Source organism: Mycobacterium sp. 852014-52450_SCH5900713, from assembly GCF_001667075.1.
Taxonomy (GTDB): Bacteria; Actinomycetota; Actinomycetes; order Mycobacteriales; family Mycobacteriaceae; genus Mycobacterium.
On the sequence record NZ_LZIL01000074.1, the window covers coordinates 1 to 54,172 of the forward strand.

At 67.2% G+C, this 54,172-nt stretch carries 59 protein-coding genes (1 of these 59 cut by a window edge); 27 read left to right on the forward strand and 32 right to left on the reverse strand.

What is annotated here, in order from left to right; all coding sequences use genetic code 11:
* Nucleotides 1–630: 630 nt before the first annotated feature.
* The 3 genes from A5773_RS22230 to A5773_RS22240 all read left to right on the forward strand — a co-directional run bounded on the left by A5773_RS22230 (nt 631) and on the right by A5773_RS22240 (nt 3,890).
* The gene (locus A5773_RS22230; RefSeq protein WP_197505434.1) at nt 631–1,368 is read left to right on the forward strand and encodes a VIT family protein; all 738 of its coding nucleotides are present in this window, start codon (nt 631–633) and stop codon (nt 1,366–1,368) included.
* A 132-nt stretch (nt 1,369–1,500) separates the two neighbouring features.
* Nucleotides 1,501–2,346 carry an acyl-CoA thioesterase domain-containing protein gene (locus A5773_RS22235; RefSeq protein WP_066956965.1) on the forward strand — a complete coding sequence of 282 codons (846 nt, stop codon included), beginning with the start codon at nt 1,501–1,503 and terminating at the stop codon, nt 2,344–2,346.
* A complete protein-coding gene (locus tag A5773_RS22240; protein WP_066956962.1) occupies nt 2,343–3,890 on the forward strand; it encodes a class I adenylate-forming enzyme family protein in 1,548 nt (515 codons plus the stop codon). Before A5773_RS22235 ends, A5773_RS22240 begins: the two co-directional genes overlap by 4 nt.
* Nucleotides 3,891–3,937: 47 nt before the next feature.
* Here the strand turns inward: A5773_RS22240 and A5773_RS22245 are convergent, their stop codons facing one another.
* Nucleotides 3,938–4,555, reverse strand: coding sequence for a TIGR03085 family metal-binding protein (locus A5773_RS22245; protein ID WP_066956959.1), 618 nt, complete (start codon nt 4,553–4,555; stop codon nt 3,938–3,940).
* Between the two features lie 111 nt (nt 4,556–4,666).
* On the opposite strand from A5773_RS22245, the gene htpG reads away from it, so the two are divergent.
* Both htpG and A5773_RS22255 read left to right on the forward strand, forming a co-directional pair.
* The gene (htpG, locus tag A5773_RS22250; RefSeq protein ID WP_067792727.1) at nt 4,667–6,622 is read left to right on the forward strand and encodes a molecular chaperone HtpG; all 1,956 of its coding nucleotides are present in this window, start codon (nt 4,667–4,669) and stop codon (nt 6,620–6,622) included.
* 104 nt (nt 6,623–6,726) lie between these two features.
* Nucleotides 6,727–6,942, forward strand: a complete 216-nt coding sequence (locus A5773_RS22255; protein WP_066956957.1) for a hypothetical protein — start codon at nt 6,727–6,729, stop codon at nt 6,940–6,942.
* Nucleotides 6,943–6,953: 11 nt separating this feature from the next.
* Here the strand turns inward: A5773_RS22255 and A5773_RS22260 are convergent, their stop codons facing one another.
* Both A5773_RS22260 and A5773_RS26815 read right to left on the reverse strand, forming a co-directional pair.
* Complete coding sequence (locus A5773_RS22260) at nt 6,954–7,493, reverse strand: hypothetical protein (protein ID WP_231989225.1); 540 nt, start codon at nt 7,491–7,493, stop codon at nt 6,954–6,956.
* Entirely contained in the window at nt 7,475–7,705 is a 231-nt protein-coding gene (locus A5773_RS26815; protein WP_066956952.1) for an excalibur calcium-binding domain-containing protein, read from the reverse strand. Before A5773_RS26815 ends, A5773_RS22260 begins: the two co-directional genes overlap by 19 nt.
* Before the next feature lie 167 nt (nt 7,706–7,872).
* Between A5773_RS26815 and A5773_RS22270 the strand changes: the two genes are divergently transcribed.
* Complete coding sequence (locus A5773_RS22270) at nt 7,873–8,898, forward strand: TIGR03617 family F420-dependent LLM class oxidoreductase (RefSeq protein WP_067264011.1); 1,026 nt, start codon at nt 7,873–7,875, stop codon at nt 8,896–8,898.
* Here the strand turns inward: A5773_RS22270 and A5773_RS22275 are convergent.
* From A5773_RS22275 to A5773_RS22285, 3 genes are all read right to left on the reverse strand, one after another.
* On the reverse strand, nt 8,888–10,519 hold the full coding sequence (locus tag A5773_RS22275; protein ID WP_066956947.1) for an Nramp family divalent metal transporter: 1,632 nt from the start codon (nt 10,517–10,519) through the stop codon (nt 8,888–8,890). The genes A5773_RS22270 and A5773_RS22275 overlap by 11 nt on opposite strands.
* Nucleotides 10,516–11,856, reverse strand: a complete 1,341-nt coding sequence (locus A5773_RS22280; RefSeq protein ID WP_066956944.1) for a magnesium transporter MgtE N-terminal domain-containing protein — start codon at nt 11,854–11,856, stop codon at nt 10,516–10,518. The genes A5773_RS22275 and A5773_RS22280 overlap by 4 nt, the downstream gene beginning before the upstream one ends.
* 199 nt (nt 11,857–12,055) lie before the next feature.
* Entirely contained in the window at nt 12,056–12,811 is a 756-nt protein-coding gene (locus tag A5773_RS22285) for a sensor domain-containing protein (protein ID WP_066956940.1), read from the reverse strand.
* Nucleotides 12,812–12,956: 145 nt separating this feature from the next.
* Between A5773_RS22285 and A5773_RS22290 the strand changes: the two genes are divergently transcribed.
* Nucleotides 12,957–13,331 (forward strand): VOC family protein, encoded by a 375-nt coding sequence (locus A5773_RS22290; RefSeq protein ID WP_066957013.1) that lies wholly within the window; start codon nt 12,957–12,959, stop codon nt 13,329–13,331.
* Here the strand turns inward: A5773_RS22290 and A5773_RS22295 are convergent.
* Nucleotides 13,323–14,210, reverse strand: a complete 888-nt coding sequence (locus A5773_RS22295; protein WP_066956937.1) for a DMT family transporter — start codon at nt 14,208–14,210, stop codon at nt 13,323–13,325. The two genes, A5773_RS22290 and A5773_RS22295, sit on opposite strands and share 9 nt — an antisense overlap.
* A gap of 92 nt (nt 14,211–14,302) precedes the next feature.
* On the opposite strand from A5773_RS22295, the gene A5773_RS22300 reads away from it, so the two are divergent.
* Nucleotides 14,303–14,890, forward strand: a complete 588-nt coding sequence (locus A5773_RS22300; RefSeq protein WP_067264008.1) for a TIGR03086 family metal-binding protein — start codon at nt 14,303–14,305, stop codon at nt 14,888–14,890.
* A 20-nt stretch (nt 14,891–14,910) separates the two neighbouring features.
* Here the strand turns inward: A5773_RS22300 and A5773_RS22305 are convergent, their stop codons facing one another.
* Both A5773_RS22305 and A5773_RS22310 read right to left on the reverse strand, forming a co-directional pair.
* Nucleotides 14,911–15,297: a hypothetical protein gene (locus A5773_RS22305; protein WP_232001943.1), complete on the reverse strand. Its 387-nt coding sequence runs from the start codon at nt 15,295–15,297 to the stop codon at nt 14,911–14,913.
* 451 nt (nt 15,298–15,748) lie between these two features.
* A complete protein-coding gene (locus A5773_RS22310) occupies nt 15,749–16,141 on the reverse strand; it encodes a hypothetical protein (protein WP_067264002.1) in 393 nt (130 codons plus the stop codon).
* A 168-nt stretch (nt 16,142–16,309) separates the two neighbouring features.
* Here A5773_RS22310 and A5773_RS22315 point away from each other — a divergent pair, with 168 nt between their 5' ends.
* Nucleotides 16,310–17,485, forward strand: a complete 1,176-nt coding sequence (locus tag A5773_RS22315) for a thiolase family protein (protein ID WP_067792731.1) — start codon at nt 16,310–16,312, stop codon at nt 17,483–17,485.
* Between the two features lie 3 nt (nt 17,486–17,488).
* Here the strand turns inward: A5773_RS22315 and A5773_RS22320 are convergent, their stop codons facing one another.
* A complete protein-coding gene (locus tag A5773_RS22320) occupies nt 17,489–18,043 on the reverse strand; it encodes a hypothetical protein (protein ID WP_197505436.1) in 555 nt (184 codons plus the stop codon).
* A 163-nt stretch (nt 18,044–18,206) separates the two neighbouring features.
* Here A5773_RS22320 and A5773_RS22325 point away from each other — a divergent pair, with 163 nt between their 5' ends.
* On the forward strand, nt 18,207–18,950 hold the full coding sequence (locus A5773_RS22325) for a 3'(2'),5'-bisphosphate nucleotidase CysQ (protein ID WP_066956926.1): 744 nt from the start codon (nt 18,207–18,209) through the stop codon (nt 18,948–18,950).
* A gap of 34 nt (nt 18,951–18,984) precedes the next feature.
* Here A5773_RS22325 and dmpG read toward each other — a convergent pair whose 3' ends face one another.
* From dmpG to A5773_RS22340, 3 genes are read right to left on the reverse strand one after another with little or no spacing between them, the layout of a single operon-like run.
* Nucleotides 18,985–19,995, reverse strand: a complete 1,011-nt coding sequence (gene dmpG / locus A5773_RS22330) for a 4-hydroxy-2-oxovalerate aldolase (protein ID WP_066956923.1) — start codon at nt 19,993–19,995, stop codon at nt 18,985–18,987.
* A complete protein-coding gene (locus A5773_RS22335; protein ID WP_197507904.1) occupies nt 19,992–20,957 on the reverse strand; it encodes an acetaldehyde dehydrogenase (acetylating) in 966 nt (321 codons plus the stop codon). Before A5773_RS22335 ends, dmpG begins: the two co-directional genes overlap by 4 nt.
* On the reverse strand, nt 20,954–21,592 hold the full coding sequence (locus A5773_RS22340) for a TetR/AcrR family transcriptional regulator (protein ID WP_066956920.1): 639 nt from the start codon (nt 21,590–21,592) through the stop codon (nt 20,954–20,956). The genes A5773_RS22335 and A5773_RS22340 overlap by 4 nt, the downstream gene beginning before the upstream one ends.
* Nucleotides 21,593–21,687: 95 nt before the next feature.
* On the opposite strand from A5773_RS22340, the gene A5773_RS22345 reads away from it, so the two are divergent.
* The 3 genes from A5773_RS22345 to A5773_RS22355 are packed head-to-tail and all read left to right on the forward strand — an operon-like array spanning nt 21,688 to nt 25,132.
* Nucleotides 21,688–23,274, forward strand: a complete 1,587-nt coding sequence (locus A5773_RS22345; protein WP_067792608.1) for a bifunctional 3-(3-hydroxy-phenyl)propionate/3-hydroxycinnamic acid hydroxylase — start codon at nt 21,688–21,690, stop codon at nt 23,272–23,274.
* A complete protein-coding gene (locus tag A5773_RS22350) occupies nt 23,271–24,131 on the forward strand; it encodes an alpha/beta fold hydrolase (RefSeq protein ID WP_067792611.1) in 861 nt (286 codons plus the stop codon). Before A5773_RS22345 ends, A5773_RS22350 begins: the two co-directional genes overlap by 4 nt.
* The gene (locus A5773_RS22355) at nt 24,128–25,132 is read left to right on the forward strand and encodes a VOC family protein (RefSeq protein WP_067792614.1); all 1,005 of its coding nucleotides are present in this window, start codon (nt 24,128–24,130) and stop codon (nt 25,130–25,132) included. Before A5773_RS22350 ends, A5773_RS22355 begins: the two co-directional genes overlap by 4 nt.
* Before the next feature lie 38 nt (nt 25,133–25,170).
* On the opposite strand, the gene A5773_RS22360 is transcribed toward A5773_RS22355, so the two are convergent.
* Nucleotides 25,171–26,076 (reverse strand): haloalkane dehalogenase, encoded by a 906-nt coding sequence (locus A5773_RS22360; protein WP_066956908.1) that lies wholly within the window; start codon nt 26,074–26,076, stop codon nt 25,171–25,173.
* A 114-nt stretch (nt 26,077–26,190) separates the two neighbouring features.
* Between A5773_RS22360 and A5773_RS22365 the strand changes: the two genes are divergently transcribed.
* Nucleotides 26,191–26,919, forward strand: a complete 729-nt coding sequence (locus tag A5773_RS22365) for a DUF2652 domain-containing protein (protein WP_066956905.1) — start codon at nt 26,191–26,193, stop codon at nt 26,917–26,919.
* On the opposite strand, the gene A5773_RS22370 is transcribed toward A5773_RS22365, so the two are convergent.
* Together A5773_RS22370 and A5773_RS22375 are read right to left on the reverse strand one after the other, a co-directional pair.
* The gene (locus A5773_RS22370) at nt 26,916–28,058 is read right to left on the reverse strand and encodes a MalY/PatB family protein (protein WP_369817393.1); all 1,143 of its coding nucleotides are present in this window, start codon (nt 28,056–28,058) and stop codon (nt 26,916–26,918) included. The two genes, A5773_RS22365 and A5773_RS22370, sit on opposite strands and share 4 nt — an antisense overlap.
* Before the next feature lie 101 nt (nt 28,059–28,159).
* A complete protein-coding gene (locus A5773_RS22375) occupies nt 28,160–28,360 on the reverse strand; it encodes a hypothetical protein (RefSeq protein WP_067792620.1) in 201 nt (66 codons plus the stop codon).
* 114 nt (nt 28,361–28,474) lie between these two features.
* On the opposite strand from A5773_RS22375, the gene A5773_RS22380 reads away from it, so the two are divergent.
* Nucleotides 28,475–29,449: an LLM class flavin-dependent oxidoreductase gene (locus A5773_RS22380; RefSeq protein ID WP_067263996.1), complete on the forward strand. Its 975-nt coding sequence runs from the start codon at nt 28,475–28,477 to the stop codon at nt 29,447–29,449.
* A 1-nt stretch (nt 29,450) separates the two neighbouring features.
* On the opposite strand, the gene A5773_RS22385 is transcribed toward A5773_RS22380, so the two are convergent.
* A complete protein-coding gene (locus A5773_RS22385; protein ID WP_067792623.1) occupies nt 29,451–30,236 on the reverse strand; it encodes a spirocyclase AveC family protein in 786 nt (261 codons plus the stop codon).
* 185 nt (nt 30,237–30,421) lie between these two features.
* Between A5773_RS22385 and A5773_RS22390 the strand changes: the two genes are divergently transcribed.
* Together A5773_RS22390 and A5773_RS22395 are read left to right on the forward strand one after the other, a co-directional pair.
* Nucleotides 30,422–31,087, forward strand: a complete 666-nt coding sequence (locus A5773_RS22390) for a TetR/AcrR family transcriptional regulator (protein WP_067263989.1) — start codon at nt 30,422–30,424, stop codon at nt 31,085–31,087.
* Nucleotides 31,088–31,102: 15 nt separating this feature from the next.
* A complete protein-coding gene (locus A5773_RS22395; RefSeq protein WP_067792624.1) occupies nt 31,103–32,305 on the forward strand; it encodes a cytochrome P450 in 1,203 nt (400 codons plus the stop codon).
* A 73-nt stretch (nt 32,306–32,378) separates the two neighbouring features.
* Here the strand turns inward: A5773_RS22395 and A5773_RS22400 are convergent, their stop codons facing one another.
* The 6 genes from A5773_RS22400 to A5773_RS22425 form a co-directional block, all read right to left on the reverse strand.
* Nucleotides 32,379–33,368 carry an alpha/beta fold hydrolase gene (locus tag A5773_RS22400; RefSeq protein ID WP_066956884.1) on the reverse strand — a complete coding sequence of 330 codons (990 nt, stop codon included), beginning with the start codon at nt 33,366–33,368 and terminating at the stop codon, nt 32,379–32,381.
* 55 nt (nt 33,369–33,423) lie between these two features.
* Nucleotides 33,424–33,918: a lipoprotein LpqH gene (locus tag A5773_RS22405; RefSeq protein ID WP_066956881.1), complete on the reverse strand. Its 495-nt coding sequence runs from the start codon at nt 33,916–33,918 to the stop codon at nt 33,424–33,426.
* A gap of 84 nt (nt 33,919–34,002) precedes the next feature.
* A complete protein-coding gene (locus A5773_RS22410) occupies nt 34,003–34,734 on the reverse strand; it encodes a hypothetical protein (protein ID WP_067792737.1) in 732 nt (243 codons plus the stop codon).
* On the reverse strand, nt 34,734–35,606 hold the full coding sequence (locus tag A5773_RS22415; protein ID WP_066956878.1) for an LLM class F420-dependent oxidoreductase: 873 nt from the start codon (nt 35,604–35,606) through the stop codon (nt 34,734–34,736). The genes A5773_RS22410 and A5773_RS22415 overlap by 1 nt, the downstream gene beginning before the upstream one ends.
* A complete protein-coding gene (locus A5773_RS22420) occupies nt 35,603–36,385 on the reverse strand; it encodes an SDR family NAD(P)-dependent oxidoreductase (RefSeq protein WP_066956875.1) in 783 nt (260 codons plus the stop codon). The genes A5773_RS22415 and A5773_RS22420 overlap by 4 nt, the downstream gene beginning before the upstream one ends.
* Before the next feature lie 7 nt (nt 36,386–36,392).
* Nucleotides 36,393–37,190 carry an alpha/beta hydrolase gene (locus A5773_RS22425; protein WP_067792626.1) on the reverse strand — a complete coding sequence of 266 codons (798 nt, stop codon included), beginning with the start codon at nt 37,188–37,190 and terminating at the stop codon, nt 36,393–36,395.
* 139 nt (nt 37,191–37,329) lie between these two features.
* Here A5773_RS22425 and A5773_RS25750 point away from each other — a divergent pair, with 139 nt between their 5' ends.
* Complete coding sequence (locus tag A5773_RS25750; protein ID WP_082948346.1) at nt 37,330–38,208, forward strand: hypothetical protein; 879 nt, start codon at nt 37,330–37,332, stop codon at nt 38,206–38,208.
* 3 nt (nt 38,209–38,211) lie between these two features.
* Here A5773_RS25750 and A5773_RS22435 read toward each other — a convergent pair whose 3' ends face one another.
* Nucleotides 38,212–39,066 (reverse strand): sulfurtransferase, encoded by an 855-nt coding sequence (locus A5773_RS22435; protein ID WP_066956869.1) that lies wholly within the window; start codon nt 39,064–39,066, stop codon nt 38,212–38,214.
* A gap of 98 nt (nt 39,067–39,164) precedes the next feature.
* Here A5773_RS22435 and A5773_RS22440 point away from each other — a divergent pair, with 98 nt between their 5' ends.
* A complete protein-coding gene (locus A5773_RS22440; RefSeq protein WP_232001947.1) occupies nt 39,165–39,644 on the forward strand; it encodes a hypothetical protein in 480 nt (159 codons plus the stop codon).
* 55 nt (nt 39,645–39,699) lie between these two features.
* On the opposite strand, the gene A5773_RS22445 is transcribed toward A5773_RS22440, so the two are convergent.
* A complete protein-coding gene (locus A5773_RS22445; RefSeq protein WP_066956865.1) occupies nt 39,700–40,842 on the reverse strand; it encodes a glycosyltransferase in 1,143 nt (380 codons plus the stop codon).
* Nucleotides 40,843–41,131: 289 nt separating this feature from the next.
* Here A5773_RS22445 and A5773_RS22450 point away from each other — a divergent pair, with 289 nt between their 5' ends.
* Entirely contained in the window at nt 41,132–42,313 is a 1,182-nt protein-coding gene (locus A5773_RS22450; protein WP_067792628.1) for an SRPBCC family protein, read from the forward strand.
* 38 nt (nt 42,314–42,351) lie between these two features.
* A complete protein-coding gene (locus A5773_RS22455; RefSeq protein ID WP_066956859.1) occupies nt 42,352–42,981 on the forward strand; it encodes a TetR/AcrR family transcriptional regulator in 630 nt (209 codons plus the stop codon).
* On the opposite strand, the gene A5773_RS22460 is transcribed toward A5773_RS22455, so the two are convergent.
* On the reverse strand, nt 42,978–44,501 hold the full coding sequence (locus A5773_RS22460) for an FAD-dependent monooxygenase (protein ID WP_067792629.1): 1,524 nt from the start codon (nt 44,499–44,501) through the stop codon (nt 42,978–42,980). The genes A5773_RS22455 and A5773_RS22460 overlap by 4 nt on opposite strands.
* Nucleotides 44,494–45,141, reverse strand: coding sequence for a TetR/AcrR family transcriptional regulator (locus tag A5773_RS22465; protein ID WP_066956851.1), 648 nt, complete (start codon nt 45,139–45,141; stop codon nt 44,494–44,496). The genes A5773_RS22460 and A5773_RS22465 overlap by 8 nt, the downstream gene beginning before the upstream one ends.
* Nucleotides 45,142–45,281: 140 nt before the next feature.
* Between A5773_RS22465 and A5773_RS22470 the strand changes: the two genes are divergently transcribed.
* On the forward strand, nt 45,282–45,695 hold the full coding sequence (locus A5773_RS22470) for a VOC family protein (RefSeq protein WP_066956993.1): 414 nt from the start codon (nt 45,282–45,284) through the stop codon (nt 45,693–45,695).
* A gap of 22 nt (nt 45,696–45,717) precedes the next feature.
* Here the strand turns inward: A5773_RS22470 and A5773_RS22475 are convergent, their stop codons facing one another.
* The 3 genes from A5773_RS22475 to A5773_RS22485 form a co-directional block, all read right to left on the reverse strand.
* The gene (locus tag A5773_RS22475) at nt 45,718–46,875 is read right to left on the reverse strand and encodes an AAA family ATPase (protein ID WP_067792631.1); all 1,158 of its coding nucleotides are present in this window, start codon (nt 46,873–46,875) and stop codon (nt 45,718–45,720) included.
* A gap of 33 nt (nt 46,876–46,908) precedes the next feature.
* Nucleotides 46,909–48,501: a Na+/H+ antiporter gene (locus A5773_RS22480; protein ID WP_067792635.1), complete on the reverse strand. Its 1,593-nt coding sequence runs from the start codon at nt 48,499–48,501 to the stop codon at nt 46,909–46,911.
* Nucleotides 48,502–48,662: 161 nt separating this feature from the next.
* A complete protein-coding gene (locus A5773_RS22485; protein ID WP_067792638.1) occupies nt 48,663–49,712 on the reverse strand; it encodes a DUF5685 family protein in 1,050 nt (349 codons plus the stop codon).
* Between the two features lie 59 nt (nt 49,713–49,771).
* On the opposite strand from A5773_RS22485, the gene A5773_RS22490 reads away from it, so the two are divergent.
* The 4 genes from A5773_RS22490 (at nt 49,772) to A5773_RS22505 (ending at nt 52,648) form a co-directional block, all read left to right on the forward strand.
* The gene (locus tag A5773_RS22490; RefSeq protein WP_067792641.1) at nt 49,772–50,680 is read left to right on the forward strand and encodes an RNA polymerase sigma-70 factor; all 909 of its coding nucleotides are present in this window, start codon (nt 49,772–49,774) and stop codon (nt 50,678–50,680) included.
* Between the two features lie 4 nt (nt 50,681–50,684).
* Entirely contained in the window at nt 50,685–51,491 is an 807-nt protein-coding gene (locus tag A5773_RS22495) for an SDR family oxidoreductase (RefSeq protein ID WP_067792650.1), read from the forward strand.
* A 188-nt stretch (nt 51,492–51,679) separates the two neighbouring features.
* Nucleotides 51,680–52,114, forward strand: a complete 435-nt coding sequence (locus tag A5773_RS22500) for a protease inhibitor I42 family protein (RefSeq protein ID WP_066956990.1) — start codon at nt 51,680–51,682, stop codon at nt 52,112–52,114.
* Between the two features lie 54 nt (nt 52,115–52,168).
* The gene (locus tag A5773_RS22505) at nt 52,169–52,648 is read left to right on the forward strand and encodes a hypothetical protein (RefSeq protein WP_066956830.1); all 480 of its coding nucleotides are present in this window, start codon (nt 52,169–52,171) and stop codon (nt 52,646–52,648) included.
* Between the two features lie 21 nt (nt 52,649–52,669).
* Here the strand turns inward: A5773_RS22505 and A5773_RS22510 are convergent, their stop codons facing one another.
* Both A5773_RS22510 and A5773_RS22515 read right to left on the reverse strand, forming a co-directional pair.
* On the reverse strand, nt 52,670–53,431 hold the full coding sequence (locus A5773_RS22510) for an SDR family oxidoreductase (protein ID WP_066956826.1): 762 nt from the start codon (nt 53,429–53,431) through the stop codon (nt 52,670–52,672).
* Nucleotides 53,432–53,441: 10 nt separating this feature from the next.
* Nucleotides 53,442–53,870: a DUF1707 domain-containing protein gene (locus A5773_RS22515; RefSeq protein ID WP_067792653.1), complete on the reverse strand. Its 429-nt coding sequence runs from the start codon at nt 53,868–53,870 to the stop codon at nt 53,442–53,444.
* A gap of 61 nt (nt 53,871–53,931) precedes the next feature.
* On the opposite strand from A5773_RS22515, the gene A5773_RS22520 reads away from it, so the two are divergent.
* Nucleotides 53,932–54,172: the start of a TetR/AcrR family transcriptional regulator gene (locus A5773_RS22520; protein WP_067792656.1), read on the forward strand. The gene runs 374 nt beyond the window's last position; only the first 241 of its 615 coding nucleotides appear in the window; it begins with the start codon at nt 53,932–53,934; its stop codon lies beyond the right edge, outside the window.

Consider the following 54,172-nt stretch of genomic DNA (forward strand, 5'->3'; position numbering starts at 1 on the left):
CCGCCGGGGCCACCGGGAGGTCCGCCCGGATGATCGGGTCCGCCGGGTCCACCCGGAGGTCCGCCGGGATGATCGGGTCCGCCTGGTCCACCCGGCCCACCCGGGCCGCCGGGTCCGCCCGGGTCACCGGGTGCGTTCGGCGGATGGACACCTCCGGGAGCCGGACCACCGTGGTTACCGGCAGGACCGGGCGGCGGCGCTCCCGGAGCGGCGTTGGCGACGCCGCCCCCCATGCCCAACACTGCGGCGCTCAGGGCACCGGCGACGGTTATCCCCCCAAGTATTTGCTTAAATTTCATAGTCCTTCACCTGTCTAACTATTAGTGAATGCCTCGGAATCCCCCCTTACACAAACCGACCATAGATAGCTTGCCTATGCATCGGCTGTGCGTGGCCCAAGCAGAACTTCTGGGGCGCGCCGACCTGGGTGTCGGCGTAACGGAAGATGGACGGCCCCCGGGGGAACCGCGAGATATAAACCACTGCGACCCGCGACGGCGTGTCGCCGCAGACGTTTACGTGTCGCGGATCGACGCCGGCTTGACACGGCCGCCTTCAGGAGACCCGGCGAGGCCGAGAGGCTGGTAGCCGCTTTGGAAAGGCTACGTTTCCTAGTCGAGCGGGTCTTTGATGTATATCGTTGCGGCCGTGTCGAGTCCGTCGCATCCGCATCCGTCCGAACCGCATTCGGGTTCGGTGTCATCGAAATTGAATTGGTTGCGCGCCGGAGTCCTGGGCGCCAACGACGGAATCGTCTCGACGGCGGGCATCGTGGTGGGAGTCGCGGCCGCGACGGTGGAACGCGCTCCGGTATTGACCGCCGGCACCGCCGGACTGGTCGCCGGGGCCGTGTCGATGGCGCTGGGCGAATACGTGTCGGTGAGCACCCAGCGTGACACCGAGAAGGCGCTGTTGCACAAGGAGCGCCAGGAGCTGCGTGACGATCCGGCCGCCGAGTTGGACGAGCTTGCCGCCCTGTACGAAGCCAAAGGCCTGAACGCCGCGACCGCGCGCACCGTGGCCGAGGAACTCACTGACCACAATCCGCTCCTCGCCCATGCCGAAGTCGAACTCGGTATCAATCCCGAGGAGCTGACCAACCCGTGGCAGGCCGCGTCTTCCTCGGCGCTGTCGTTCGCAGTCGGCGCCCTCCTGCCGTTGATCGCGATCTTGGCGCCGCCCGCGACGTGGAGAATCCCGGTCACCGTGGCCGCGGTACTCGCCGCGCTGGTGCTCACCGGGGCGGTATCGGCCGGTTTGGGTGGGGCGCCGAGGGGCCGGGCGGTCCTGCGCAATGTCATCGGAGGTGGTCTCGCGTTGTCGATCACATACGTGATCGGCCACTTGGTCGGTGCGGCGATCGCCTAAGGGTGCCAACACCCTTGCTCGGCTAGGGGATTGACCTGAGAGAGGTCGGCCCGGGGGACTGGAATTCAAACAGTAATATCAACTGTTGCCATCCCCACACGGGGGACCCAACTCTGGGCGGAGCGTCGCGCATTGACCGAAACGAATTTCGTGCCGGATGACGTTGATTCAGCGGCGCAGACGCCGTACTTCCAGCGCGACGAAACCCGTTTCGTGCCAAATCCGATCGGGCGCGGTGGGTGGGGCCCCTCGCTCAGCGGGCACGTGGTTGGCGGACTGCTGGGTTGGGCCGTTGAACGCGCGGTCGACGACCCACAACTGCAACCCGCGCGGCTGACCGTCGACCTTCCCGCACCGGCCGCGCTGGAACCCATCGAGGTGCACACCACCGTGCACCACGATCGTCGGCGGCTACGCCTCGTCGAGGCGGTCCTCACCCAGCGTGGTGTCCCCGTGGCGCGGGGGAGCGCCTTGTTCCTACGGCGCGGCCCTCAGCCGGAGGGGCAGGTGTGGTCGCCGAATCTGCAGATGCCGCCGCTACCCATCGAGGACGGCGCGCAACCCACGCTGTTCATGCGCACCTATGGCTGGGGCACCGAACTGCAGAATCGCGATCCCGAATGGGTTGACACCTCCGGTCCGAAATACACCTGGCTCTATGAGACACGCTGCCTCATCGACGGCGAACCGCTCAGTGCCTTCACCCGCGCGGCCATGGCGGCCGATATCACGGCGTCCCTTGCCAACTGGGGCACGAACGGTCTGCAATTCATCAACGCCGACTACACGCTCACGTTGAGCCGGCTGCCCGAAGGGCCCCATATCGGCATGGCGTCGTTGACGCATTACAGCCATGAGGGCGTGGCCACGGGGTCGGCCGTGCTCGTCGACCGCAAGGGGCCCATCGGCAGTGCTGTGTCGGTCGCGATAGCCCACTCGGGATTCCGCCCGACGCAGGTCAATCCGACGAACGAATGAGCATCGGGAGCGACGCCACCTACTGGACGCTGATTGCCGACGCGGCGCAGGCCTCGCCGCGGCCGCTGCTCGCCGATGACATGGGGCGCAGCCTGACCACCCGTGAGTTCCACGATGCCGCCTGCGCGACCGCCGCCGCGTTCACCGAACGCGGGATTCGCGCGGGAACCGTCGTGTCCTGGCAGCTGCCGACCACGCTCGAGACCATGGTCGTCATGGCGGCGCTGGCCCGGATCGGCGCGGTGCAAAATCCCATCATCCCGATACTGCGAGAGCACGAGGTCGGCTTCATCACCGAGCAGCTGTCCTCGGAATACCTTGTGGTGCCCAAACTTTGGCGCGGATTCGAGTACGGCGCGCTGGCGCGGAACCTGGCCGCGACGCGGGGCTTCGAAGTCATCACCGTTGACTTGGCGACGCCGCCGGACGACGGCAAGCTGCGGCTGCCCCGCGCTGCCACGGACGCGCTCGGGCCGCCGCCGGCGTCCGCCCGCGACGCGCGCTGGGTCTATTACTCGTCGGGAACCACCGCGGCGCCCAAAGGAATCCGCCATACCGACGCATCGGTGATCGCCGGCGCATCAGGACTGGTCAGCGCGATCGGCATCACCGGCAGCGACGTCGATCCCATCGCCTTTCCGGTCGCGCACATCGGCGGGGCGGTCATGCTGGCCGCCGCGCTGCGAACCGGCATGCGGCTGGCGCTCTTTGAGGTATTCGACCCGGCGACGACACCGTTTTCCATCGCGGAGCACAAACCGACTTTCCTCGGCACGGCAACCCCGTTCTTCGTCGGATTCCTCGAGGCCCAACGAGCCCATGGCGACCAGCCGCTGTTTCCCTTCCTCCGCGGCTGCCTGGCCGGCGGCGCGCCGATCACGGCCGAACTGGGCCGCCAAATCCGCGAGGCCTTCGGCCTGCCCGGCATCGCCAACGCGTGGGGGCTCACCGAATTCCCGGTGGCGGCTTCACCATCGCTGAGCGCCGCGCCCGAGTCGCTCGACCACACTGTCGGCGCGCCGACGGCGGGAGTCAGTGTCCGGGTGGTCGGCGGCGACGAAGCCGAACTGCCCGTCGGGCAGGAAGGTGAGCTGCGCCTCAAGGGACCGCAGTGCTTTCTCGGGTACGCGGACGCCACGCTCGACGCCGACGCGTTCGACCAGGACGGCTGGCTCCGCACAGGCGATCTCGGGCTGGTCGACGAGGACGGCAACGTCCGCGTGACCGGGCGCATCAAGGATGCGATCATCCGCAACGCGGAGAACGTGTCGGCCCTCGAAGTCGAGAATGTGCTGGCCACCCATCCCGCGGTCGCCGACGTCGCGGTCATCGGGGTCCCCGACCCACGCACCGGTGAGCGCGTATGCGCGGTGGTGGTGCCGGCGTCGGCTGAGGGCCTGTCGTTGGAATCGCTGGTGCGGCACTGCCATTCACGCGGACTGAGCCGCTACAAACATCCCGAGCGCCTCGTGATCGTCGATGCGCTGCCGCGCAATCAATTCGGCAAGGTGGTCAAGAAAGAGCTTCGCGAGGCCTTCGGCTGATCATCGAGACAGTCACGAGAAAAGTTGAGGGTGCGGTCGTCGAGCGACTAAAGCCCTTTGGGCGCATCCCGGACGGCCTGTACCGCGGATGCGTCGCCGTCGAACTCCACTCGAGCGGAGCGCCCGACCGCGAACAGCAGCAGCTCCTCAGGTGCACCGGTCACCGTGACCGCCGGGCCTCGGCCCGCAGTCAGCAGCGTCTTGCCCTCCGGGGTGCGCAACGCCACCCGGCCCGGCACCTTGGCGAGCGTGACCCGGGCCATCAGCGGCAGGGTGCGGCGCAGCCTGGCGGCCAGGGCGGGCTCCAGCTCGCGCGGGTTCCAGCCCGGCTGGGCGCGGCGCACGTCCTCGTGATGGATGAACATCTCGGCGACGTTGGCCACCGCGTCGAGCAGCTTGAGCGGTGAGTACACCGGCGGGCCGGACGCGACCTTGTCCACCAGCTCGCCCCACTCGGTCTCGGCCGTCTGGTCCTGGACCTTCTCGGTGTGCTGGGCGAAGAAGGGGATGACGATGCCCGGAGCGGCGTCGGGCCGGTACTCGCGGATGACGAGGTGGGCGGCGAGGTCCCGCGTCTTCCACCCTTCGCAGAGGGTGGGCGCATCGGGTCCCACGCCGCGCAGAGTGTCGACAAGGGCGGCTCGTTCGCGTTGAGCAACAGACATCTGTTCAGCGTAGGCCCGACGTGATCGCTACGGGCGAACCCCCGGACACGAGCGCTTCGCACCTCGGTAAATTTGAAACGTCATGTCCTGGGAGAAATGTAGGGAATGTCGATGAACGCGCGTGTCGAGCAGTTGGAGTTTCAGGCAGAGGCCCGACAGTTGCTGGACCTGATGGTCCACTCCGTCTATTCCAATAAGGATTCGTTTCTGCGGGAGTTGATCTCGAACGCCTCCGACGCATTGGACAAGCTCCGGCTGGAAGCCTTCCGGAACAAGGACCTCGACGTGGACACCTCCGACCTGCACATCGAGGTCGAGGTGGACAAGGACGCACGCACGCTGACCATCCGTGACAACGGCATCGGTATGACGCGGGACGAGGTCGTCGGTCTGATCGGCACCCTGGCCAAGTCGGGCACCGCGGAACTGCGCCAGCAGTTGAGGGAGGCAAAGGACGCCAAGAACGAGGCCGCCTCGGAGGAACTGATCGGTCAGTTCGGCATCGGTTTCTACTCGAGCTTCATGGTCGCCGACAAGGTCGAGCTGCTCACCCGCAAGGCCGGCGAGAGCGAAGCGACCCGATGGGAGTCGAGCGGCGAGGGCACCTACACCATCGAAGCCGTCGAGAGCGCTCCGCAGGGAACGTCGGTCACGCTGCACCTCAAGCCCGAGGACGCCGAGGACGAGCTGCACGACTACACCTCGGAGTGGAAGATCCGGGGCCTGGTGAAGAAGTACTCCGACTTCATCGCCTGGCCGATCCGGATGGAGGTCGAACGGCGGATCCAGGTTCCTGTCGAGGAAGGCTCGGAAGAGACCCGCGAAGAGGTCGTCATCGATACCGAGACCCTCAACTCGATGAAGGCGCTTTGGGCGCGGCCCAAGGAAGAGGTCTCCGAGGAGGAATACCAGGAGTTCTACAAGCACATCGCGCACGCCTGGGATGACCCGCTCGAAATCATCGCGATGAAGGCCGAGGGCACCTTCGAATACCAGGCCTTGCTCTTCATCCCGTCCCACGCGCCGTTCGACCTGTTCAACCGCGACGCTCAGACCGGGATTCAGCTGTACGTCAAGCGGGTGTTCATCATGGGCGATTGCGACCAGCTCATGCCCGAATACCTGCGCTTCGTCAAGGGCGTCGTCGACGCCCAGGACATGTCGCTCAACGTGTCGCGCGAAATCCTGCAGCAGGACCGGCAGATCAAGGCGATTCGCCGGCGCCTCACCAAGAAGGTCCTCTCCACCATCAAGGAACTGCAGTCCGACCGGCCGGACGACTACCGCAACTTCTGGACCCAGTTCGGCAGAGTCGTCAAAGAGGGGCTGCTGTCGGACTTCGACAACCGGGACACCCTGTTGCAAATATCCTCGTTCGCCTCGACGCACAGCGAGGAGGAGGCCACCACCCTCGCCGAGTACGTGGAGCGCATGAAGGACGGCCAAGAGCAGATCTTCTTCGCCACGGGGGAGACGCGGCAACAGATCCTGAAATCGCCGCACCTCGAGGCGTTCAAAGCCAAGGGTTACGAGGTCCTACTGCTCACCGACCCGGTCGACGAAGTCTGGGTGGGAACCGTGACCGAGTTCGACGGCAAGCCGCTGCAGTCGGTCGCCAAGGGCGAGGTGGACCTCAGCTCCGAAGGCGACGAGAGCGAGGCGGAGCGCGAGGAGCAGCAGAAGGAATTCGCCGACTTGCTGACCTGGATGAAGGAGACGTTGAGCGAGCACGTCAAGGAGGTACGGCTTTCCAGCCGCCTGACGGACTCGCCGGCCTGCCTGATCACCGACGCGTTCGGAATCACCCCCGCCCTCGCCCGGCTCTACCGTGCGTCCGGGCAGGACATCCCGGTCGGCAAGCGGATCCTCGAACTCAACCCCAACCATCCCCTGGTGACCGGGCTGCGCGAGGCGCAAAAGAAGGCTGACGGCGACGTCGCACTTGCTGAGGTCGCCGAGACCGCCGAATTGCTTTACGGCACAGCACTTCTCGCCGAAGGCGGCGCGCTCGACGATCCGGCGAGGTTCGCCGAGCTGCTGGCTGACCGCTTGACCCGCACCGTGTAGTCCGGGATTTGCCAGATCCGCGAGAACACCGTTCGCTGTCGGCTTTGTCGGCAAATGGGCGATTAGCTCGATTGAAAAGCCGCTGGCAGGGATAATCACATCCCATGGCTGAGTTTCGCGTCATCGACCCACGTGGGCGGGTCATCGCGACGAAGGATTTTGCCAGCGCGGAGTCCGCGCACGCCTGGTTCACCCACTCGATTGGCGGCAGTACCGAGCTGGGTTGGCGCATGGAGGTCAACGACGACGGGCAGTGGGCCCACTTCGACGACACCCAAGGCTTTACCGCTCCAGTGAGCCACCGTCCCCCGAGACGCTGAGCACGCGGGCGTCAGCCGCCGATGACAAAGCAGCGGCCGCTGACGCTGCTGAGCAACACCTCTTGCACCGCCGCCGGCGCGACGCTGGGGAACCCGAACCGATGCACTTGTTGGTCGGCGGCGATGTCGGCGTCCTGGGATTCGTTGGTCCCATCCTTCTTGCGCACCAGCGCCGTGATCTTGGCCTGCTGGGACGGGTCTTTCGGGTCACGGAAGTACCACACCTCGATCCCGGCACCTGAGGAGTCGGCGCGCCACCCGTCGGCGTAGTAGCACGCCGGATTTCCCTCGGCATCCGGCGGCGGTGGCGGACATATCGATAACCCGACGCACGCCGGCGTGCTGGTGGTCGCGGGCGGGGCGACCGCTCTAGATGCGCTCGAGCTCGGAGTCGTCGACGACGTTGTCGCGCCCGAACCCGAGGCGTTGGGCGGTGCGGCGTGCTGCGACCCGCACGCCAGGAGACCGGCCCAGGCGATCGAGATGATGGCGAGCCTTCGCGCCGTGGGCACGGACGTCGAGCGCCGCAGCGTCAGTGGCAGACTTCGCACGCGATGCCGTCGCCGTCACGATCGAGCGGCGCCCGGTATCCCGGCTGCCCCGCGTAGATCGGGGCGGCGCCGGCGGCGCACGCCGCTTTGCAGTTCGGGTAGTAAACGCTGCCACCCGTCGTCGGTGAGGTCGTCGTCGTGGTTGTCGTCGTCGACGGGGCGGCCAGGGCCGGGGGAGCCAGGGCAATTCCCACTGCGATTGCTCCGGCCATGACCCATCCACGAAGCATGTTCGAAATCCTCCTATTAGCGATACCGATGTGGTTGCTGTTGTCTACAGAGCTAACACTGTGAACCGGCCGCCCAGCAAGAGGTGGATATCGGCGGCGCGGTTGTCCCGCGGCCCGCACAGCGCTCGGCCCCACGTAGGCTCCGAGGAATGCACGTCGACGCGATGACGGTCCCTCAGCCGCTACACCAGATCGGCGACTTGGCCCGGCGCACGCAATCGGCCGGATTCTCCGGTTTGCTGTTCACCGAGACGGGGCGCACGGCCTACCTCAACGCCGCCGTGGCGTCGCAGGCCGCTCCGGGCCTCGCGTTGTCCACGGGCGTGGCGGTGGCGTTCCCGCGCAGCCCCTTCGTCACGGCAGCCACGGCGTGGGAGCTTCAGGAAGCGACCGGCGGAAACTTCCGGCTGGGCCTGGGCACCCAGGTGCGCACCCACGTCGTCCGGCGCTACGGCGTGGCGTTCGAGCGGCCCGGCCCCCGGCTGCGCGACTACTTGTTCGCCGTCAAGGCGTGCTTCGCGGCGTTTAGATCCGGGACGCTCGAGCACCACGGCGATTTCTATGACCTCGACTTCATCACCCCGCAATGGAGCCCGGGTCCGATCGAGGCGCCCGATCCGAAAGTCGATATCGCAGCGGTCAATCCGTGGATGCTGCGGATGGCGGGCGAAGTGGCCGATGGGGTGCACGTGCACCCGATCGGCGAGCCCGGCTACATCGCCCGTCACGTCCTGCCGAACGTCGCCGACGGAGCGGCGAAGGCGGGACGCTCGCCGTCGGACCTCGCCGTGATCGTCCCGGTGATGACCATCGTCGGCGACGGCGACGAAGAGCTCCACAAGCAACGCGAAGTGGTGCGAGCCAGCATGGCCTTCTACGGCAGCACACCGAATTACGCGTTCATCTGGGACCAGGCCGGGTTCGAGGGCACGACCGCCCGGATTCGCGAGAAGCAGAAGGCCGGGGACTTCGCGGGGATGGCGGCCCAGGTCAGCGACGAGCACATCGCGGTCTTTGCCACCGAGTCGTCGTGGGACGGGTTGGCGGACGCGCTGAAGGAGAAATATGCCGGAATGGCCACGCGGCTCGTGCTTTACAACGCCGTGGGTGATCCGGAGCGTTTCGAGCGGTACGGCGAGGTGGCCCGTCGGATACGACAAGCGGTCAGTGACTGAGCTGTATTGCCTTGACCACCAATAGCAATGCGCCGAGGATCAGGTAGCCCCGCAGTGCGATCATCCCGAGACGGGTGCCCGGTGACCAGGTGACCGGCTCCAGCAGGGTCAGTGGTGGCATGCGCCAGGTATTGCGGTCCACTCCGCGTGCCGGCAGTGGTGCCGGGGGCGCCGCGGGTTGCCGCCGGGCCATCCAGCGGAGCGCGGGTACAGCCCCAGCGGCGAGGACGATCAGGACCAGGGCCAGGTAGCCGGCCACCGCGAGGACATCGAGTTGGGGGAACAGGGTGGTGGCCATCAGGATTCCGGACAGCAGCAGCAGCGTGCCGACGATCAACCCGGCAACCCCGTTGAGCCACGGGCGATTGACCCACGGCCCCAACACTTCCCGATCGTTGCACAGCAGCAGCAGAAAGACGCTGGCACTGGGCAGGAGTAGGCCGGCAAGGGCCTGAACGGCGGTGGTGATCAGACCCAGCGGAGCACCCGGTATCAGAACGACGGCCGCGGCCACCGCCACCATGGCGGTGTAGGAGAGGTAAAACTGCTTGGCATCGGCGAATCCGCGGTGCAGCGAGTGCTTCAGGCCGAACACGTCACCGAAGGCGTAACTGGTGGCCAGCGTCACCGCGGCGGCGCCGATGATCGAGGCGTCCATCAGGACGATCGCAAAGATCCAGCCCAGCGTCCCCCGATGTTCCCCAAGGAGGTGGGCGGTGGCGCCGGCGTCGATGAAACCGCCGATGGTGTTGGTGGAACGTGCCGCCCATTCGCCGGTCATCACCAGCGCGGCCGCGCCGATGACGACGACGAAGGCGCCCAGCACGGTATCGGCGCGTTCGTAGCCGATGAAACGCGGGGTGATGCGCTTGTCGACAACGTTGGACTGCTGGAAAAACAGCTGCCAGGGCGCCACGGTGGTGCCCACGATGGCGATGATGAGCAGCACCGCGTCCGAGCTCACGCCGCCCGAAATACGCGGTATCACGAAGGATTTCGCCGCCTGGGCCCACTGCGGGTGAGACATCAGCAGCATCGGGATCTGTAGCAGGGTGACGGCGATGAAGACGAACATGGCGCGCTCCCAGCGCCGGAAGCTTCCGCTTGCCATGATCGCGACCAGTGCCACCGCCGACACCGGCACCACCACGTATTTGGAGACGCCGATGTACTCGGCGGCCAGGCTGATACCGATGAACTCGGTGACGATCGTCAAGAAGTTCAGCAAGAACAGGTCGCCCACCGAGAACCAGCCCCAGCCGCGGCCGAAGCGCTCGTTGATCAACCGCGCGTGTCCGACGCCCGTGACCGCCCCGAGCCGAACCACCATTTCCTGGTTGACGATCAGCACGGGTATCAACAGCAGTAGCACCCACAGCAGGGAGTAGCCGTAGTTCTGCCCGGCCTGGGCGTAGGTGGCCACGCCGCCGGCGTCGTTGTCGCCGACCATCACGATGATTCCCGGACCGACGATCGCCAGCAGGGTCAGCAACCGTGTCTTCCACGTGCGTGCGTGCTCGGTTTCGCCGACGCTGATCCGTCCGAACGCGCCCTCGATATCGCCCAGGTGCGCGGTGTCGAGCACCGCGCTGTGGGCCGTCTCTTCGCGACCTGACGTCACGGCCCGTTACCTCCCGGCACGCGCGCATTGGGGTCACCGGGTTGGGCGAGCTCGCGGACGGGGCGCGGAGCGGGCTCACGCCGGCGCCAGTCTTCAGGGATCGTCGCCTCGAGTACGTCGTCGACGGTGACCACCCCGAGCACGCGGTCCTGTTCGTCTACCACCGGGATGGAGTAGAGGTTGAAGTCGGCCATCAATAGCGCGACGTCCGTCAGGTCGGCATCGGCGGTGACCCGCACCGGGTCCGAATCCATTAGCCGCTCAAGGGTTTCACCGGACGGGGCCTGCAACAGCGTGATCACCGAGACCACGCCGTCGAGCCGTCCCTCCCCGTCGAGCACATGCAGTTTGATAAGCGCCTCCGGCTGTATGGCGCTGGCGGTGGTGATCACGCCCAACGCCTCGGCCGCCGTCGTGGTGGCGGCGGCCGATACGAAGTCGACGTTCATCAGCCCGCCGGCGCTTTCGGGATTGAAGCCCATCAAGGTGATGACCTTGGTGCGTTGCGGGCCCGGCATCATGTCCAGCACCCGCCGGCGCCGCGACTGGCGCAGGTCGGCGATCGCGTCCGCGGCATCGTCGGCGCGCATCCGGCCCAGCAGCGCGGCGACCTCGTTGTCGGGCATGCCGTCGAGGAGTCGGCTGGCCTTTTCCGGCTCCAGTTCTTCGAACACGTCGGCTTCCAGTTCGGGATCGCTGCGCACCCGGTCGAGGATCTCGCCGCCCTCGGCCTTGTCCGCCTCCTCGAGAAGGTCGGCGATCTCGGCGGCTTTGAACTCGCCGAACCGGTCCGACAGGCGCCGCACCGCGTCGGAACGTGCGTCGCCGATCAGCGGTTCGAACGCCTTCCAATCCCGAGCAGCGTGCCCACCGGACTGCTTGATCAGCCCGAACAATCGTGGTGGCCGTCGGGTGTCCACGCGCGTCAGCATCCATCCGCCGCCGATGTCTTCCAGCTCCACGTCGTAGGCGCGTATCAGCTCCACGTTGGCCACGTCGATCAACCGGTGGCCCAACACATCGGCGCGCAACAGCACCTCGCCGTCGCGGCGCTCGAAGCCGCGAAGGTCAACCTTGTTCTTGGTCAACAGAACTCGGTCCGCGGTGTACTCGTCGATGGACTTGTCGCCGATGAACACACGCCGACCGCCGACCCCGGCAACGATCCCGGTCACCAGTGGATACTCGTCGGCGCCCCGCAGCCGGACGATCACGTCTTCGACCCGGCCGACGGTTTCCCCGGCGCGGGCCAGCACCGGCGCGCGCAGCAATTGCGAAAGGTGAATCACCGGCCGCTCCTCGCTGCGTTGGGCCGCCCCCGTCTCCGATGCGCTCATTCGCTCCTCCTCGACACCCCGCGACCGACCCTTCGAGCAGACTGCACGAAACCGGCCCGCGACATTGTGTGCAGCTACGGCTTACCGCCAGGATCGGTGGTGGCGCAAGTGGCGTCGCTTGACCGGCCGCAAGATCGTACGCCGCGGTCCCGGCGAGTAGCTACCGCCGGGAGGTAAACGGCGGGCGGCCAGTGAGGTCCTATTGCTTGCCGACTTTCCCGGCGATCTGATTGGCGAGGCTGACGCCAAGGTCGCCCGCGTCCTTGCGGCACGCGTCGACGTCGATGACGACGTTGTTGCGGACGGTCAGCGCCCGCTGGCAGGGCACGGTGACATTCACGCCGTTTCGGTTGACGGTCAGGGTCACGGTTTCGCTCAGAACCCCGTTGGCGTTGGCGACCGGTCCCACCTTCCACTGAAGTTCGGGATGGGTGTCATCGGCGGGTACGGTGTCCGACCGGTTGGCGCACGCGGGCCATTGCTGCGACGAGGTGGTGAAAAACGCGTTCGCTTGGTCGGGCGACGGGAACAACACGACAAACTGATACACGTCAGGGCTTTCCAGGTCATTCGCACCCGGGGGAGCGGGTGCAAGGTCGTGGTAGCCGTAAACCGCCGTGTAACCGCTGTCCGCATAAACGGGTTCCAGAGCCGCGTGGATGGCGTACTTGCATTCGGCGGGAAGGGTGTAATTGGTGCGCTTTACGGTGTCTTCTTCCAGCGCGGTTTTCGGTGGGTCACTCGATGTTCCGGTGACGCCCAGCGCGGTGTCGATTTCGCTCGGGCTGAGCATCAGGTCGGGCAGCTGGGCCTTCGTCAGGGGAGCATTGGACGACAACGCCCTGGTGCTGGTGATGGCGGATGACGAGGCAGCGCCGCCGCCGTCATTGTTGCCGCAGCCGGCGACCAGCATTCCAATGGCCGCACTAGCAAGCGCCTTGGTCAGCTGGCGCATATCGAGTGCCTTCCTACTTGATTCGGCTATCAAGCATTCGCGCACCCCCCGCGCGTCGTCCTATTCAGCACTTATTCGCGAACGAAGCGTACGACAGCTGCCGGTTGTCTTGGGCAAGTTCAGTGCCGAACGCTATCTTCGCGGTATGACCGCAGTCGACTTCACATCGGTAGCGCCGATCGTCCCGGTCCTAAATTTGGACGCCGCCCTGGATCGCTATCGACGACTCGGCTTCGATGCGCGCCGATACGACGGACCGGATCGTTACGGCTTCGTCGAACGTGGATCAGTGTCGATCCACCTCACCGAATGGGATGAGCACGACCCGCTGCGCACCGCCGCCAGCGTGTACCTCTACGTCAGCGATGCCGATGCCATCTATGCGGAGTGGGCGGCACTGGAAGGCCTCGATGGCCGCCTGATCCCACCGCAGGACACGCCCTATGGCTTGCGCGAATTCGCCTATGTCGATCCGGACGGCACGGCGCACCGAGTCGGCTCGCGCGGCCGATCAGGCTGATACCGCAGGCTTTTCGTCGGCTGGCGGGGCGCCGGTGGCCTGGCTGTGCGCCAGCGCGATCACCGCCGCGGCCATGACGGTGACCGATACCCCGAGCGCGACTAGGCCGACGTCGTTGGTTCGCAGCGTCTCGCCCAGCACGGTGACACCGAGCACCGATCCGACGACCGGCTCGGCGACGGTGACCGCAGGAAGCGATGCGGTGAGCGGGCCGGCCCGAAACGCCGATTGTTCCCAGGCCGTGGCCGCGATCGCCACCACCACCCACACGTACAGCTCGGGTATGCGCAGCAACGCCGGGATGCCGTGGTCGAGTTGGTCGACCACGCCCTTGGTCAACACCGAAAACAATCCCCACAGCGAGCCGGACATCAGGCCCAGCAACAGCGCGCCGACCCCGCCCGGGAACATGCGCGCGCCCGCGACGCACAGGATCAGCGCGGGGCCCATGACCAACGCCACGATGGTCCACGTATGCACCGACCCTCGCGGCGTTCCCTCCTGCGGGTCGCCGACCGTCACCACCACCGCAACCGCGGCTGCCAGCAATACGGCCCAAATCCCTTGCCGCACAGTGATTCTCCGGTGGTTCGCTCGCGCGCTGATGAGCAGCGCGAACAGCAGCGACGTCACCAACAGGGCCTGTACGAGCACCACCGAACCCAGGCCCAGCGCGGCGGCCTGAAACCCGAATCCCGCGCCGGCCACCAGACTGCCCGTCCACCATTGGCGATCGCGAAGCAACCGGCGAAATAGCGCGAGGGTGCCAACCGGTTTGTCGGTGACCTGCTGGGCGGATCGCTGCTGGATGACGTCTCCGATGCCAACCATCAGGGCGGCGGCGACCGCGAGAACCGCTGCGATATCTGTCTTGCCCAAGCGGCCCTCCCGTGTGACTTGCGACCCTAGACTTCTGGACGGTACGCGGCCGACGGTAGCGGAAGTTTTCCCGTTGAACTTTAGGAGGCTGAATGGACAACACGACCTCCGGGCTCGGCGTGATGGCTACCGAGGCGCTCGACCTACTCATCGATGCCGTCGACCACATTTCACCGGACAGCTGGGACCAGCCATCCAATCTCGAGGGGTGGAGCCTGCGCGAGCTGGTGGGTCACGTCACCGGCAGCGCAGCGAAAGTCGTGACCCTCGTGGAGGACGGCGAGATCTGGGGAGGTCCCTCGCAGCCTTCCGACTGGATGTGCGACGACCCGGCGGCGCGCCTTCGTGAGCTGGCGACGCGGCTACGAGACGCCCTGCCGGAAGCCGACTTCGACGGGATGCGGACATCGCCGGAAGGTGAGGTTCCGTTGCATCGGGCGCTGACCTATCCCGTCTCGGACTTGGCCATGCACGCCTGGGACATCCATCGCTCACAAGGGCGGCTGATCGAGCTGCCCGAGGACCTGCTCGCGCTGGGCCGTGGGCTGGTGGAATCGGCCCCGGAACAGATGTTGCGGCGACCAGGTGGCTTCGGTCCGGCCCAAGCCGCGCCGGCGGATGCGACGCCGACGGCCCGGCTCATGGCGTTCCTCGGGCGTTCGGTCGACCGCAGCGGATGACGGGTGCGGCTACTGCTTCGTCAGTGGCCTGAATTGTCTTGCTGCTCATGCACACCCAGCTGACGCGACGCGCTGGCGGCGTCCCAGTATTCCCGTGCGCGGTGAATTCTGCCGTCCTTGATTTCGCATACGAAGCAAACCGGCAGTTCGAACACGTCGCTTGTCGGTTCAGCACGCGAAATATCGATTCCGTGCAGACCCCATTCCTTCTCGAACGGGCTCACCTCGCCCGCCATCGACACCACGGTGACGTATTCCATGCACGCAGCCGTCTCGGTGGCAAAGATGTGAGTCAGTCTCTTGTGACTCTTGCGGGAATAGGCCAATCGGGCGAGGTTCTCCATGTCCTGCCGGCCGCGCCAGACGACCCCGGTTGGCATTTCCACGATCTCGACATCGTTGGACATGTACTCGAGTGCGGTGATGTCACCGCGGTTGTGGGCGTCCAACCAGGCTTTGAGAAGTTCGATATTTGCTCGGGCTGAATCCATGGTTGTCTTTCTGCGAGCGACTCATTGTTTCCGCTGCGCCGGTGGAACCGATGTGGATCTTCCGGCTCAGGCGCCGGTGCCAAGCTATCAGCGCGCATTGGAAGAACTGTATTCTTTTTGCCCCACAATTGATTCGAGTGCGGCGACCGGCGAGTGCCGCGCCTAGGGATCGGGTGTGCCGACCTCTCACCGTTCACACCGGCCACACCAGTCCCCGCGCCGGGAGCCGCACAAATTGCCCGCCTCCGAGCGACAACACCGGGCGATGGAACGTGGAGCCGCCCCGCGCGCATAGTCGCTGCGAGGCGGGCACTCCGAGCATCCCCTCCGGCAGGCACGGCTGCGGCAGATGTGCCCGCCGTGGGAGTCAGCTGTTGCGGCTGATCTTGAGCGCGGTGGTGATCATGGGGATCTGCAGGGGCAGCCGAGCCAGAGCGGCGATCCGCATCGGCCAGGGCTTGTTCCACCACAACCGGCACATGTTGACGTTTGCCGGGAACACCCCGATGAACAACACGGCCGCCGCTAGCGCGGCCAATCGCCGGGTGCGTCGCGGCAGTAACGCCGCCCCGACCCCCACCTCGGCCACACCCGACGCATAGGTGTAGAACCGTGCGCTTCCGGGCAGCTCGGCGGGAACGATGGTGTCGAACGGTTTGGGCGCCACGAAGTGAAGCGTCCCCACGCCGATGAGCATCGCCGCGACCCGGTACGCGGCCAGTTGGGTGGTGTCACGGCCGGCGGCTGATCTGGTTGTCATGGGCCCATTGTGTCCTGTTCGTGAAGATCGACCGGTCAACTCTCTTCGTCCACCCGGTCCAGGTGAACTTAGGCCGTTTACTATTGGCCATACGGTATTTGTTACGATTTGCGTTATCTGCTGACATCCGCGCTGCCCATCGCAGCCAGACCCTTCGAGGTTGAGAACATGGCTACACCCGTCATTGTCGGAGCGGTTCGGACGGCGATCGGCCGCTCCTTCAAGGGCACGCTCGTCAACACCCCGCCCGAGACGCTGATCACCGCGGTGCTTCCCGAGGTGGTGCGCCGGTCCGGCGTCGACCCCTCCGCGATCGACGACATCATCTTCGCCGAATCGCACTATGGCGGTGGAGATCTGGCACGGTATGCGGCCACCGCGACCGGCGTGGAGGACATTCCCGGCCAGTCGGTGAACCGGCACTGCGCGGGCAGCCTGACCGCCATCGGCAACGCCGCGGCCCAGATCGGCTCCGGGATGGAACGTGTGCTCATCGCCGGCGGGGTGCAGTCGTTGTCGATGACGCCGCTGACGAATTGGCGCATCCCCGGCCCCGAGCTGAAGTTCGAGGAGCGCTGGATGCCGCCGACCCACGTCGAGACCCCCGATGCGCCGGCCAAAGACATGTCGATCACGGTCGGCTGGAACACCGCACAGGCGGTAGGCATCACTCGCGAAGAGATGGACGCCTGGGCCGCGCGCTCCCATCAGCGCGCCATTGCCGCCATGGACGCCGGCAAGTTCCTCGACGAGATCCTCCCGCTGAAGATCACGCAGTTCGACGGTTCGGTCACGGAGTTCTCCGTCGACGAGCATCCCCGCCGGGACACCACCGTCGAAAAGCTCGCGACGCTCAAAGTGCTGCACCCCGAGATCGAGGGGTTCTCGATCACGGCGGGCAACAGCAGCGGCACCAACGACGCCGCCGCGGCGGTGGCGCTCGTCGACCGCGACTACGCCGCCGCCGAGAACCTGAACGTGATGGGCACGGTCCGGGCGTGGGCGGCCGCGGGTGTCGCCCCCAGGGACACCGGCCTGGGAGCGGTCAAGGTCATCGGCAAGGTGCTGCAGCGGGCCGGTCTGTCGGTCAACGACGTGGCGCTGTGGGAGATCAACGAGGCGTTCGCCTCGGTGCCGATCGCGGCGTGCCGGGAGTACGGCATCGACGAGGAGAAGGTCAACTTCTCCGGCAGCGGCTGCAGCCTGGGCCATCCCATCGCGGCCTCGGGTGCGCGCATGGTGACCACGCTGGCCTATGAGCTGGCCCGCCGGGGCGGCGGCATCGGCGTCGCGGCCATGTGCGCGGGCGGCGGCCAGGGCGGCGCCGTGGTGATCGAGGTCTAGCGGCTAGTTGCAGTACGTGTAGCCGATGAACTGGGTGCCGCGCGTGTCGCCGCTCGAGTAGTTGGCGAAGTGCACCGCCGGCTGCCCGTTGTACTGGGCGTTGATCTTCTGCACGTTCGGTGGCGGGACGCCTTTGGGGAAGGACAGGATCATGTCGGCGAAGATGTTCAAGCCGACCTGGCAGATGGCCTCGCGCCGCGGCGGTTGCGGATTCCACGCGTGCACGACGACCGGCTCGGTGAGCTGATACCCCGCTGCGCAATTCGGGTCGCAGACCTTGAAGACGGCCTTGCCTGTGCCGTCGGCGCCCTGCGGCCCCCACGAGCTCCACGACATGTCTTGCAGCGCAACGGCTACGCTGGCGCAGCCCAGCACGTTGAGCCGCTTGGGGCGCTCGAGCGGCGGGGCGGACAGGTTGTAGCAGCCCGGGATGGCGAAACTCTGCGGTGGCGGCGGCTGGGCCGTTGGTGGCCCGGCGTCGCGGTTGCCCTCGGCCAGCTTCGCCCCCACGAAGGCGAGGACGCCCCCCAGCGCAACCACCGAGACGATGCCGACCACGATCAGACGCCCCCGTGGAATGCGTCGCAACCTGCTCAATAAAGGAACGTTGCCCCCGCTCACATTCACCAGATTACGGCCGGAACTTCCCACCCGGGGTGGGGCCCGTCAGCGTCGTCCTCGCAGGGTAAAGTTGGTCAACGCTACCAAGTTAAGGATTGTGATGGCCCTGCAACTGACGGACGACCACGAACTGGCCGCACGGCTGGCCACCGAGGCCGGGCGGCTGTTGCTCACGGTCCGCGAAGAGTTCGCCGACGCCGAACCGAGCGAGCGGAAAGCCGCGGGAGACAAGCGATCCCACGACTTTCTGATGGCCGCCCTCGCCAACGAAAGGCCCGACGACGCGGTGCTGTCCGAGGAGGGCATCGACAATCCGGTCCGACTGCGCTCCCAGCGAGTGTGGATCGTGGATCCGCTGGACGGCACCCGGGAATTCTCCGAGCTCGGACGCGACGACTGGGCCGTGCACGTCGCGCTGTGGGAGGCCGGCGAGCTGGTTGCCGGTGCGGTGGCACTCCCGGCGCAGGGCATCACCCTGGCCACTCCCGAGGTCGATTCGCCTCCCGCGGCGCCGGGCAAGCCGCGCATCGTGGTGTCGCGCACCCGGCCGCCCGCGATCGCCCTCGCCGTGCGTGACGCACTGGACGGGGTGCTGGTGGAAATGGGTTCCGCCGGGGCCAAGGTGGCTTCACTCGTCCAGGGGCTGTCCGACGTGTACGTGCATGCCGGCGGTCAATTCGAATGGGACTCGGCCGCCCCGGTGGCGGTGGCCCGCGCCGCCGGTCTGCATACCTCGCGCATCGACGGGTCCGCCCTGGCCTACAACCGGTCAGACCCGAAGTTGCCGGATCTGGTGGTCTGCCGGCCCGAGCTGGCCGAAGCCGTGCTGGCCGTTACGCGCTGAGGCTCCTCACCGCGCGAAAGCAGGGATCTTGCGTTCAGTGAGCACCGGTGAGGTCGAGGGCGATGTCGACGAGCATGTCCTCCTGGCCGCCCACCATCCCGCGCCGGCCCGCCTCTTCGAGCAGGGTGCGGGCGTCGATGCTGAACCGGGCAGCGGCCGCCTCCGCGTGCCGTAGAAAGCTGGAATACACGCCCGCGTAGCCGAGAGTCAGGGTTTCGCGGTCGACCCGTACGGGCCGGTCTTGCAGGGGCCGGACGACGTCGTCGGCCGCGTCCTGCAACCGATGGAGATCGCAGCCATGGTGCCAGCCAAGGCGGGAGGCCGCGGCGATGAACACCTCGAGCGGCGCGTTTCCGGCACCCGCTCCCATGCCCGCCAGGGAGGCATCGACTCGGTAGGCGCCGTGCTCGACGGCGGTGATCGAGTTGGCGACGCCCAGCGACAGGTTGTGGTGGGCGTGGATGCCGATTTCCGTTGTGGTTAAAAGGGTTTGGCGCAGAGCGTGGACCCGGTCGCCGACATCGCGCATCGTCATCGCACCGCCCGAGTCGACGACGTAGACGCAGGTGGCTCCGTACCCCTCCATCAGCTTGGCTTGGGCGGCCAGACCGGCGGGACTGGTCATGTGGCTCATCATCAGGAAGCCGACGGCGTCCATGCCCAAGCCGCGGGCGGCGGACAGGTAAGGCGCGGCGATGTCGGCCTCGGTGCAGTGGGTGCCGACGCGCACGACCGTTGCGCCCGCGCGGTGCGCCTGCCTGAGGTCGCGCAGAGTTCCCACTCCCGGCAGAAGGAGCGTCGCGATCTTCGCGTGGTCGACGACGGCGGCGACGGCCTCGATCCATTCGGCGTCCGTGTGCGCCCCGAACCCGTACACGCAGCTCGAACCCGACAACCCGTCACCGTGAGCGACTTCTATCGAGTCGACCCCCGCTTCGTCGAGTGCCCGCGCGATGTTGGTGGCCTGTTCGACGCTGTACTGGTGGCGCACCGCGTGCATACCGTCGCGCAGGGTCACGTCGCTGACATAGATGTGTTGGGTCACGTTGTGGCCCCGACACTTTCGGCGCGGTGCATGGCATGCAGGGCCAAGCGCTCTGCGGTGGCCTTGGCGGCAGAGGTCATGATGTCGAGATTCCCGGCGTAGGCGGGCAGATAGTCGCCTGCGCCGGCCACCTCGAGCATCACCGTGACGCGGGTACCCGTGAACTTGCCGGTTTCAGGAATGTAGAGCGGATCGTCGTGGCCGAAGACCTCGAATTGCACGTCTTGCTTCAGCCGATAGCCGGGCACGTACGCGGCGACCTGGCCGACCACGTCGAGGATTTCGTTCTCGATCGAGCGGTGGTCGACATCCCCGTCGACGAGGCAATACACGGTGTTGCGCATAAGCACCGGGGGGTCGGCGGGGTTGACGATGATGACGGCCTTGCCGCGCTGCGCGCCGCCCACAACTTGCACTGCGGTTGAGGTGGTTTCGATGAATTCGTCAATGTTGGCCCGGGTGCCCGGGCCGGCGGACTTCGCCGAGATCGACGAGACGATCTCGGCGTAGGAGACGATTCCCGTCTTGGCGACGGCGGCAACGATCGGCACCGTTGCCTGCCCGCCGCAGGTCACCATGTTGAGGTTGGGTGCGTCGAGGTGGTCGTCGAGGTTGACCACGGGCACGCACATCGGGCCGACCGACGCGGGCGTGAGGTCGAGCATTCGTATCCCGCTGTCTCGCAAGGCCGCCCAGTTGGCGCGGTGCGCGTTGGCGGAAGTGGCGTCGAAGGCGAGCTTGATGCGGGCAAGGTCCGGCATGCTCAGCAACCCGTCGACCCCGTCGGCGGTGACGGGCACGTCCATACGCCGCGCCCGGGCCAGCCCGTCCGAGTCACGGTCGACGCCCACCATGGCGCCCACGGTGAGCGGACCGTCGCCGCCCACGATCTTGAGCATCAGGTCGGTGCCGATGTTGCCCGAACCGATGATGGCCACCGGCCACTGTTGTGCGGGGCTCATTTTGCGTTCTCGGCGCCCATGCGCAGCGCGGTGTCGTAGAGGGTGTTCGCGTGCAGCTCAAACAGCGTCAGCAGGTCGACCGAGTCACCGCCGAGCTCCTTGGCGACGAACAGGCCATCGCCACCGGCGAGGGCGTAGGTGGCCAACTGGTGGACCTGGGCGTCGGTCAGCCCCGGGACGACATCGCGGATGGCTAGCGTGAGCGTCTTGAACGCCTGGGCGCGCACGGCGAGGAACATGGCACGCGCCCGCGGCTCGACCGGCCGGCGCTCCAGCGCGAGCATCAGACCGAGGCGCAGGAAGTCGGGGGAGTCGAGCAGCGCCTTGGCGATCTGCATAACCATCGAGACGAGCCGCTCCCGCGCGGTCCCTTCGGCGGGCATCTGCCAGGCCGAAAGCCATTGCGCGAAGCTGTGTTCGATGACCGCCGCGATCAAATCATCTTTGTCTTTGAAGTGCCAGTAGATGGAACTGGCCGGCAGGCCGCACTTGGCGCTGACCAGGCCGATGCTGGTGCCCTCGTAGCCGCGCTCGCTGGCGATCTCGGTGGCCGCGTCCAGGATGCGGCTTCTGGACGCTTCGCCGTCGACGCGGCGGCGCCTGTTCGACTTTTGCGGCTTGTCGTTAGCGGCCACTGAATCTCCTCGCTGGAGGCCCTTGACTCTGTAGTGATCATTACATTACCGTAGCGATCACTACAGAACAAGCCCGACACGAAGGCGAGAGGGCAATGAACGAGCACCCGACCTATGACGTGGCGGTGATCGGCTATGGGCCCACGGGCGCCACCGCCGCGAATCTCCTTGGCCGCATGGGACTTAACGTCGTCGTCATCGAGCGCGATCCCGACGTGTACGGGCGCGCGCGGTCCATTTCGACCGATGAAGAGGTGATGCGGATCTGGCAGTCCCTCGGTTTGGCCGACCGGTTGCAGCGGGACATGCTGCCCGACCGGCCGTTGGCGTGGGTCGACGCCGGCGGGGCGCCGTTCGTCGAAACCACCATGACGTCGCGGGGCTGCGGGCATCCACCGCAGCAGTTCCTGTACCAGCCCGCGGTCGACCACGTGCTCCGAGAGGGTGTGGCCAGGTACCCCAACGTCGAGGTGTTGCTCGAACACGAATGCCTGCGCTTGGTCAATGGCGACTCGGCGGTCGAACTGATGCTCGCCGACCTGCGCACCGACACCTTCAAACGCGTGAAAGCCTCCTACGTGATCGCCGCCGACGGCGGCGCGTCGCCGACCCGCGCTCAGCTCGGAGTCGGATACGAGGGACGCACGTACGCCGAACGCTGGGTTGTCATCGATACCAAGGTGATCCGCGAGTGGGAGGGTCACGACCGATTACGCTTTCACTGCAACCCCACCCGTCCGACGGTGGACTGCCCGACTCCGCTGGGGCATCACCGCTGGGAGTACCCGGCCCGGGCCGGAGAGGACGAGAAGCGACTCGTCACCCACGAGGCGGTGTGGGAGGTCCTGCGTGAGCAGGGCGTCACCGACGAGCAGGTGAAGATCCTGCGCGCCGTCATCTACAGCCACCACGTGCGCGTCGCGGATCGCTGGCGCGTCGGGCGGGTCATCCTGGCCGGTGACGCGGCACACGCCATGCCGCCCTGGATCGGCCAGGGGATGTCGGCCGGGGTGCGCGACGTGGCCAACCTGTGCTGGAAGCTCGCGGCAGTGTCGCGCGGCCGGGCACCGGATGCACTGCTCGACAGCTACCAGGTCGAGCGCAAACCCCACGTCACCGAGGTCACCCGTCGCGCGGTGCGCAACGGACGCCTCATCACCGAGCGTCGAAAGTCGTTGGCATTCCTGAGAAATCACTTGCTGCGCGCGCTGACGCGGCTGCCCGGCGTGCTCAAGGCGGGGCAGAGCCTGATTTGGATTCCGCCCGCGCACTACCCCGACGGATGTTTCACATCCGAGGCGCACGCAGCGGTCGGTTGGCAGCTGCCGCAACCCTGGGTAACCGACGCCACCGGTAAGAGGTTGCGGGCGGACGACGTCATCGGCGGGGGCTGGGCCGTCCTGCACCTCGGTGCGGCGCCACCGGGCACCGATCGGTGGGCGCGGCTGGGCGCTCGTGCCGTGGCCATCCAGGCCGGCGCGCCGCAGGCCGGTGCGATTCGCGACGACGACGGCACGCTGACCCGGTGGCTTCGGAGCAAGAAGGCGGCGGCGGTGGTGCTGCGCCCCGACGGATTCGTGTTCGCCGCCGTCGGCGAGGGCCGTTCGCTGCCGGCGCCGCCGAAGGACTTCATCGACCTGACGCCACCCCTGCCGGCCACCCCGATCGGAGTCACCGCATGATCACCACACAGTTGAACGAGCGGACCGTAAGCGTCGCCGGGAAACCGATCTTCGTCTCCGAGACGGGGAACGGACCGGCCGTTGTCCTGCTGCACGGTGGTGGCCCCGGTGCGTCGGGAGTGTCGAACTATTCGCGCAATATCGACGCTCTCGCAACGCATTTCCGGCTCATCGTTCCCGACATGCCCGGCTACGGCAGGTCGGTCAAGGGCGTCGACCAAGACGACCCGTTCGGTTACCTGGCCGACATGATGCGCGGCCTCCTCGACGAACTCGGCATCGATACCGCCCATCTCGTCGGCAACTCGTATGGCGGCGCGGCCGCCCTACGGCTGGCCCTGGACACCCCGCACCGCGTCGGCAAGCTGGTGCTGATGGGTCCGGGCGGGATTGGCACGACGAGGGGCCTGCCCACGCCCGGATTGCGGAGCCTGCTCTCCTACTACGGCGGCGACGGCCCGAGCCGCGACAAGCTTGCGCAGTTCATCCGAACCTATCTGGTCTACGACGGTGCCTCGGTGCCCGAGGATCTGATCGACCTGCGCTATCGCGCGTCGATCGACCCGGAGGTGGTCGCGGATCCGCCGCTGCGCCGCCCCTCCGGCCCCACGGCGCTGCGCACCCTGTGGCGGATGGACCTCACCCGAGACAGCCGGCTGCGGACCCTGATGGCACCGACGCTCGTCCTGTGGGGCCGCGACGACAAGGTGAACCGGCCATCGGGCGGCCCCCTGCTGCTCAACGCGCTGCCGAACGCGGATCTGGTGATGACCTCACACACCGGGCACTGGATGCAATGGGAACGCGCCGAACTGTTCAACCGTCTGGTCGTCGATTTCTTGGAGAACGAGCGATGAGCCCGTCGGTTTTCGGCCGGGTCCACCTCGGTTACGTGGTGATCGAGACGCAAAAGTTCGGCGACTGGCGGCGATTCGGCCGCGAGGCCATCGGCATGCACTGCGACGACGGGACAACCGACGCCATGCGGTTCCGCCTCGACGACAACGAGTGCCGGTTCTTGCTGCAACGCGGCCCCGCCGAAGACGTCGCCGCGGTCGGCTGGCAGCTCGACGACCACGACGCCTTCGACACCGTCCTCGCGCGCGTGACCCAGCATGGTGTGCCCGTGGCCGAGGGCACCGACGAGGAGGCGGCGCTGCGCGGCGTGGAGCGGCTCGTCCGGTTCCCCGGACCGAACGGCCTGACCCAGGAGGTCTTCACCCGCGCACGTCCCGGCATCGCGCCGTTGCGCATGGTGGCTTCGAGCGGGTTCGTCACGGGCGCAGCGGGTTTGGGGCACGTTGCCGTCGCCACCACAAAGCCTCATCAGCTGCGTGGCTACTACGACACGGTTTTGGACGCGCGGTTGTCCGACTACATCGACGAGACGATCAGCGGCCTCCGATTCAAGATCCGCTTCCTGCGGTTCAACGAGCGGCATCACACGGTGGCGATCGCTTCGGTCAACCGGCTGAGGCTGAACCCGATCCGCACCCGGGTCCAGCACGTCAATGTCCAGGTCGCAGAACTCGACGACATGGCCGCCGCCTACCAGCGCGTCAAGCAACTGGGTTTCCGGATGGCGCTCGGGGTGGGCCAGCACACCAACGACAAGGAGCTGTCCTTCTACGCCGTCACGCCGTCGGGGTTCGAATGGGAAGTCGGCTGGAATCCGATCGTCGTCGACGAGGCCACCTGGGAGCCCACCACCCACCAGGGCATCAGCATCTGGGGCCACACTCCAGAGGGGCAGACGATCATCGACAAACTCACCCAGTTCAAGACCGGTGCCGCGTCGCTGCTACGCGATGAGGACGCAGTTCCGGCTCTGGCCGGGGCGGGCATCCCAGACCACTGATCGACAGGGGAGCGTTGACGTCCGGCGCCCAGGCGCGGTCAGCGCAGCGCTTGCTGCCAGGACAGAATGCGTTCGGCCAGTTCAGGTCCGGAGTCTTCTTGGATGAAGTGACTGGCGCGGATGCGGGCGTGCGGCTGGCCCGCGGCCCCGGGGATGTGATTGATCAAGGGACGGTCCGCCTTGCCGAGGATGGGGTCGCGGGCGCCGAAGATGGCGAGGAAGGGCTTGTCCCATTGGCCCAGCGCTTTCCAGGCGGCCCTATTGGCGGGGATCGCCGGATCGTCCGGGGAGGTGGGCACCAGTTGCGGGAAGGCGCGGGCCCCGGCCTGATACGTCTTGTCGGGAAACGGCGCGTCGTACCCGGCCCGCACCCTGGCAGGAACGCGGCGGACGGTCCCCACGGAGACGATGCGGCCGGCGGGCAGCACGGGGGAGTAGCGCGCGAACGCCCGCCAGACGTGGAAGGCGGGTGGCGTCGGGCGGTCCGCGGTGGGCAGGAAACCGTTCGCCACCACGAGTCGAGCGATGCGGTCGCCCTGCTCGGCGGCGATGCGCAGCCCGATCAGCGATCCCCAATCCTGCACGAACAGCGTCACGTCCTTGAGATTCAGGCGCTCGAACCAGGCGGTCACCCATTCGACGTGCCGCTGATAGGTGTAATCCTCCATCCGGCTGGGCTTGTCCGACCGGCCAAAACCGATCAGGTCGGGCGCGAGTACCCGGTTTCCGGCGTCGGCCAGCGGCTGGATCATCGTCCGGTAGAGGTAGCTCCAGGTGGGTTCCCCATGCAGCAGCACGATCGGCGGCCCATCGGCCGGACCCTCGTCGAGGAAGTGCATGCTTAGCGGTTGGGTGTCGGTCGCTGCCACGTCGATGTAGTTCGCTACGAACGGATAGCCCTCCAGGTTTTCGAATCGGGAGTCCGGGGTTCGTAGCACATGCATATTCAGCTCCTCCGGTGGCGGGCGCCTTGAGTTAGCCTCTCGCGACAACGCGAGTTCGTCTAGTGGGAGATTTCATTGGGCTAGTCGTCGCGCGGACATTAAACTGGTTCGTTCATGGCGATTCGGCGCGCGGTCCTGATCATTGCCGACATCAGCGGCTACACCCACTACATGCAGTGGAACCGCACCCACCTGGCCCATGCGCAATTGACGGTGGCGGGTCTGCTGGAGTCGGTGATCGACGCCGGCAGAGGCCTGAAGCTGGCGAAGCTGGAGGGTGACGCCGCCTTCTTCTGGGCGCCCGACGGCGACGCCAAAGTGCTGGTGTGCGACCGGCTGTCCCGGATGCGGGAGGCGTTCATCGCCCGGCGTGAGCGCTTCCAAAAGGATCTCGCCTGCGAGTGTGCGAGTTGCGCGCAATTGGACAAACTCTCATTGAAGTTCGTCGTCCACCAGGGCGAGGTGGCCGAGCAACGGGTGAAGCGTTACACGGAGCTCGCGGGCTTCGACGTCATCCTCGTGCATCGCATGCTGAAAAATATGGTGCCCGTGATCGAATACGTGCTGATGACCGATCCCGTCGCGGCCTGTCTCGACGAACCGGTGCGCTCGCAGTGCAAACCGCTGATCCATATATTCGACGACATCGGGGAAACGTCGACGCACTACCTCGACCTCGCGACGTCGCAGGTCTCCCTTCCCGCACCCGACTCCAGCTTCCTGCGCCGGCTTGGGGCCACGGCCAAGCTGGAGTTGAATTCGCTGCCGTTCGTGCTCGGCTTCAAGCGGCCCGCCGAGGGCTTTCGCAACCTGGGCCGCGGCGCCGAAGAGATTCCGGCCTAGCCCGCATCGGCGAGGGCGCGGCCCATCCGCGACACGGCCTCGGAGAGGATGGCCCCCGAGGTCGCGAAGTTCAGCCGGACGTGCCCCGCGCCGCCGGTGCCGAAGACGTGGCCGGAGCTGAGCGCCACCCGCGCATGGTCGAGGAACCACTGGGCGGGCCCGGACATGTCGGCCACTACCGCAAGCCCATCGGCGGCGTCTTCGGTGAAGCCCAGCTCCCGGCAATCCAGCCACCCGAGGTAAGTCCCTTGCGGCCATTGGTATTTCACCTTCGGCAGCTGCTCGGCGACCAGGTCGCCGAGCAGCGACCGGTTTCGATCCAGGCCGCGCAGCAGGTCGTCGAGCCAGTCGCCACCGGTTCGGAAGGCCTCGGCGTGGGCGATGACGCCGAGGTGGCTCGGCCCGTGGCTGACCTCTTCCGGCATCCGGTGCAGGTCCGCGACCGCCTCCGGTCCGGCGATGGCCAGCGCCGCCTTGAGTCCGGACAGGCTCCAGGCCTTGGATGCGGACGTCAGAGCGAAGGCGTTCTCCGCGCCGGGCACCGTCAGGTACGGGGTGAACCGCAAGCCCGACAAGACGACGGGCGCGTGAATCTCGTCCGACACCACCCGGACGCCGAACCGGCGGGCGAGTTCGGCGATGGCCCCGAGTTCGTCGGCCGTATGCACCGTTCCGGTGGGATTGTGCGGGTTGCACAACAGGTACGCGGCGTTTCCACCGCGCCCTTGGGCGCGTGCGAAGGCGTCCGCCAACGCGTCCAGATCGACTCGGCCTTCGGCGTTGAGCGGCGCTTCCACGACGTGGCGGCCGTCGTGCGTGACGAAGGCATAGAACGGGGCGTACACCGGCGGGTTGACGATGACGGCGTCGCCGCGGTCGGTGACCAGACGTAACAGCTCGACGGCGCCGAGCATGACGTCCGGGACGATCGCGGTGCGACTGACCTCCAGGTCGTGCCACTGCCAACGCTCCGACGCGAATTGACCGACCGCTTCGGCCAGTGCGGTGCCGCACGGATATCCGGTGTCACCGTTGTCGATGGCCGCCCGCAGGGCGTCGGCCACGGTGGGTGCCAGCATGACGTCCATCTCGGCGACCCACAGCGGCAGGACATCGGCCGGATGCGCGCGCCATTTCATGCTCGTGCGGAGCTGCAGTTGCTGCAGCGTGAGCTCCTCGAGCGGGTTAAACGTCACGCCCGCAGAGTAACCGGCGAGCCCTACCCGCCGACAAACGCGTGTTACGGGATCGTCAACGGCAGGTCCACCGAACTGAGCAATCCCGGTTCTGCCGCAACGACATACGGCACGGCGTTGACGACGCGCATCGCGGTGGCGACCATCGCGCCGGCCCCGGAAGTCATTCCGCCGACTCCGGCCTTGCGCAGGTCCTTGAGCGTCGCGGCCAGCGTGCAATCGATGTCGGGGTCGCCGCTGATCATCACGCGCCCCCGGGCCTGCTGAGCTCGCTGGACATTCCCACGACGCTGCCGCTTTACGCCTTCGGCTGAGCGTGTAACGTGCATCACCAAGATTAGGCCACCTAGGAGTTTGCCGTGTACACACTGCGCTTCGACATGCGCGATCCCGAATGGGCCGCGCCCCCAACCGATCTGTACGCCGCGGCGCCCGAAATGTGCGCCTGGGCCGAGGAGCACGGCGGTCTAGCCGCCGTGCTGTGCGAGCATCACGGGTCGGAGGACGGCTATCTGCCGTCACCGCTACTGCTGGCCTCGGCGGTGGCCGGGCGAACGCAGCGCCTGGCGCTGAGCCTGATCCTGATTCTTCCGTTCTACGAAACCGTGCGTCTCGCCGAGGACATGGCGGTCCTCGACATCATCAGCAACGGGCGGACGTCCTACATCTTAGCTTTGGGCTATCGGCCCGAGGAGTTCGAGCAATTCGGCGTGCCGATCAAGACGCGTGGCCGCCTCTGCGACGAGAAACTCGCGCTGTTACGGCGACTGCTTGCCGGTGAAACCGTCATCGAGGACGGACGGCGGATCACCGTGACACCGCGCCCGCTGACTCCCGGCGGGCCGGGCCTGATGTGGGGCGGCGGAACGTTGGCGGCGGCCCGGCGGGCCGGCAGGTATGGCCTGGGCATGCTGGGCAACGCCAACGCGCCGGGCATGCAGGAAGCCTACGAAGAGGCCTGCCGCGAGCACGGCCATCAGCCCGGGCCTACCTTCTTTCCCGACCGCGACACGCCCTCGGTCGTCTTCGTCGCCGACGACGTGGATCAGGCGTGGAAAGAGATCGGCGAGCATCTGCTGCACGATGTCCGCACCTATGCCGCGTGGAACCCCGGCGACGAGACGACGGCGGGATTCAGCCACGTCAACACCGTGGACGAGCTGCGTGCGACCGGGACATCGCACGTGATTATCTCTGTCCCCGAAGCGGTTTCGCGGGTCCGCGCCGGCCAGGTCCTCAACCTGTCGCCGCTGTGCGGCGGGCTGCCGCCGGACATCGCGTGGCCGTATCTCAAGCGAGTGGGCGAGGCTGTGCTGCCGCAGGCTCTTGGGTGACCTACTTGGGTTGATTCGGCACGCCCGGAAACAACTGCTCCGTCGGGCCCGCGGTCACCCAGCCGCCCAGCTTCGTCACCAGGTGCGGCGCGAAAACCGCGCCATAGAGGACGTTTCCGACGACGATCACAGCGGCGACGGACAGCAGCGACGAGCCCAGGCGGCTCTTCGACCTGTTTTCGGCCCACATCTCGATGACGTTTCGTCCTTGCGGGTCGGTGCGGCCCAGCAGATAGGTGAAGACCATCATCTGGATCGCCATCGCGAGGGAGTCGTACAGCGGGTACTGATGCACGGTGCCCTCGCGGATCGCCAGCCCGGGAATCACCCGGCCGTAGTAGAACACGCCGAGCTTCGCGCCCAGGAATCCGTTGAAGAACAGCGCCCAGCAGAAGCCGACGATAAGGCCTACCACCAACAACGTTGGGGGCCTGCGCCATCCGAACCGTCCGCTCAACCATCGCCCGAGCGCGGTGCCGGTCACGGCCGGCAGCACAAAGTAGGAGATGTAGCCGACGGGAACGAACAACGGCAGTCCACCCCACGTCACATTCAGCGGCCACCACGACGGCATGCGCGGGATGGCCGGCGGGAACTGTGCATACATCGCCCAGTCGTAGGGGGCCTCGATCCACGAAAACGACATCGCCGATATGCACAGCAGCAGGAGGGGGTGGAGACGGCGCCGCCGAACGCTGAGGTACACGCCGAGGGCGGTGAACCCGATGCCCCCGACGAGCGCGAAGTCACTCGCCGCCTGCATCACGGGCGTCATCTGGGAGCTCACTGGTCGTTCCCCGGGGTCCGGCGCGCCTGCGGGTCAAAGCGCAGCACCAGCCCGAAGATCACGACGATCAGCCCGAACAGCGTGCCCAGCATGATGACGGCGCCCACGGTCGCACCCCTTCGCTCGACTCATTAGATAGTGCACACTATCCTAAAGGCAGTCAACAATCGGCGAGGAGCGAAACTGTGCCCCAGCGGCCACCCAGCACGAAGCCCGGCGCGGCGGAAGCGCCGGCCCCGGCTAACCGCCGACCGCGTGGCGCTCCGCGCAAGCTGCTGCTCGACAGCGCTCGGGCGCGCTTCGCCCGCCAGGACTACCGCAGCACGACCACGCGTGAAATCGCCCAGGCCGCAGGCGTTACCGAGCATTTGTTGTTCCGCCACTTTGGTTCGAAGGCGGCGTTGTTCCGCGAAGCGCTCGTCCAGCCGTTTATCGACTTCGTCGCCGAGTTCGGCCGGACCTGGCAATCGGTGGTCCCCGAGGAGACCGACGAGCAAGACCTGGCCCGGCACTTCGTCGGACAGCTCTACGACGTCTTCGTCGAACACCAGGGTCTGCTGCTGACGCTGATGGCGTCGGAGGCGCTCAGCGAGGAGGAGAAGGCCGACGCCGGCATCGCCGATATCAGGCGGGCGATCACGGCGCTCGGGGAGATCAGCGCGGAGGGCATGCATCTGCGAGGGCTGCGGTCGGACCACCCCGACCTGCCCGCTCACTCGACGGTGGCAATGATCGCCGGGATGGCCGCGTTGCGCTCCACCTACTTCGGCGCCAAGCCGCCGTCTCGAGAGGTCATCGTCGAAGAACTCACCCAGGCGATCCTGCATGGCTTCCTACACCGAAACGACTGAGCGAAGGGACTGAAAATGGCGGGCACCAGCACGATCGACTTGTACTACGACCCGTTCGACTCCGACATCGACGACAACCCGTACCCGGTGTGGAAGCGCATGCGCGACGAGGCGCCGCTGTACTACAACGAGAAATACAATTTCTTCGCGCTGAGCCGCTACGACGACGTGGCGCGTGAACTGCCGAACTGGCAGACCTACCGATCCGGGCGCGGGACCACGGCCGACATCTTGTTCGCCAATATCGAAGTGCCACCGGGCATTCTGCTGTTCGAAGACCCGCCGTTGCACGACCTGCACCGCCGCTTGCTGTCCCGTGTCTTCACGCCGCGGCGCATGCTGGCCGTGGAGAGCCTGGTGCGCGGCTTCTGTGTCCGGGAGCTGGATCCGCTGGTCGGTGCCGGCGGCTTCGACTTCATCGCCGATCTCGGGGCGATGATGCCGATGCGGACCATCGGTTACCTGTTGGGCATTCCGGAGCAGGATCAGGCGAAGATCCGCGATCGAGGCGGGGCTTACATCGAGTTGTCCGAGGAGCGCGACCCGGCCGCGGTGAACGCGAAGCTGTTCGAGGAAAGCATCGTGGTGTTCGCCGAGTACATCGAATGGCGGGCCGATCACCCGTCCGACGACCTGATGACCGACCTGTTGCGGGCCGAGATCGAGGAACCCGACGGCACCCGGCGGCCCTTGTCGCGGACCGAGGTGCTGGCCTACACCGCCATGATCGCCGGCGCCGGGAACGAGACCACGGCCCGGCTGATCGGCTTCATGGGACAGCTGCTGTCCGATCACCCGGATCAGCGCCGCGAACTGGTCGCCGACCCGTCCCTGATCCCCGGCGCGGTCGAGGAGACGTTGCGCTACGAGCCACCCTCGCCGGTGCAGGCCCGCTACGTGGCCCAGGACGCCGAGCTCTACGGTCGCGTCGTGCCCGAGGGCTCATACATGTTGCTGCTCAACGGTTCTGCCAACCGCGATGATCGGCACTTCACGGATCCGGACCGCTACGACATCCACCGCGGGGGCGGCCACCTGAGCTTCGGGCAGGGCCTGCACTTTTGCCTGGGCTCCGCGCTGGCGCGGATGGAAGGCCGCGTGGCCCTCGAAGAGGTCCTCAAGCGCTGGCCCGACTGGGAAGTCGACTACGCCAACGCCCAGCGCGCGCACACCGCGAGCGTACGGGGCTGGGCGCGCCTGCCCGTCGTCACCGGCTGACGCTTCCGGCTCGAGTGTGCGGCCAGCCGCACACTCGAGCTCGAACGTGCGGCCAGCCGCACACTCGGCCGGGCTAGGTGGCGCTTTGGTCTACGAGCACCGCGCCGTCGGGCTGGTTGCCGAGAGTCTGCAGCGGAATGTCGCCGCCCTGGGCCGTGAGCCGAACGATCTCGGCAAGTTGGCCGGGGGCGTCGCATTGCAGGTAGTGGTCGGCGCCGGGCACCACCCAGTAGCGGTTGCGGCCGGGCTTGTTCTTCAGATACGTCTGCCAGACATGATTGGGGACGCGTAGCGGCGCGACGTTGTCATGCAGCCCCCACACCACGGTGGTGTTGACCGGGCTCCTGGAAAGTGCCTCGAGCCAACCTGTTTCGTCCGCGGCACGCTCGTGCAGGTATTGGATGGTGTCGGGCAGCACGCGGATTCCGTCGTTGTGGGCGAAGCACTTCGCCAGCGTAGCGATCTCGGGGTCGTCCGTTGTCCGCCGCGGCATGAAGGTGCTGGCTCCCAGGCCGGCCGCCAGCAACTGCGGCGTCGTTGCCTTCGCGGTGGGCCGGCCGGTCGCGGGGTCGAGCAGCGCGGTCTGGAATGCGGTGAGGTTGGACAGCGGCAGGTAGATGTTGGCGTTCGTCACGATGAGGTCGACGGGCGCGGCCGGCGGATCCAGGGCGGCCAGCATTTCCAGTGCAATCATGCCGACGCTGCTGCCGCGGTCGTGGGTGAGCATGCGGTATTCGGTCAGATTCCACACCTGGGTGATCGCGTAGACGAGCAGACGCGCGTCGTCGTAGAGCGAATACACATACGGCTCGGCCGGCTTGTCGGACAGGCCGTAACCCGGGAAGTCCAGCAGGTAGATGTCGAACTCGGAACCCAATTCAGCGGCCAGGGCGAAAAAGTCGATGCTCGACGTCGGGAAGCCGTGCACGATGACCAGGGCGGGGGCGCCGGGTGTGCCGCAGCGGCGACTGAACACCGCGACTTCGTGCGCATCGTTGGCGGCGGTCGTTGACCGCCAACGCAGTTCAGTGCCGCCGGTTTGCCACTCCGCGAAGATGTCCAAGCTGCCAGCATCGCAGAGCCGACGACGGTAGACAACCATCTCCGCGGCCCGGCAGTTATGGACAGGTGACGTGCACCCCGAAAGTCACCGGGCGCGTGCCGCTTTGGCCGGGCGTTGTCGCCTCGCCCGTCCCGGTCACCGTGTAGCTCTTGCCCTCCTTGGTTGCCTGGACCTGGGTCGCCGACTTGGTCGACTGGTAGGGCAGTTGGTACTGACCGTTGGCCAGCGTGAGCGAAATCGCGAATCCGTCCACCATCGGCGGCTTCTCGTCGGACAGGGCCAGCGACACAGACGCCGTGTCGTCGTGGACGGTGATGCGAGTGGTCAGGTCCCCGGATTCCGGTGGCGACGCGTTCGGTTGCGCCGCCGAACTGGCGCAGTTGACCCCCGTGGTCATGGTGTGTTTGTTCCCGTCGATCATGACGGTCGTGGTCACGGCAACACGGCTCGAACTTGGGGCGGACGGCGGCTGGCCGCCCTTGCCGGAACAGCCCGACAAACCGGCCACCAGCACAAGTCCCGCGGCCGCGAGGACATACCGATTCGTCATCTCACCTCCCTTGTCAGCGAGGACGATAGGTTTCCTTCGTTTCGGGAAGGTCTCATTTCTCTGGCGACCAGTCAACCGGGGGGTTTACCGCCAGGCTTCCCAACTGACCATGCTGCGCAGCGGTCCGGCGAAGATGGGCCGTACCGCGTCCGATCGCCATCGCTCTTCGATGACGGGTGCCAGGGCACTGGTCGTGGTCAGCGGGTCGTCGTCGAGGTAGACGACGGTGATGTATTGGTGCTCGGTTCGCCAGCCCCGCGGCAGGTGGCTCCAGCCGGCGCTGGAACCGAATGTCCAGGCGCCGGCCGTGCCCGGCACGCCGAGCAGCGCCGGGTGGTGCTCGGCATGCAACCACTGCAGCCACCCGTCCGGTCGGCTGCCGTCAACGGGTTCTTCGACGATCAGCACGATGCCGCGGTGCGGCCGGAACGGAACCACCTCCGCGGAGACCAGCGCGTGCGGGGCGCTGTGCCATTGCAGCAAGCGCAGGCCGGCCACTTGCAGGGACGGCCGGACGACGGGAAAGCGGCCGTTCTCGCGCAGCGCGCGGCCGAGGGCGACGAAGTCGTCGAATGTCTCCTCGACGGGGTCGCCTACCAGGTAGTGCACCGCATTGCCGATCTCACCCCGCGGGCCGTTTGCCGCCAGTCGATGCTGGGGATAGTCGCCGTCGGCGATCCAGCGCAACCCGTGCACGATGCCTGGAAGTTGATACTGCTCCGGCATGTGATCCAGCAGGTGCCAGCGCAGGTAGCCGCCGTCGTCGTCGGCCGGCGCGGCGGCGGTGAGGCTGAATATGCCTGCCCTGATCCGGATCACGCGGCGCCGCCGGGGGAGTGCAGCTCGGCGAGCGCCTGCAGGTTGTCCAGGTAATGCTGCAGCGAGGTGTGGCGGAAGACGGCGGGCACGATGGTGGCGCCGTGCGCGGCGGCCTGGCCGACGGCGTCTCGGGTTTGTTCCGGCTCGTTGATCGGGTCCAGGGCCGTCGATGGCGGCAGGACGACCTCGAAATCGGATCGAAGATCGAAGCGGCTCAACCAATCTCGCGCCTGAGGCAGGGTCACGTTGAAGGGTGCCCAGCCGTCGGCCAGGTTCGCGGCGCGGCGCAACGACCGCAGCGTGCGGCCCCCGATCCAGATCGGGACACGGTCCTGCACCGCGCACGGATCCACGACCATGCCGCCGAAGGAGTAAAACTCGCCGTGGTAGGCGGGTTCGGGCACGGACAGCGAGGCGCGCAGCGCCTTGAGGGCGTCGTCGCCCCGCGGTCCACGGTCGTCGAAGGGTGCGCCGATGAGCTCGAATTCCTCTTTGAGGCTGCCGACTCCGACGCCGAGGATGAGCCGGCCGCCGCTCACCTTGTCCAGCGTGCCGTAGCGTTTGGCGATCTCGAGCGGATGGTGGTATCCGAGCACCAGCACGTTGGTGGCAAACCGGATTCGTGAGGTGCGCGCCGCCAGGTAGCCGAAGGTGGCCAGCGGATCCCAATAGCGGGTACCGCGGCGGTGCGTCTCGGCCGCGGGCAGCGCGATGTGTTCGCTGCAGGTTAGGTGGTGGTAGCCGAGCCGATCCGCCGCCTCGGCGATGCGCGCCAGGTCGTCGATGGAAGCGTGTTTCTCCCAGTCGCCGCTGGTCTTCGGAAACATTGTCACCACGGGGGTGGCCACCGAGAGTCGTGGGGCGCTCATCCCTGCATGTACCCTCCGGCGTCGACAGGGATGGATTGGCCGGTGATGGTGCGGCTTTCGTCGCTGGCCAGAAACAACGCCAAGTTGGCGACGTCTTCGGGCGTGGAGATATCTTGCAGGGCAACGCCTTTGACGGCTTTGGCGCGCTGGGTGGCGAAATCGACCCCTCGCTCGTCGGCCGTGCGTTGCACCCATTGCCGCCACAGCTCGGTATCGATGGCCCCGGGCACAATGCAGTTGCACCGGATGCCGTAGGGCCCGACTTCCAGCGCGACGGTCTTGGTGAACGCCCGCAGGGATGCCTTGGCGGTGACGTAGTGGGTCTTGCGGACGATGCCGGAATAGCCTGCCGTGGAAGAGAAGTTGAGGATGACGCCGCGACGGCGCGCCAGCATCGACTGGTTGAGCACTTCCCGGGTGCACAGCATCGCCGCGGTGACGTCGATGGCGAGAGTGGCGTTCCAGTTGTCCAGGGTCTGCTCCCAGATCCAGCGGTCCTGTCCGGGTGCGGCGGCGTTGTTGCACAGAATGTCCACGTGGCCGAATTCGGTCACGGCTCGCGCCACCATGGCCGCGACGTCATGCTCGTCGGTGACATCCGCGCGCACCGCGATGGCTCCGGGCCCGGCGGCGTGGGCGGCCTCGCGTACCAGCTCTTCGCGTCGCGCGGCCAGCAGCACCCTGGCGCCCTCCCGGACGAACAGCGCGCCCAGCACGGGCCCCAGGCCGGTGCTAGCCCCGGTGATGATCGCGACCCTACCGTCAAGCCGGCCGCTCATTGCGCAGTCAACCTGCGGGCACGCATGTTTCGAGCCAAGCGTGGATTCTCTCGGCGACGGCACGCCACCCAGGGTCAAGCATCATGTCGTGGCTCATCTTAGGGAAGATTTCCGCTTCGGTGTCGTAGGCGGCCGCGGTCGCCCGGACTTCTCGTGTCGTGAAGCACACGTCGTCTTCGGCCCCCAACACCAACAGCGGCGTGCTGACAAGGTGCGGCCTGGGTTTGTCGAGCCACAACATGTCGATCGCGATCTTGAGCGCATACTCCTCGCAGAGTTCGGCGGCATAGCGCGCCACATCGGCTTCGGAGTTCGACCGCGAGAAGAAGGTCTCGCGGGCCAATTCCGGTGTGCCGCCGACACCGCACAGCGACCTGGTCCGGACCAGCCCGCTGGCGGTGTACCACGGGTGCCGCTTGAACCTGCGCGCCAAGAATCCGCGGATGCCGTTCGGGGGTACCGACGCCAGCAGCACGGCCGCCGCAGCGTCGTGCGATTCCAAGTACTTCTGGACGACGAAGCCACCCATGGAGTGGCCGACTATCACCGGTCGTTCCGGCAACCGGTCCGCGACCGTGGCGACGTCGACAACGAAGTCCGCGATCGAACACAACCGCATCGACTTGAGAGCCGGGCTCATTCCGTGACCGCGAAGGCTCAGCGCCAACGCTCGGTGGCCCTTGTCCGCGAAGAAGTCCAGGAAATGCTCGTCCCAGCACCAGGCGCCGTGCCATGCGCCGTGGACGAATAGCACCGGCGGCTTGTGGGATTCGCGGCGCGGCGTTCTGTCGATCACTTCGAGCATGAACGTGCTCCTCTGTGGCGCGCCAGGGTTGCCTGCAACGCCGCTGAGACTAACCGCTGGCCCCCCGCGAAGGGCCGAAATCAGCAAAGCCGCGACGGAGTCGGCCCCGCCCTCGGCTGTAGTGGCGTTTACTGGGTCGATGCGTGCTGGCGCGGATGGCGGTGAACGGCGCACGTTGCTGCTGTCCGCTTTTCCGGCCGAAGCCGACGCGGTGCTGTCTCACACCACGCTTGACTCCGACCCGGTGGTCGTGGTCGACCGGCGACATTTCTATCTCGGCGCGATCGCCGGCAAGAAGGTGATCGTGGCGATGACGGGCATCGGTTTGGTGAACGCCGTCGACACCACCGAGGCCGCGTTGGCACGCTTCGCTCGCGGATCGTCCAACGAGATTGGGGCGGTGGTGTTTTCGGGGGTCGCCGGCGGGGCGGCGCGCACCAGCATTGCGGACGTGACCGTACCGGCGCGCTGGACACTGGACAACGGCACGACGTTTCGCCCGGTTGATCCCGCCATGCTGGCCACGGCCAAGAAGCTCTCCGTCGCACTGGAAAGCGTCGCCGGCAGTATCGATCTGCGGCGCCGGCCGCGAATCGTCGTCGGTGGCGACGGTTGTAGTTGGGACAACAACAACGGCGTGGCGTTTCCCTGTATCCCGAACGGCGGCGACGTTTTCGGCTGCCAGCCCCGCCGCGCGCCCGATCGCTCGCTGCGGTACACGGGCAATTTCCGGCAGGCGGCGGGCCGCTGGCTCAGAAGCGCGCTCATCAGCAACCTGAACATCGTCTCGACGTCGGACCCGGCCTACGATGCGACGGACATGGAGACCGCGGCGGCGCAGGCCGTCGCCGATGCGCACGGTGTCCCCTTCCTGGGCATCCGGGGCATCACGGACGGGCCCGGCGATCCGCTCCACCTGCCGGGCTTTCCGTTCCAGTTCTTCTGCTACAAGCGGATCGCGGCGAATAACGCCGCCCGGGTGACCGCCGCGTTCCTGCAGAGCTGGGGCGGTGTGTGACCGTTACTCGGGACCGCGGGCGACGGCGCGGGCGGGGTCCGAACACCACTCGGACCACGACCCGGGAAACAGCGCCGCCTCCCGGCCCAGCGCGGCGAGCGCGGCTACCGTGACGCTGGCGGTCACGCCCGAGCCGCAGTAGGCGCCCAACGGGTCGCCGTGGTCGACGCCGTGTTCGGCCAGAATTCGACTGAACGCGTCGTCGCCGACGAACGTGCCGTCGGCCGCCAGGACCGCGGTGCTGGGCAGGTTCGTGGCGCCGGGGATGTGCCCGGCGGCGGGGTCGAGCGGTTCGATTTCGCCGCGGAAGCGTTCGGGCGCTCGCGCGTCGAGCAGCGTCACGGCGCCGTCGCCGGCTTGTTCGGCGGTCAGGGTCGGTCGGCCACCGGCGTACAGATCATCGTGCGGCACAGTCACATTCCCGGGCTGCGGTGTCACCTGCCCCGTTTCGAGGCTCCGTCCGGCCGCTCGCCAGGCGGCCAGGCCCCCGTCGAGGATGCGGACGTCGGACAGACCGGCCGCCGTCAACACCCACCAGGCGCGCGCCGAACCGGCGCGATTCCAATCGTCATAGACCACGACCGGCACGTCATCCCGGATTCCCCACCGGCGCGCGGCGGACTGCAGATCGCTGCCCGCCGGCAGCGGGTGGCGGCCACGTCCGGCGATCGTGTGATCGCTGAGTTCGTCTTCGAGCGACGCGTACACCGCGCCCGGCACGTGCCCGTCCAGGTAGGCCGGCCGCCCGTCGGGCTCGTCGAGGCGCCATCGCACGTCGAGGATGGTCACCGGATCGCCGGCCTCGAGGAGGCCAGCCAGCTCTGCGACGGTGATCAACACCTGGTCTCGGGTTCCCACCGATTCGCCTCCCTGATCGTCAGCAATGAGCCTAGCGGCCGCGAAAGCGGCGCCGTTCAGCAAAGGGTGGCGTAGCGTCCTGGTGAGCGGTAGACCAGATGGAGCAGATCGTGGCGCGCATCAGCTATGGAATCAGCGGTTGTCTTGCCGCCACGTTGGCACTGGTGACGGCGGTCCCCGCGGAAGCGTTGCCAAACACCCAGTGCGCGTTGACGACACCCGTGCGGGAAGTGCAGCACTTATCCCAATTGCCGCCGGAGCTGACCAAGCTGCTGCCGCCCATCGCCGACATCGGCGCGCCGTTCAACGCGACCGACGCGGTCCGCGATCCGACGTTGCCGTTCCGCCGGCTGATTCGTGCCGGCAATCGCGACACCGACTGGTTCGTCTGGTACGAACACGGCGGCGTCGGCTACTTCTGGCAGGCGGTGGTCGCGCGCGTCGCGCCGGGCAGCGAAGCGAAGGTATTGGCCAACGCCGGAACGATTTCCGACACCCTGTGCAGGCTCACCGATGGCGCCTTCGCCGGCGTGGTTCCGCCGTATCCGCCCGGATCGTGGGCAGCCTCCGACTTTTAGGGAGTTCCGCGGTCCGAGGTCAAGGCAAATCCCATGTGGCCCTGGATTTATGGGGCTAAGCCGTGTGCTCGGCGCCGGGGTGATCGTCTTGCGCCGGCGCCCCCAACGTGGCCAGCATGCCCGTTGCCGCCCGGTGCCAGGTGAAGTCCTCGGCACGGCGTCGCGCCGAGACGCGTCGGTGGTGCTCGGGGCGGCTGGTGACGGCGCTGACCGCCCGCGCGATGGCGGCCGGGTGGTTGTCCGCCGAAGCACCGCTGTCCGCGGTGATGATCTCGGTCAGCGCCGAGGTGCGCGAGACCACGGCCGGTGTCCCGCAGGCCAGCGACTCCAGGGCGGCGAGCCCGAAAGTCTCGTGCGGTCCGGGTGCCAGGGTCACGTCGGCCGAGGCCAGCAGCCCGGCCACCATGCGCCGATCGGAGACGAACCCGGTGAAGTCGACTGGTAGGCGGGCGGCCTGTCGCTCCAGCCTGGCCCGCAACGGACCCTCGCCCACTACGACGAGCCGGGCATCGACCCCGGCATGGCGCAACTCGCCGATCGCGTCGATGCTGCGGTCGACCCGTTTTTCCACCGACAGCCGGCCGCAATGAACCACCAGCAGCTGGGTCGGCGTCGCCCAGCGCCGCCGCACCAGGTACGAGTGCCGGCGCGGGTGGAAGGTCTGCAGATCCACGCCCAGCGGGACGGTCACGGTGTTCGTCGCGCCGATGCGGTCGAATTCCTCGCGCGCGAAACCGGTGGTGCATACCACCGTGTCGTAGTCGGCCGCGGTGCGCGCGTTGGCCAGATCGGCGAATTTCACCGCGGCGCGGCGCGGAAGGATCTGTCCCACAAGCCGATCCAGCCGCTCGTGGGAAATCATGACCGTTGTGGCGCCATGGTCGCGTCCCCACCGGCCCAGTGATCGCAGGGTCAGCCGGTCGGAGACCTCCAGGGCGTCGGGCCGCAACGCCTCCAACAGCGCCTTGACCGGCCCGGGCAGTACGGCGCGGTAGCCGCCGGTGAGGGGAATCAGCCGGGCGGGCAGGGTGATTCGCACCACGCCGGTGTGCAGCCGGCTGCGCTCGGCACGCTGCCCGGGAACGATCAGGAACACCTCGTGCCCGCCGGCGCAATATTCGGCGCCCAGCCGGTCCACCGCGGTGCGAAGGCCGCCGGAGCGAGGGCCATAGAAGTTGGCGACCTGTACAACGCGCATAACGTGAGGACACGCGGTGCGCGTGTGCATTCAACAATGTGGACTTGGCGCTGGCCTGAACAGTCCATGAATTCCGCCGACCGGCTAGCCCTTGGGGCCCTCGGCTTCGTTGATCCGTTCGCCGACGTCGGCGCCGGATACCCGCGCGCCGAGGAAGTCGCCCGAAATCGGGAGGCTCAATGCAGTTGCGAGGTCCCACTGACCGGGTGCGGAATCCGACCACCGTGCCCGACACGTCCGCGATACGACGAGGTCGCGGGGGCTTGACCATCCATAGGTACTCCGGTGTATGGTCCGAGTCGTGACGATCGAGAGCGTGCGTCCGGTTGAACTCAACGACGATCTGACGCGGCGAGCGTTGCGGCTCGTGTTGGACAAGACGACCGACCTGGCCGCGGACGTGCTGCGAGTGCCGCTGCATTACTACCGGGACGCCAAAGTCGCCGACATCGAGGAGTCGCAGATTCTGCGGCGGACCCCACTGGCGATTTTGCCGAGTGTGCAGCTGCCCGATCCGAACGACTTCGAAGTCCGCTCGGTGCTCGGTAATTCGCTGTTGGTGACCCGGGACCGCTCGGGAGCCAGCCATGTGTTTCTCAACTACTGCCGCCACCGCGGCGCTATGCCCGCATGCGGTGCGGGCAACGCCTCTCGCTTCACCTGCCCCTATCACGCGTGGACGTACAAGAACACCGGTGAGTTGTTCAGCGTCCCAGGCAAATCCGGCTTCACGGGGGTCGATACCCACGATTACGGGCTCGTGGAGTTGCCCAGTCAGGAAGCGTACGGCTTCATCTGGGCGGTGCTGAGCGCCGACGGTTCCCTCGACGTCGACGCGCATCTGGGTCCGCTGCGTTCACAGTTAGCCGAACTCGACTACGGATCGTTCGGGTATCACACGCACCGCGAGTTCATCTCCGAGGTGTCGTGGAAGGGGGCACTGGAAGCGTTCGCGGAGGGATACCACTTCCCATTTGTCCACGGCGAGAGCCTGATTGGCCAGAACGCCCTGCCCAACGTGGCCATCTACGACGAGTACGGCAAGCATCACCGCCTGGGCTTTCCGTTCAACTGGATCGCCAACCTCGACACCGATCCAACTGGATCGTGGGACGTGCGGGACAACATGGGCCTGATCTATTGGATCTACCCGAACCTGATTCTGGCCAACAGCAACGTGGGCGTGGAAGTCATCGACATCCTGCCCGCCGGCGCCCCCACCCGCTGCACCGTGCGGCACAGTTGGTTGGCGCGCATCCCGGCGACCACCGACGACCAGCGGACCGGCTACGACATGATCTACGACGCCGTGCACGCGGCGGTGCGCGACGAGGACTTCGCGATGCTGCCGCAGTGCGGCGAGGGTGTGCGCCAGGGCCAACACGACCATATGGTGATCGGCCGCAACGAGATCGGCGTGCAACACATGGTCAGAGTGTTTGCCGAGGAGATAGGCGTCGCGCTGAGTTAGGTTCTCATGCGACCATACTCACCGTGAGGGCACGGTAGATGCGCAGACACGGCTGGGCAGGCGCGTTGCCGTCGAGCGACGACGAAGCCATTGCGCGGATCATTTCCGCGGCGAGCCGCGCGATAGATCAGTCAGGCCCGGACATCAAAATCAGTGATATCGCGCGCGATCTGGGCGTCACTCGTCAGACCGTGTACCGGTATTTCCCGAGCGCCGACGCGCTGTTGGCCGCGACCGCGTTGTCGGAAGTGGGCCCCGCCCTCGACCGGTTGGCGGCCCACGTGGAGCCCATTCACGACCCGGCCGAGGCGGTGGTCGAGGGCATCGCCCACACTTTGGAATTGCTCCCTCAGGACAAATACCTCGGGTTGCTCCTGACCTCCGACAAGGCGGCGGCCTACTCGGCCAGCGTCACTTCCGATGTTGCGCTTGCGCTGGGGCGCTCCATCATCGATCGCTTCAACGTGGACTGGAACAGCGCCGGCATCACCGACGACAGGCGCGACGACCTGGTCGAATTCATGCTCAGGGTCTTGCAATCCTTCATCGTCGACCCCGGACGGCCGCCACGGACGGGCAGCGAGCTGCGGGACTACTTGCGCCAGTGGGTGGCGCCCGCCATCACCCATTTCGGGCCCGTCCCTGGAGCCGCGCGGCCCGCGCCCTAACCGCTGGACTCGGGCCCGAACCAGCGCCGCAGCGCCGCGTGCAGGCCGGCTTGCTGGGCCGGCCCGAATTCGTCAGCCGCCCAGGCGACGTATCCGTCGGGCCGGATCAGCAGAGCCGCGGCGGGCGGGTCGTCGAGCGTAGCGGTCACGATCTCCACCCGATCGGCCCAGGCCGACGCCGCGGTCCCGACGCCGCCGTCGAAGTCGAGGAGCACCGGGCTCGCGCCGTGGAGCAACTCGGTGATCCGTCGGCCGTCCGCGAGGGTCAGCTCGGGCAAGGGCCAACCCGCCAGTGGGTGGTCGTCACCCACGTCGTAGCGCACGTCGGTGCCGGCCAACAGCGCGGCCATGTGCTTGGCGACGTCGGGGAGGCTGAAAAGTTCGCCCAGCAGGGTGCGGAGCGCCGCGACTTCGGGACCGGGCAACATGAGCGCGGTCTGAGCCTGCGAGTGCATCATCACGCGCTCGCCGACGGGATGGCGTTCGGATTCGTAGGTGTCGAGCAGTCCGGTTGGGGCCCAGCCGTTGAGGTGGGCGGCCAGCTTCCAGCCGAGGTTCATGGCGTCTTGCAGGCCCAGGTTCAGTCCGGGGCCGCCCATGGCGCTGTGCACGTGGGCGGCGTCGCCGAGCAACAGGACCCGGCCGTCGCGATAGTGCTCGGCATGGCGGGTATTCTGTCCGTTGATCCGGCGAAGCGCGTGCGGCCCAGGGTCTTTCGGCTCCTCAAAGGGAACGTCGACGCCCAGTACGCGGCGGGCGCTTGCGAGCAGCTCGGCCACGCTCATCGGTTTGTCCTCGACCGGCGGCCCGAATTCGAAGGTCCCGAAGAGCGATCGACCGGGCTCGAACTCGGCGTAGATCAGTCCGCCCCGGTCCAATCGCGTGTGACCGAAGGCGACCCGGCCGAACCCGGGAATGTCGAGCCCGCCGTCGGCGCGGCGGTACTCGTCGGGGACGTGCACGTGGGCGAGCCGACCCACGATGTCCGTGGTGGTGCCGGGGAAGTCGATGCCCACCGTCTTGCGCACCAGGCTGCGACCGCCATCGGCGCCCACCAGGTAGTCAGCGTCGATGCGATAATCACGTTCGGCCGAAGACACCAGCACTCCAACGGCTTCCGGCTCCTGATGCAAACCCGTCAGTTCGTGTCCCCAGCGCAGATCCACGCCAAGATCGCGGGCACGCTTCTCCAGTAGCCGCACCAGCCGGGGCTGTTGGATGGGCAGCGCGTACATCGGGTTTTCGGGCAGGCCGGAGAAGTTCAGGGTCATGGCTGCGAAGATCCACCCGTAGGTCGGCTGGGGCGGTTCGGGGTCGCCGGTGAACGCCTGATACAGGCCGCGCATGTCGAGCGTCCGAACCACCTGTCCCACAAGGCCGTTCGCCTTCGGCTCCGGGCTGGGTCCCGGCAGGGCGTCCAGCACGACGGGCCGGATGCCGGCCAGCGCGAGCTCGCAGGCCAGCAGGAGTCCATTGGGGCCGGCGCCGGAGATGACGATGTCGGCGTGTTCGTCAGTCATGTGTTTCCTTCGTGCGTTTGGTGGGTTGGGGTAGGCCGGCGCTGACGGCGGCAAAGCCGGAACGGATCAGGTCGGTGATCGGGACGGGCGGGTCGGCTCGTACGTAGGCCTCCGCTGCGGCGTCGCCGACGGCGCGCACGATCGCCACCACCAGGCGCGGGTAGAGGTCGTGCTCGGGATCGGTGCCGGTGCGTTCGGCGATCACCGCGAGCCACTCATCGAATAGGTCCTGCGGCAATGCGTTACGGATCTGGGGGTTCATCAGCATTTTGCGGACCTCGACGAGTTCGTGGCGGCTGGGCACCTGGTGTTCCTCGCCGTACACCTCACCGAAGTCGGCTTCCAGGGGCTCGAGCACCACGTGTGCGATCGATGTCCACAGTGGCTCGTCGGCCGGGCGTTGCCGTAACGCGGCAATGCTGCGGCGCATGCGCTCGGTCTGTCGGTAGGCGAGTGCCTCGTACTTGCCGCCGAAGTAGTTGTTGAACGTGCGCAACGAAACTCCCGCGAGGTTGGCGATGTCCTCGCGCGTCACGTTGTCCAGCCCGCGTTCGAAGGCGAGATTGAGCGCGGCGTCGCTGAGGGCACGGCGGGTGTCGGCCTTCTTGCGCTCCCGCAACCCGCGCGGCTGTTCGGTCATGGGCACCAACGTACGCAAAACTTGCCCGGCGGGCAATATTGCCTGTCAGGCAATATTTGAGGTATGCATCTCCAGCGGGGTGTGGGCACCGGATGCCACGATCGGATGGGTCAGCCGAATTCGCGTTGGAAGGTGAAGCCATGGAAGTGCAATTCGTCACGAGCGTTGCAGTGATCACCCCCGAGCCGGCGGTCAGTCGAAGGTTGTACGTGGACACACTTGGCCTGCCCCTGACCGCGGAAGCCGACGGCTATCTCCACAGTGAAGACATCGACGGCTGCAAGTCCTTCGGGGTTTGGCCGCTGGCTCAGGCTGCGCAAGCCTGCTTTGGCACGCCTGACTGGCCAGTCGAGCGGCCTGTGCCGCAGGCCAGCGTCGAATTCGAGGTCGCGGACGCCGACACCGTCCAGGCCGCGGCGAACGAGTTGACGCAGAAGGGCTTTACTCTGCTGCACGACGCACATACCGAGCCGTGGGGACAAACTGTCGCTCGACTGCAGTCCATCGAGGGCACGATCATCGGAATCTCTTACGCGCCCGCGATGCATTCGTAAACACGAGCGCGCTTGTTGGTCGTCAGCGTTTGCCCCAGTCCCACGGCGGCGTCGTCAGCAGGTCCTGCCCGACGACCCGCGTCTCGCCCCACTCCTTGTAGAGCTCGATCTCGACGGTGTCGTCGCCGGTGGCTTCCAGCAGCGTGCGGGAATGGGTCACCACCAGGACCTGCGTCCTCGTGGCGGCGGTGCGGATGAGGCCCGCGAGCGGACGCACCAGGTCGGGATGCAGCGAGGTCTCCGGCTCGTTCAGCACCATCAGCGACGGCGCCTGCGGGCTCAATAACGCGGCGGCCCACAGCAGGAATCGCAGTGTGCCGTCGGATAATTCGGCGGATCGCAGCGGGCGCAGCATGCCGCGCTGCCGCAGCTGCAGATCGAAAAGGCCGTCATGAACGGCGACCGACACCGTGGCGCCGTCGAAGGCGTCGGCGACGGCGCGGCTCAGGTCGTCGAAGCCCGCCTCGATGATCGTCTGGATCGCGGCGGCCAAATCACTGCCGTCGTCGGAGAGCACCGGGGTGCGCGTTCCTACCTGCGGGTGCCGGGCCGGCGCCCCGGCGTCGACGCGGAAGCCGTCGTAGAACCGCCACCCACGCAGCCGCTCACGCACGGCCGCAAGCTCGGGTAGCGCGTGCGGGTGGGCGTACTCGGCCAGCACGCTGCGGTACGTCGGCAACGAGCGGGACAACTCGTCGAACCCGCGGCCCGAATCCACGCTCACCTCGGCGAAATCGCGGGTTCGGCGCACGAGCGTCGCGCTGGCCCGCAGCACCGGGCCGGCGAACAAGGCTTCCCGCTTGATCTCGGGATCGCGGCCGAAGGCCGACTTGGGCCCGGCCATCTGCGGCATGCCGAGGTCGACCAGATAGCCGAAATCGTCTGACGCGAAGCCCAATTCGAGCGATACCGGTCGGGTGCGCACGGTGCCCTCGACCTTGCCGGTCCGGCGGGCGCCCTTCAGCTCCTCGGGCCCGGCCCACAGCGCGGACTGCAGCCCACCCTCGCGGGCGAGCGAGGCGATCACCTCGCCGCGGCCGCAATCGGCCAGCAACCGCAACGCGCGGTACAGCGAGGACTTGCCGGCACCGTTGGCGCCGGTGACCACCGACAGCCGACTCAGCGGCAGGATGACCTCACGCAGCGAGCGATAGCCGCGGATCGCCACCGTCTGCAACATGGAGCCGACTGTACGGTCGACGACCGACGGGCCCTACTCGTCGTCGGCGGCGTCGAGCAGCTGCACTTCCTCGAGGTCCATCTCGTTCTGCAGCTCGCGCAGGACGATGTCGTCGATGAGGTTCTCGTTGCGCAGCGCGGTGATCTCGCGGCGCTTGCGTTCGAGCATGCCCAGCCGCACCCGACGGACGAGATCCTTCTTCTTGACGAGGTGGCTGTTCGTCGAGTCGTTTTCGGTGGCGAGGGCCAGCGCGGCCTTCTCTTCGTATTCCTTCTGCAGCCGCCGGCGGAGGTCGTCGCTGATGCCGACCTCGTCGGCAACCGTCGGCAAGGAGTCGAGGGCGGCTCGAGCGCCACGGGTGCGGGCCAGCTGCAATTCCTCGGCGTGGGCGACGTCTTCGGGCATCTTCGCCCAGCGCACCACCGCGGGCAGCGTGGTGCCCTGGACGAGGACCGTCACGAGGATGACGACGACCACGATGAAGATGAGCAGGCTGCGGTCGGGGAATGGCGCGCCACTGAGTGTGGTCGTCGGGACGGCCAGCGCCGCGGCGAGCGACACCGCCCCGCGGAACCCCGCCCAGGCGGTGACGAAACGCTGACGCCAGTCGACGCGCCGTTCCCGCTGGGCTTCCCGGCGGTCGATCAGCCGGATCAACCACACGGTGATCTCGCCCCAGAAGATCCGCGACAGAATCACCACGACGGTGACGGCGAGCGCGATGTACAAGGCGTGGCGAATCCCGCCGTCCACGCCGGCTATCCCGCGCAGCGCCCCCGGTATCTGAACGCCGACGAACACCCACAACGAGCCGTTGAGCAAGAAGGTCGCGCTGTCCCAGAACGCGTAGGCCTGCAGGCGGGATCGCGCGCGGATCACCACCGGCCCGGCGTAGGCGAGCATCAACGCTGCGACCATGACCGCGACCACCCCGCTGCAATCCATGCTCTGCGCCAGCAAGAACGCCGCAAACGGCGTCAGCAGGCTCAGCGCCCCTTCCTCCTGGGGCGCGTCAATTCTCTTGCGCAGCAGCGTGACCGCTCCGCCGACCAGAAGCCCGGCGGCGATGCCGCCGAGGTAGGAACCGACGAACCGACCAACCAGGTCGATCGGGGTGATCTGGGCGCCGCCGATCGCGACGTGGACCGTGACGGCAAACAGGACCAGGGCCGTGCCGTCGTTGATGAGACTCTCGGCCTTGAGCACGGTGACCGATCGGCGTGGCAACTTCTTGGCCAAGCCGGCCACGGCGGCGGCGTCGGTGGGGGACAGCACGGCGCCCAACACGGCCGCCGCGTGGGAGTCCATGCCCAGCGCCCGCGCCGTCCACGACACGGCCACCGCCGTCGCGATCACCAGGGCGACGCTGAGGAACACGATGATGCGCGCGTTCGCTCGGATCTCCCGGAAGCTGGTGTTCAGTCCCTCCCAGTAGAGGATCGCCGGGAGGAACAGCAACAGCACGATCTCCCCGTTGACGTGCACGTGAGCCAAGCTGGGGATCAGGCCCAGCAACGTGCCGAGCACGATGAGCAGTACCGGGGGACCAACGCGATAGCGCCGGCCGAGGACCGTCCCGACGATAACGGTGGAGACGAGCGCAACGATCAGGACGAGGCCAAACACCAGCCCATCCTGCCGGACATGCGCGCTTCGCGCCGATCGGGGCTCGGGCGGAAAGCGCCGTCACATCTGTCACTTCGGCCCCGATTCCGGGGCACTATGCGACTCTCGAACTCGATAGCGCCCGCGATATCAAAACCGAGAGTCGGGTGATGCTTGCGAACTCATGAGCAGTCGCAGCAGCAGTCGTCGCAGTCACAGCAGCAATCGCAGCCATCGCAGCAGCACCAGCATCCGGTGCCGTCGCCGCCGCGCTTCTTGCGTCCGGGTGTTTCACCTTCGGCAGCGGGCTGGGCCGGCTGGTCGCCAAAGTTGATGGGCTCCTGCTGGCCGTGTGGTGTTCCGCTTTCTGCGCTGAAACCAGCCTGGGCGAAGGTGCGCTTGATCGACCGGCGCACCTCGCCGGTCAACAGCCGATGGACCAGCCGCCCGTCGGCAAACGAGACGTCGGCAAGCGCCAGCTCGATGCCCAACACCGCGTCGTCGCACAGGGTGCGCGCCGCCCCCACGGGAGTAGCGGTGGCGGCCAACGGGTTCCACTTTCCTCGCGCGACGTCGTCGTGGTAGTCCTCGACCGCATCGAGCAGGTGCGCGACCCGGCCGAACAGCCGGCCGACCTCGCGCAGCGGCCCCCCGTTGTCGGGGCGGCCGGCCAGCACGGCGGTGTGCGCGAACGCTTCGGCCACGGCGGTCTCGGTGGGCTCGGTCACCAGCAACAGCGAGCTACCCGGGCGGGCCTGAGATTCGAGGTCGGCTTGCCGGTCCATGGCGGCGACGAGCACGCCGGTGTCGAAGCCCAGGGTGTGACCGGCGCCGGTGCCCTGGCGCACCCAGCGTTCGGCGATGCGGCGCGCCGCCGGCCGCACACCGGCCGCGCCGACCAGGCCCTCGCGGTCGTCGACGTGGTCACGGACCCGCGCCGCGGCCAGCGCCAACGACACGACGGCCGCCAGCCGCACACAGTCACCGGTGGCGACGTCGGCGCGGCGCATCCCGCGCAACGGGCAGCGCCCAGCCGTGCGGCGGGCCGGCGACCCCGCCGACTGCGCCTCGACCAGCAACGAAACCACCAACCCGTCGTAGTTGGTGGCGATGCGCGCGGTCTGGCCGTAATCGTCCCGAAGCGCCAGACACAATCCGCACAACTGGGCTGTCCAGGCTGCCGCCAGCTCGCCGCCGAGCCGATGACGACAGGGCCGGATGATGCCAAACATGCCCAGAAGCTACCGGACCCGCAGCAAACGCACCCCCGAAACGTGGCAGTGTTGGTGGCGTGAGCGACGTCGCGGAGGCCTTCGAGTCTCAGCGGCCGCGCCTGTTCTGGTTGGCGTATCGGCTGCTGGGTTCGGCGAGCGAGGCCGAAGACGCGGTCCAGGATGCTTACCTGCGACTGCACACCGCGGATGCGGAGGCGATCGAGTCGCTCCCGGCGTGGCTCACCAAGGCAGTCACGAACCTCTGTCTCAACCGGCTCACTTCGGCGCGCGCCCGTCGAGAGGTCTATCCGGGGCCGTGGCTCCCGGAGCCGGTCCTCACCGACGACCGCACACTCGGCCCGTTGGATACCGCCGAACAACGCGAGTCCGTTTCGATCGCGCTGCTGAGCCTGATGGAGCACCTCAGCCCTACCGAGCGCGCGGCGTTCGTACTCCGAGAAGCATTCGCCTACAGCCACTTCGAGATCGCCGAGATCTTGCAGACGTCGGAGGCCAACGCACGCCAGCTGTACCGGCGAGCGCGGCAGCGCCTCGGCGAACCGCGGCCGCGTTTCCAACCCGATCGGGCACAGTGGCGACGCCTGGTCGACCGCTTCTTCAGCGCCGCAAGTGCCGGCGACGTGGCCGGACTCGTCGAGATCCTCACCGACAACGTGACCTCGACGGCCGACGGGGGCGGCAAGGTGGCGGCCGCGCGGCGGGTGATCTCGGGCCGCGACCGCGTGGCGTCCTATGTGGCCCGCGGGTTCGGCAGGAACGTCCCGCGGCTGGGGCTGCGCCTCGACGTCGCCGAGGTCAACGGCGAGCCGGCGATCCTGGCGTTCGACGGCGAAACGCTGACCGGGGTGCTGTCTTTCGAGATCATCGGCGACCAGATCGCAGCCCTGCGGGCGATGGCAAACCCCGACAAATTGCGGTTCCTCGCCGAGCAGTTGTCACATCCGGCGGGTCTGCCCGGTTCATAGGGGTATGACCAACCGAGTACTGATCACAGGCGGCACCGGCACCGTGGGTCGCATCGTCGTCGACCACCTGACGGCCGCCGGCAAGGACGTCCGCGTTCTGAGCCGCGGACGACGGCGGCACCAGCGCACCGACGTCGAGCATGTCGTGGGCGACGTGCGAACCGGCGACGGGCTCGACGCGGCCGTCGACGGCGTCGACACGATCGTGCACTGCGTCTATCCCACCGAGCACCTGGTCGCTGCAGCGAAACGGGCGGGCGCACCGCATCTGGTTTACGTCTCCATCGTCGGAATCGACCGCGTCCCATTCGCCCTGTACCGCATGATGCTCAGCAACGAACGCACGATCGCTGAGTCGGGCCTGCCGTGGACGGTGCAGCGGGCGACCCAGTTCCACGATCTGATCGCCGTCATACTGCGCATGCTCGCGAAACCGCCGGTCGTGCTCCTGTCGGACTTGAAGTTCCAACCGGTCGACGTGCGCGACGTGGGCGAGCGGTTGGCCCGGTTGGCGCTCGGCGAGCCGATCGGACGTGCGCCGGATTTCGGCGGCCCGCAGGCGCGTGCACTCCAAGACCTTGCCCGCAGCTACCTGGCGATCGTGGGTAAACGTCGACGCATCGTCCCGATCCGGTTGCCCGGCAAGGTTTTTGGTGGGTTGCGCGCCGGCGCCCTGCTGACCCCGGAGCACGAAGCTGGCGCGATCACTTTCGAGCAGTACCTCCAAGAACAGGTCGACGCGGGCCAATTGCCCTACCACGACGCGATCCGCGCTTACCTGCCGCACCGTCCGCGCAAAGCGTCGCGATGACTGGGGGTTGACCGGCTCCGCCCTTCGGGCCGGACTGTGGTTTCTTACGTTCGTGGAGGCAGTGGTCGGACTCGTCGCGAGTCGGCCGGCCTGGCTTCGCTTGGCACTCCGACCTGGGCATCAAGCTTCCGGCCGTACGGACCGATCTCGGCATCAGGCTTCCCGCCATAATGGAGGCGATGAATCTTGTGAGGATGAGGCTGCTGATAGCAGTCGCCGTGCTCGTTTCGTCAACGGTGGTGGGCTGCCACTTCGCATCCAGAAACCCGCCGTCGACCAAGACGCTCCAGGTGCCCATGACCGACGTGCTCACCCAGGACGTCATCAAGCAGAGCATGACCTTGACTGCCGGCAACACGCTGATCGTGAAGTTGGGCTCGAATTACACGACCCCGTACCGGTGGGCGCCGGAGATGAAGGTCGGCGATCCGGGAATCCTCAAGCAAACCAGCCACGAGTTCGTGCCGCCAAGTTCCGATGCGTTGGGGGCGCCCGGCACCGAGGTGTGGAAGTTCACCGCGTTGAAGCCGGGGACCACGACGATCGGCACGTCCTACACCAGCTTCGTCGAAAAGGATTCCAAACCGGCGTGCACCTATACGGCCGACGTCACGGTGCAGTAAAGCTCTCTGGCAAACGAGTGCGCACCGGTCAGACGTCGCGCTACGGTCTGGTGCGTGTTCGGCTTTCTCCGTAATTTGTCCGAAATCGGCAAACTGCCCGCGGCGCTGCGCGACGAGCTCGAAGCCGAGGGCATCATCTTCAGCGCCGGCAAGGTCGGGGTGAGCCGGCACTTCGGCGGCCACGTGCCGGGGGTCTATTCGGCTTCCGGCGTATCCCGCTACACGGGCGCCTTCGCGTTCACGTCCGCCCGGATCGTCGCCACTCTTCCCGCGCGCGGGGACGCCAACCTGCGATCGATCGACTGCACCTGGGACAGCGGCAAGGGGCCGGCCCGGGCCACCATCACCGGCAAAGGGCTGAAGCTGGAAATCGACCTGCACGGTGTCGACCCCGCCTTCAGCGGGTCGATGAGCCTCAACTACAAGAAGACCATCCCCGACGAGGTGCTGGAGACACTGCCAACGACGACGCTGCGTTATCCGGTCCAGCCGGTTTTCGTGTACCGCGCGGCCGGCGTGCGTCCCAAGACATAGCCTGCGGCACAAGGGTTTCCGTCACGCGGCCGGCCGCAGCATCCGTGCGCTGACAAGCGACGAGACCCACCCGGGCATCAATCGTGTGCTCGTCGTCATCAGCCGATAGCGCCACCCGGGCACGACGACGGCGCGGCCCCGGTCCAGGGCGCGCAGCCCGGCGGCCACGACGGGCTCGGGCGCCGCGAGTCGGCGATAGATCGCGGTGTGCGAGACGTCCGATCCCAGCGCATCGACGAACCCAGTCCGGGTGGGTCCGGGGCACAACGCCGTGACGGTAACCCCCGAACCGCGAGTCTCCGCCCACAGCGCTTGGCTCAGTGACAACACGAACGCCTTGGTCGCGCCATAGGTGGCCTGATACGGCCCGGGCTGAAACGCGATGGTGGACGCGACATTCAAGATGCCGCCCCGGCCGCGGGCCAGCATGCCGGGAAGCACCGCGTGGCTCAGCCGCACCAGCGCGTCGACGTTGACTGCGACCAGCTCGCGCTCACGCTCGGCGTCGAGCTCGGCGAACGGGCCGTAGGTGCCGAAGCCGGCGTTGTTGACCAGCACGGCGACCTCCCGTCCGTCCAGGCGGGCGACGAGGGCATCGACGCCGGCCTGTGTGCCAAGATCGCCGACTGCCAGTTCGACTTGCTGGTCGACCCGCTGGGCCACCGCACTCAGCCGTGCTTCGTCACGCCCGGCGAGCAGTAACGACATGCCCCGCTGCGCCAGCTGGTCGGCGAAAATTGCGCCCAGCCCGGAGCTGGCGCCGGTGATGACTGCCCATGACATGGCTGACCCCTTACTTCGCAGGAGTTTTGACGGCGGGGTGAATGCCCAGGGCGTGGCTGACAAGGCCGATGCCGGCGCCGAGGATGGGCCAGATCGGCCAGAAGTAGGTGGCGCCGGTGGTCGCGGCGACGGCCGCCCACACGGCGAGCACGATGACGGTCATCGCCAGGTAGGCCGCGAGGTGAAGGCGCACGCCACGGCGGGCGGCCTCGACGCGGGCGGCGCGGCGGCGCGGGTCCGCGCGCCGGATCCGCTCGAGCGGCAGGTCGGCGAGGAGCTGGGTGAGTTTCTCGGTGGTGTGCGTGCCGAACACGGCCTGCAGCCGTTGCTCGTATTCATCCAGTTGCAGGTAGCCCTGCGCGAATGCCTGGCCGAGGCGTTCTGCCGCCCTCTCCCGGTCGCGGTCGCCGGCGCGGGGGGTCATGAGTTGCTGGTCCATTTCATCCCCTTCCAAAGATGTGAATGGCTTTAACATAGTCCCTAATGTTAATATCGTCAACATGGCACGGGAGCGGAAAGTTGCGGCGCGTCGGGACAGCTATCACCATGGCGACCTCAAACGCGCCCTGAGCAGCGCCGCTTTGTCGCTGGTGGCCGAGAAGGGGCCGAAGGGCTTCACGCTGACCGAGGCGGCACGACGCGCGGGCGTCAGCGCCGCCGCCCCGTACCGGCACTTCGCCGACAAGGCCGCGCTGCTAGCGACCGTGGCCGAACAGGGCTTTCGCGACCTCCACGCCGAAC

Excerpts from the sequence above, each read along its gene's own strand:
- A5773_RS22495 (WP_067792650.1), top strand. The coding sequence starts at position 50,685 with ATGACCAACCGAGTACTGATCACAGGCGGCACCGGCACCGTGGGTCGC.
- A5773_RS22420 (WP_066956875.1), bottom strand. The coding sequence starts at position 36,385 with ATGAGCGGCCGGCTTGACGGTAGGGTCGCGATCATCACCGGGGCTAGC.
- A5773_RS22300 (WP_067264008.1), top strand. The coding sequence starts at position 14,303 with ATGGACAACACGACCTCCGGGCTCGGCGTGATGGCTACCGAGGCGCTC.
- A5773_RS25750 (WP_082948346.1), top strand. The coding sequence starts at position 37,330 with ATGCGTGCTGGCGCGGATGGCGGTGAACGGCGCACGTTGCTGCTGTCC.
- A5773_RS22290 (WP_066957013.1), top strand. The coding sequence starts at position 12,957 with ATGACCGCAGTCGACTTCACATCGGTAGCGCCGATCGTCCCGGTCCTA.
- htpG (WP_067792727.1), top strand. The coding sequence starts at position 4,667 with ATGAACGCGCGTGTCGAGCAGTTGGAGTTTCAGGCAGAGGCCCGACAG.
- A5773_RS26815 (WP_066956952.1), bottom strand. The coding sequence starts at position 7,705 with ATGGCCGGAGCAATCGCAGTGGGAATTGCCCTGGCTCCCCCGGCCCTG.
- A5773_RS22240 (WP_066956962.1), top strand. The coding sequence starts at position 2,343 with ATGAGCATCGGGAGCGACGCCACCTACTGGACGCTGATTGCCGACGCG.
- A5773_RS22425 (WP_067792626.1), bottom strand. The coding sequence starts at position 37,190 with ATGCTCGAAGTGATCGACAGAACGCCGCGCCGCGAATCCCACAAGCCG.
- A5773_RS22230 (WP_197505434.1), top strand. The coding sequence starts at position 631 with ATGTATATCGTTGCGGCCGTGTCGAGTCCGTCGCATCCGCATCCGTCC.
- A5773_RS22310 (WP_067264002.1), bottom strand. The coding sequence starts at position 16,141 with ATGACAACCAGATCAGCCGCCGGCCGTGACACCACCCAACTGGCCGCG.
- A5773_RS22280 (WP_066956944.1), bottom strand. The coding sequence starts at position 11,856 with ATGAGCGCATCGGAGACGGGGGCGGCCCAACGCAGCGAGGAGCGGCCG.
- A5773_RS22485 (WP_067792638.1), bottom strand. The coding sequence starts at position 49,712 with ATGTTTGGCATCATCCGGCCCTGTCGTCATCGGCTCGGCGGCGAGCTG.
- A5773_RS22365 (WP_066956905.1), top strand. The coding sequence starts at position 26,191 with ATGGCGATTCGGCGCGCGGTCCTGATCATTGCCGACATCAGCGGCTAC.
- A5773_RS22335 (WP_197507904.1), bottom strand. The coding sequence starts at position 20,957 with ATGAGCCCCGCACAACAGTGGCCGGTGGCCATCATCGGTTCGGGCAAC.
- A5773_RS22255 (WP_066956957.1), top strand. The coding sequence starts at position 6,727 with ATGGCTGAGTTTCGCGTCATCGACCCACGTGGGCGGGTCATCGCGACG.
- A5773_RS22475 (WP_067792631.1), bottom strand. The coding sequence starts at position 46,875 with ATGTTGCAGACGGTGGCGATCCGCGGCTATCGCTCGCTGCGTGAGGTC.
- A5773_RS22305 (WP_232001943.1), bottom strand. The coding sequence starts at position 15,297 with ATGTCCAACGATGTCGAGATCGTGGAAATGCCAACCGGGGTCGTCTGG.
- A5773_RS22445 (WP_066956865.1), bottom strand. The coding sequence starts at position 40,842 with ATGCGCGTTGTACAGGTCGCCAACTTCTATGGCCCTCGCTCCGGCGGC.
- A5773_RS22510 (WP_066956826.1), bottom strand. The coding sequence starts at position 53,431 with ATGTCATGGGCAGTCATCACCGGCGCCAGCTCCGGGCTGGGCGCAATT.
- A5773_RS22440 (WP_232001947.1), top strand. The coding sequence starts at position 39,165 with ATGGAGCAGATCGTGGCGCGCATCAGCTATGGAATCAGCGGTTGTCTT.
- A5773_RS22270 (WP_067264011.1), top strand. The coding sequence starts at position 7,873 with ATGCACGTCGACGCGATGACGGTCCCTCAGCCGCTACACCAGATCGGC.
- A5773_RS22450 (WP_067792628.1), top strand. The coding sequence starts at position 41,132 with ATGGTCCGAGTCGTGACGATCGAGAGCGTGCGTCCGGTTGAACTCAAC.
- A5773_RS22465 (WP_066956851.1), bottom strand. The coding sequence starts at position 45,141 with ATGACCGAACAGCCGCGCGGGTTGCGGGAGCGCAAGAAGGCCGACACC.
- A5773_RS22455 (WP_066956859.1), top strand. The coding sequence starts at position 42,352 with ATGCGCAGACACGGCTGGGCAGGCGCGTTGCCGTCGAGCGACGACGAA.
- A5773_RS22315 (WP_067792731.1), top strand. The coding sequence starts at position 16,310 with ATGGCTACACCCGTCATTGTCGGAGCGGTTCGGACGGCGATCGGCCGC.
- A5773_RS22405 (WP_066956881.1), bottom strand. The coding sequence starts at position 33,918 with ATGACGAATCGGTATGTCCTCGCGGCCGCGGGACTTGTGCTGGTGGCC.
- A5773_RS22285 (WP_066956940.1), bottom strand. The coding sequence starts at position 12,811 with ATGCGCCAGCTGACCAAGGCGCTTGCTAGTGCGGCCATTGGAATGCTG.
- A5773_RS22245 (WP_066956959.1), bottom strand. The coding sequence starts at position 4,555 with ATGTCTGTTGCTCAACGCGAACGAGCCGCCCTTGTCGACACTCTGCGC.
- A5773_RS22370 (WP_369817393.1), bottom strand. The coding sequence starts at position 28,058 with ATGAAATGGCGCGCGCATCCGGCCGATGTCCTGCCGCTGTGGGTCGCC.
- A5773_RS22360 (WP_066956908.1), bottom strand. The coding sequence starts at position 26,076 with ATGCATGTGCTACGAACCCCGGACTCCCGATTCGAAAACCTGGAGGGC.
- A5773_RS22460 (WP_067792629.1), bottom strand. The coding sequence starts at position 44,501 with ATGACTGACGAACACGCCGACATCGTCATCTCCGGCGCCGGCCCCAAT.
- A5773_RS22350 (WP_067792611.1), top strand. The coding sequence starts at position 23,271 with ATGATCACCACACAGTTGAACGAGCGGACCGTAAGCGTCGCCGGGAAA.
- A5773_RS22375 (WP_067792620.1), bottom strand. The coding sequence starts at position 28,360 with ATGATCAGCGGCGACCCCGACATCGATTGCACGCTGGCCGCGACGCTC.
- A5773_RS22415 (WP_066956878.1), bottom strand. The coding sequence starts at position 35,606 with ATGAGCGCCCCACGACTCTCGGTGGCCACCCCCGTGGTGACAATGTTT.
- A5773_RS22325 (WP_066956926.1), top strand. The coding sequence starts at position 18,207 with ATGGCCCTGCAACTGACGGACGACCACGAACTGGCCGCACGGCTGGCC.
- A5773_RS22470 (WP_066956993.1), top strand. The coding sequence starts at position 45,282 with ATGGAAGTGCAATTCGTCACGAGCGTTGCAGTGATCACCCCCGAGCCG.
- A5773_RS22345 (WP_067792608.1), top strand. The coding sequence starts at position 21,688 with ATGAACGAGCACCCGACCTATGACGTGGCGGTGATCGGCTATGGGCCC.
- A5773_RS22515 (WP_067792653.1), bottom strand. The coding sequence starts at position 53,870 with ATGGACCAGCAACTCATGACCCCCCGCGCCGGCGACCGCGACCGGGAG.
- A5773_RS22395 (WP_067792624.1), top strand. The coding sequence starts at position 31,103 with ATGGCGGGCACCAGCACGATCGACTTGTACTACGACCCGTTCGACTCC.
- A5773_RS22355 (WP_067792614.1), top strand. The coding sequence starts at position 24,128 with ATGAGCCCGTCGGTTTTCGGCCGGGTCCACCTCGGTTACGTGGTGATC.